Below are 57,671 nucleotides of genomic sequence, written 5' to 3' on the forward strand. Positions count from 1 at the left end.
CCCCACCGGAATGAGCATGCCCACCCGCCGGAAACCGCCCGTCCGCCAGGACCAGCAACGCCGCCCCACTCATCCCCACACCCCACTTCCCCACTACCTCACCCACCCCTCGGCCACTCAGAACAGGAAATACCGCTGCGCCATCGGCAGTTCGGAGACGTAGGCCCGGTCGACGATCCGGTCGTCGACGAACGTCGTCACATCCGTCACCTTCGCCCCGCCGATGATGACCTCGTAGGTGTCGGGGTCGATCCGCACGTCCGGGGTGGCGTCGTTCTCCTTCATGTCGGCCTTGTGCACGGTGCGGGTGTCCTTGATGGCCCGGAACTGCTTGGTGAGCTTGTGCCGCTTGGCCAGCCCCTTCTTGAGGGCCCGGTCGGTGACGAAGTTGTACGAGATGGCTCCGGGGGCCAGGCCCGTGGCGCCCCACATGCGGCGCGGCAGCACCGGCTGCGGGGTCGGGATGGAGGCGTTGGCGTCGCCCATCTGCGCGTACGCGATCTGGCCGCCCTTGATGACCAGGTGCGGCTTGACGCCGAAGAACTTCGGCTCCCACAGCACCAGGTCGGCCAGCTTGCCGGGCTCCACCGAGCCCACGACGGCGTCGATGCCCTGGGCGAGGGCCGGGTTGACGGTGTACTTCGCCACGTACCGCCGGGCGCGCCGGTTGTCGGCCGACGGCGACTCGGGCTCCGGCGTCCCGTCCGTCGGCTCCGTGTCCTTCGGCCCGGTCTCCGGCCGGTCCCGGGGGCGGTCTTCCTCCAGGAAGCCGCGGCGTACCTTCATCACGTGCGCGGTCTGCCAGGTCCGCATGATCATCTCGCCGATGCGTCCCATGGCCTGCGCGTCGGACGACATGATCGAGATGGCGCCCAAGTCGTGCAGGATGTCCTCGGCCGCCATCGTCGAGGGCCGGATCCGGGAGTCCGCGAACGCCAGGTCCTCCTCGACCTGCGGGTTCAAATGGTGGCAGACCATCACCATGTCGAAGTGCTCCTTGACCGTGTTGACGGTCAGCGGGCGGGTGGGGTTGGTGGAGGCGGGCAGCACGTTCGGCTCGCTCACCATCTTGATCATGTCGGGTGCGTGGCCGCCGCCGGCGCCCTCGACATGGAAGACGTGCAGGGGCCGTCCCTTGACGGCGTCGAGGGTGTCCTGGACGAAGCCGGCCTCGTTCAGGGAGTCGGCGTGCAGCGCGAGCTGGACGCCGGTCTCCTTGCAGACCTGCAGGCACCGGTCGATGACGGCCGGAGTCGCGCCCCAGTCCTCGTGCACCTTGAGGCCGATGACCCCGGCGTCCACCTGATCGAGCATGGACTCCCTGGACATGGTGGCGCCCTTGCCGAGCAGCCCGATGTTGACCGGGAAGCCGTCCAAGGCCTCGAACATACGGGCCAGGTGCCAGGAGCCGGGCGTGACGGTGGTGGCCTTGCTGCCCTCCGCCGGGCCCGTACCGCCCCCGATCAGGGTGGTGACCCCCGCGGCCAGCGCCTCACCCACCTGGTCCGGGCAGACGAAGTGGACGTGGGTGTCGATCCCGCCGGCGGTGAGGATCTTGCCGTTGCCCGCGATGACCTCGGTGTCCGGCCCGACGACGAAGTCGGTGGGGGCCGGGCCGACGCCGTTGTGGCGGACGCCGTCGTCCTCGTGCAGCGGGTCCATCGTCTCGGGGTTGTACGCCTTGCCCAGCCCGACGACATGGCCGTCCCGGACGGCGACATCGGCTTTGACGATGCCCCAGTGATCCAGTACGACCGCGCCGGTGATGACGGTGTCGGGCGGCAGCACCCGGCGGTCGTCGGCGGCCTCACCGGTCTTGCGCCGGCCCGGGTCGCGCGGTGCGACGGACTGCCCCATCGACTCGCGGATCACCTTGCCGCCGCCGAAGACCATCTCGTTGCCGCTGCGGCCGGGACCGCCGCACCAGTCGTCTTCGATCTTGATGCTCAGCGCGGTGTCGGCCAGCCGGATGTGGTCGCGGACAGTGGGGCCGAACCGGTCCGCGTACGCGGTGCGGGACAGGGGATCGAAGGGGCCAGGCTCTGCCGGGCAGCAGGAACAGTCAGGGCACGAAGTCATGGTCGTCACACCCGCTCCTGGTCGAACGAACCCCGGATGTGGTCGAGTGAACCCTTGATCTTCTCGGGCAGCCCCTTGATCGTGCCGCGCAGGCCGTGGACCACCCTCTCGCCCTCGATGGGTACGAGTTCGACCTCTTCGGTGATGCCGGGCTCGAACCGTACGGAGCTGCCGGCGGGGACGTTCAGCCGCTTGCCCCACGCCTTCTTGCGGCGGAACTGGAGCCCGTCGTTGGCCTCGGCGAAGTGGTAGTGGGAGCCCACCTGGATGGGTCGGTCGGTCGGGTTCTCGACCGTCAGCGTGGTGATCTGGTTCTCCTGCCGGTGGTGCTCGTTGTAGACCACCACCGCGTCGTCCTCCCGGGGGGAGAAGTCCACTTTCCCGGGCCAGACGACCGGCTCCTCGTCCTGTCCCACGGCGGGGAAGGGCTCGTGGAGGGTCACCAGCTTCGTACCGTCGGGGAAGGTGGCCTCCACCTGCACGTTCTCGATCATCTCCGGCACCCCCTCCATCACCTCCTCCCGGCCCAGCAGCTTGCGCCCGGAAGACATCAGCTCGGCGACGGTCCTGCCGTCCCGGGCCCCTTCGAGAACGTGCACGATCAGCAGCGCCATGGCCTCCGGGTAGTTGAGCCGCACCCCCCGGGCCCGGCGCTTCTCGGCGACATCGGCCGCCACGTGCAGCATCAGACGTTCTTGTTCGTGTGGAGTCAGGTGCACAGCCGCATCCCTGCATTCGCTCCGGCCCAGAACTTCTGTTCCGCGCAGCCCCGTCGAGGCCGACAGCACATGGCCGACGGTCCGGACACAGTCCCGGCCGCCGCCCCCGTGCCGGTGACCCGACCACCAGCCACCCACGGCTGTTCGGCCCCAACTTGACGTAGGACCATCATCAGTACGCCGGCACCGCAAAAATGACGGACCGCACGACCGGCACCCGAAGGAGTGACAGCGGGGCGCGATCGGGAACTGTGAGCCGGGGGCGGGCCCTTGAGGCGTTCATTCCGTGTTTCCGACGTTCCCGACGTAGGCCAGGCCCCATCCGCAACAGCTAACACATCGGAGCCGGTCAGGCGTCCTCGGAGTGAACAACCTCGGCCTGAACACCGCCCGGGGCGGAAACGTTCGGCGGCTACTTGGCGCAGGTCTGGTCGTCCGCCGACAGGGTGCCGGTGAGCAGGTACCGATTGACCGTGGAATCGACACAGGCGTTGCCGTAATCGCCGTAAAGGCCGTCCCGGTCGGCACCCTTGAGGGTGATCAGCTTCGAACTCGGCAGCTGGCCGTGCAGCGCGACACTGCTCCGGTACTCCGGTACGTGGTGCGCGGATTGCCCGTGGCGGCGACGATCAGGACCGGGAGCGTCCCCGCCGTACCCGGGTGGGCTCCTCGCGCGGCCGGTCCCAGAAGGCGCACGCAGTGATGGTGTCGGCCAGCGGCCCGGGCAGCGGGCGCTCGGCGCGACTTCGCTGGATGTCCCGCCAGTACACCTCCGGGTCGCGCGGTGCCGGCTTGCCCCCCCCCGCAGAGGAACGCGGCCTGCACGTCGCCGGGAGGCTCGCCGGCCCCCTGGAGGAGCCGCAACACGGGCACGAACCCAGGAGACAGCCGGGTCGGCTGCCCAGCGGTGGCCTTGACGAGGACGGAGAGCTGCTCGCCGAGTGCGGCCGAGACGGTACGTGGTGTCGCGGCGGGCCGCCCAGCCGGCCCACGCGTCGAGCGCCTGATCGTTCTCCCGCAGGGCGTTCCGCAGCAGCAGCCCGGTCCAGCAGGATGCGGGCCCCACGTATCAGGACGGCTTCGGGCAGATCGGCTTCCCTGTCGAGGCGGTGCAGGTCTTGGCGCAGATCGTTCCGTGTCAGGCGGGCGGCGGACCGATGGAGTTGCTCGGTGATGACCTCTCCACCGGTACGTGTCCCAGCGTCCGTACGTGCTGCGCGGTGGCACGTCGACGGCCCAGGAGGGTGCGGCGGCCAGGCCGGTGCCCGCCGGTTTGACGCGCGCCTCCTGGGGGAGGGCGTCGGCGTCAGTTCCGGAAGGACCCGTAAGTGCTCCAGATACTCTGCCCGACCTGCACCGGACGAACTACCACCAGGCGGGGCCGCGCAGCGCACGTCCGCGGCTGCGTCGGCAACTTGCCCTCTATGATCATTTTTGGCCAGTTCCAGGCTCTCACCACCACCCCCGTGGCCGCTACGTTCACCCCTTGACCGGACACACACGACCAGGGGGAAGGGCAACGATGCGCCCCATAAGACCCGTCAGCCGCGTCGGCAGATCACTCATGGCGGTGACCGCTACGGCGGCCGCCTGGGCGGTCACCGCCATGGGCCTTGCCGCCCCGCCGGCTGCTGCGACCCCCACCACCAGGGCGGCGCAGACGCCCGCGCCCGGCGCCAGCTGTACGGCGGCCGACCTCGGCACACGCCACCCGCACATCAAGACCACCGAGGTGTCCCCGACGATCACCCACTTCAAGGGCTGGTACGTCACCGAGGGCACCACCGGCACCCAGACCGTCACCACCACCACTCAGACGACCATCTCGGTCTCCGTCGGCCTCAACGGCAATGTCGAGGGCGGTTTCGGCACCGAGGTCCTCGGCAAGGTCGGCGCGAGCCTGGGCCTGAACGTCAAGGTTGACTACACCTCCACCAGCACCGAGTCGAACGCGGTCACGTGGAATTTCAACCAGCCCGGCTACTACGGCGCGTACAAGGGCACCAAGAAGGTCACCGGTACGTACGCGAGCCTCAACTGCAACCGCGTCCAACAGGGCGACGGCAGCTGGGCGTTGAAGTGGATCGAGGGGCCCGACGGCGGCAACTTCACCACCTACACCACCCTTGAGGAAGGCGCGGTGCGCTGCCAGGACCAGGTGCCCGCAGGCAGCATCATGGCCAAGGCGCAAAGCCTCCTCGACTGCGGCTCGGCCGTCGCGAAGGCCGGGCACCCGGCGGGTGCGGTGGCGCCGACGGCGAAGCAGATGCGGGACCGCCTCGTGCAGCGCCCGGCTCTTGCCGGCGGCACGTCTGCTGAACGGCCCAAGGCCACCGGACGTAGCGCGCAGGTTGCTCTCGACTGCCAGGCCGACGTCTACAAGATCGCCGTACCCGGCAAGCCTCTGTCCTGGGGCGCGCCGCTCCTGGCGGCCGACGGTGTCCGCCTGCGGCCCTCGACGATCTTCAGCGCCCACCTGGACAACTGGCGCCTGTGCAACGTGACGGAGCGCAACGGTGTCCTTGAGGCCTCCCTCTGGAACTGGGGCAACGGCGGGTGCGCGACCATCGCCGAGCAGAACGCGGCCACCGATCGGGCGGTCCTGCAGACGGCCACCTGCGCGGAGGACGACCTCCAGCGGTTCTACATCTACCGCGACGTACCCGGCAGTTCGAAGATCGGTGTGCAGAACAAGTACACCGGCTCCATGATGGGCCACGACCGGTACGCGGACGGGGAGTTCATACGCCAGTACTCCAGCGGCCGCCAGGACGGTACGGGTACGTACACCCTGATCGGAGTCTGACGGCCCACACCCCGTGAGCGGCCCCGCACGTGAACCCCCGACCTTCCGGTTTCGTGCGGGGCCCTCCCGCCAGTGGTGCTCAAACTGCGCTGTGGGTGCAGCGGCACCGACAAGCCGTGGACGCAGCGCCACCGACGATACGACAGATGAACTTCTCGTTCACGGCGTGCTCGGGTCTGGCCGCGGGCATCGGGCTGAGGTTCAGCACGGCGCGCAACGCCCGTCGGTCGGCGCCGCGTCAGCCGGAAGAATCCAGCGGCATCGCGCAGCACGCGGCGGGCGGGTGATACGGTCACTCCAGTGTGACGGTTCTGCGCACGGAGCCGATGTGCTGAGGGGCGAGCGGGTGCCCGATCCGCAGGAGGATCTGTGGCCGCCAGCCGGGCTCCAGCTCGGCCGCGAGCCGGGCTGCCAAGGCGGGTACTTCCACCGGTCCGGCCTGGATGTCGTGCGCCAGCCCCCCGGCTGCCGCGCGCAGCAGGACTCGGTAGGCGGTACGGCCCGCGTCGCACCAGGCTCTCGGGTCGTCGGCCCTTGTCGCGACGACCATGACCAGCCCCGGCGCTGTCGCGTAGACGGTACGTACGGTCTCGGCTGCCTGCTCGGGGCGCGTGTGGTCCGAGAACCACTGGGAGGCCGGCATGGCGCAGCGTTCGGTGCCGGGGAGCAGCGCTTCCGCGGCCATCCCCCGAACGGCGGGCTCCCCGTGCCAGTACACCAGTGCGGCGAGTTCACGGCGCAGGGAGGGCAGGGACAGAGCGGTGGCGAGTCCGGCGCCCGTGAGCGCGCCGATCCTTTCCGCGGCTTCCCGGTCGGTGATCGGGAAGAGCCGGGTATCGGCCCCGGTGTCCGGCAGGGCGAGGGAGTCCAGCCAGCGGGGCTTGTCCAGCGGCGCGTAGGGCCCCCGGTCGGTGTGCCGTTGCCAGATGGCGCGGTACAGGGGACAGTTTCTGGCCGGGGCGCATTCGGTGAGGTGCAGCACCGCCATGGTGCGGTCGCCGGGAACCTGCGCCGTGCATGTCACGTGGGCGTGGATCCCCCAGCGCTGGGCCGCCACGACGAACGCTTCGATGTACATGGCGAGGGAGAGGGCCGTCTGTCGCCTGGTCGGGTCGCCGGCGTCCAGCGCGTAGGCGTCATGGCGGCCGATGTGGAGCTCGTCGCCGACGAGTGTGCAGGCCCACGGCTGCGCGTTGTGGGCGGAAGGGGCGCGGCCTGCGACCTGCGCCAGGAAGCGCACTTTGTCCCGAAGGGCTCCGTCTGCGGGGTACCGGCCCGGCTCCTTGGTCACGGCGCGCTTCCGAACAGCGTCCGCATGCTCGCGGCGTACTCGGCGTCGACGCGTTCGCGCTCGGCCACCGCTTGCGGGGCATGGTGGCCGACGTCCAGAGCCGCGTCCAGATCCACCGCGTATCGGCCGGATGGCATGGGTTGGCCGGTGAGGATCCGCCGGGCCGTGTAGGCCACCGCGGCACCGGCGAGACCGGCTGCCGTGCCGAGCTGCGGCCAGCTGACGAGGCGCGTGCCCACTTGCAGCAGCGACAATTTCATCCGTGCGGTCACACCCGGGCCCACCAGCGCGTCGGCCAGAGTGACACGTTCGGCATCCGTGAGGTGCCCGCTCAGCCGGTGCAGCCGGTGCAGCCGGGCTTGGTCCACCGCACCGTGAAACAGCGGCCGTCGCGGTTCCAGGTCATAGCGCTCCACGTCCACGAGCACGTTGTCCCCGTTGTCGGTCGCCATGACGACCGGCACCTTCCGGGAGCGTGCGGCAAAGCGGGCGAACGCTTTCATCCGCAGGTCGTCCGTCTCCTCGATGAGCAGGTCGAGGCTGTCGGCACCGCGGCCGAAGAAGTCCTCGGCGGTCCGTTCCGACAGGCTGTCGAAGATGTCGATGTGCTGGAAGGGGTTGAGTTCCCACACCCGCTCGGCGCAGATCGTGGCCTTGGGCATACCGAGGTGGCATACCGATGCCGTCACCCGGTTGAGATTCGTCAGCGCGAGGGTGTCCGGGTCGGCGATGCGCAGCCGGCCCGGGCCTCCCGTACCGACCAGCGTCATGACCGCGGACATGCCCACGCTCAGTCCGGCCACCCCCACCCGGGCGGCGTGGTAGCGCTGTTGTTCCTGGTGCGTGATCAGGTCACGGTTGCGTGCCGTGCGCAGCCGCAGGAACGTCGTCTCGTCCGGCAGGTGCACGGCCGTGCGCCGCCACGGGAAGTAGGCCCACACGCCGGCACGGCGCAGGTCGCCGCCGTGCCACCTGGAGGCCAGGTAGCGCCGGTAGGTGACCTGGTAGTACGGGGAGTCGACGGTGAGGAAGGGGAACTCGACACGGAAGAGCTCCTCGACGATGCCGGCAAGGTCGTCCACCTCGTGCGGCGGCTCCCCGCAGGCCCGCAGCTCCTCGAAGGCCGCCACGTCCTGGCGGCGCGACATGTCGTACAGGCGAACGCCGGCCGACGGCCGCGTGGGACGGCGTGTCACGGAGCGACCCGCCGGCTCTTGCCGGTACGTGCGAAGACCGGATCGCCGTGCGGGAGCGTGACCACATCCAGGAGGCGCCGGCCAGGCATCGCTTCTTCCAGCTTCCGGTATTCCGCGTTGGTCGACCGCAGCGCTTCACCGGCAGCCTGGTCGATGCGTTGCTGCAGCGGCGGGCTCGGTGCGGTGCCCGGCGCCAGCTCCACCCGCAGGCGCAGGAGCTGCTCGCCGCTCGCCGCGGTCTCCTTGCCGAGGAGGAACCTGCCGGATGCCTCGGACACCAGGTCGGGCCGTTCGAGCGCCTCTTTGACGTTGTCCGGGTAGATGTTGACCGCGTAGAAGGTGCATACGACATCCTTGCGTCCGTACAGCGCGGCGAAGTGCCCTGTCGAGCCCCCCGCGAGATCCGCGGGCACGGCGTGACCGCATTGCGCCATCACCTTGGCCAGTGTCGCCATCGACAGCACGCGGCCCGCGTCACCGATGCGATAGCGGATCAACGGCAGACTGCTGCGCGCGCTGAGGACGAGGTCGCCCTGGACGTCCTCGATGTGGCGGTACCGCGGGTCGAACTCCACCAACGCGGGCAGTACGCCTGCACCGGGGAACAGCGCCTCGCACAGCTGCGGATCCTGTGCTGCGGCACGACGCGCGTACACGGTCAGCGGGGACTCGACGCCGATGATCCCGGAGTCCGCCGAACCGTAGATCGCCAGGGAGCTGCCGAGAGGATCGGTGGCTCGTGCCGCCCGGTGGACGCTGTCGCGCCAGTTCTCGGAAAAGCTCTCGCCCGAGAACACCAGACGGAGTCCGAGCGGTTCCAGAGACACGCCGGCGGCGCAGGCAGCGGTCAGGACATCCTTGACGAGGGGCGGGTAGCCCATGACCACGGTCTGGTCGAAATGGGGAGCGACGTCCCGCAGGACCCTCACGTTCTCCTCGATATCGATGCCCGGACAGATCGCAGTGAGCCGGTAACCCCGCCGCGCCAGACGCAGCACTGCCTCAAATTGAGAGATGCCGGCCACGTGCGCACCCATGAAGAAGGAGATCACGCACAGAGTGGACCGGGCACGGCAGTCGAAGGCATCGAACAAGGGCGTGTTGAGGTGGACGGCTTCCCGCAGGCTCTCCTCGTCCTGGGGCCAGTAGAACGGGGTACCGCTCGACCCCGAACTGGACGCCACCAGGCGGGCACCGCCGGGACTGCCGTCCCACATCAAATCGGTCAGCGAAGCCGACCGCAGATAGTTCTCCTTGGCCATGATCGGGACACGACCGAAGTCGGCAGCTTCCACCACCAGAGCCGGATCACAGTCGCGACTGCGCAGAAACTTCGCATACGCCGGTACGGCCACCGACGCCCGCCGAAAGAGCTGCAATGGCCAGTCACCAGCGACCGAAGTGGACAAGACGGACATCAAGGCCCCGCATTCCTCGCTGGCCACGACGGTAAGCCCCGGCCCCGGAGCTGCCCACATACGAGGGCCAAGCGGGTGACGTACGTGGCCGGCCCTACATGGCCTCCCGGCAGTTTTCGCGGGGGGCGACGCCACGGGCCTGTCGAGGTGCTGACCTGGCGGTTTCCTCGTCCACCTCCACCGCCCGGCATAACCTGGCTTCGGCCGGGGCCGAGGGCCGGGGGGCGGGGGCCGGGACCGAGGTCGCGGCCCCCGGGACGATGCCCGCCGCCATGACCGGTGCGAAACACCCGGCGGAATCCATCCCGCGGATTTCCCGCAGATGGGTTCGGCCGCTGTGTCCGGGAGCGGCCTCATGGCCCATGGCTGCTCCGACTCGCCGTGGGCCATGGACGCGGGCGGGCGTCGGCCCGGTGGTGCAGCCGGGCTAGTCGCATACGTACGCGGGCGCGATGGTCCGTCGTACCTGATGTACCCGACATGCCCGGTGTGCGTACCCGACTGGCCCGAGAAAGGGCCCCGGAAGGCCCTGGCGCCGATGTTACGGCGGCCAGGGGTGGCGCAGGGGTTACGTCGCCCCGCAAGGAAGAGAGGCGTCACCGGGCAGAGGAACGCCCGCCGGACTTGAAGTTGCCGCAGCGGCGGCTTCTACGGTTCCGACCACGGCCGGGCAGTCGGGCCCGGCACAGCATCCCTGTGAGGAGGCGTGATGGCCTGGCCGATCGCGGAGGGCGCGCGGATGTCGGGCGTGAGGGGCCAGGTCCTGCGGCACTACGACCTGATCGGTCTGCTGCCGCCGGCGTGGACCGGCGCCAACGGCCACCGCTGCTACACCGAGGAGCAGTTGCTGCGCCCGCAGCAGACCTCGTCCTGCGGGCACTGGGCCTGGGGCTGTCGGAGATCAGCCGGGTACTGGCCGCGCAGGTCGACGAGTTGGAGGCGCTTCGAGGTCTCCACCGCCGGCTGCTCGCCGAACGCGACCGGCTCGATGTTCTGGCCGCCACCGTCTCCCGCACGATCGGTGAACCGGAACAGTTCAGGAAGGACGGCACCGCCATGATCGAAAGCAACCGGCCGGAGAACCTATTCGAAGGCGTCCGGCTCGTGCAGCATAGGAAGAGCCTGCGTGACTTCCCTGAGCTGGCCGAGGCCATCGAGCGGCACAACGCGTCGTCGAGCGCCACTGAGACCGAGGCCGACCAACGCGACCGCACCGCCCAGATGATCCGGAGGCCGCACTGCTGGCCTCCGGAGAGCCCGCCGACGGCCCTCGGGCGCAGACCGAGACCCAGTACCGGGTCGTGCTCCGGATCCGGGCGGTCACCGCCGACGGTACCGCGCGATCGGACGTTCCGGCGTGGAGGACGAGCACTGGCGCGCCGCGTTCGAGCCGATGGCCGGTCCCGGGCCTGGCCGCCTACCAGCGCGACGGCATCGACGCGTACGCCTCGCACCACCCGACATGAAAGCCGACTCGCCGGTCGTCGCAGCGCGTCACGCCGCGGCGGCGACCGGCACCGCTGAGGCGTCTCGGCGTGCGCCCACCCGGCCAGGAGCGCCCTGAAGCGTGTTGCAGAAAGCTGTGATCAGGCAGGTCAGGGCCCGGTTCCGGCGGTTGTGGTCAGGTGGCCAGGGCGAGGTTGTGCATGTGGGCGACGGCTTGGACCGTGTGGTGGAGGCCGCCGCCGCGCTGCCGGCAGTCACGGAGGACCTTGTAGTTCTTCATCCTCACGAAGGCATGTTCCACGCGGGCGCGGACCTTGCGGTGTTCGGCATTGTCCTCTTCCTCGCCCGGCCGGAGGGGCCGTCCCTGGCGTTTGCGGTGCGGGACGAGGAGCCCGGTGTTGAGGCAGGCGCCGTCACCGAGCACGGTCACGCCCTGGCACTGGGCGGGCAGGCCGGAGTTCCGCCAGATGCGGGCGCCGGCCTTGTTGCCCGGAGCCGGGCCGTAGCCGTTGGTGCCCCGGCACACGGTCGCCGACGAGATCCCGAACAGCGGTGCGAGCTGCCGCATCGTGAGGTTCGTCCGGTAGTGGACGGCCACCAGCAGGGCCCGGTCAGCGAGCCGCAGGCACCAGGGACGACCGCCACCAGGACCGTTGCCGCCCCGCTCACGTACCGCCCGCAACAGCCCCTCAAACTGCCGCAGCCGCAGACCCGTGAACGTCTCCACCCGCACCCGATCAGCCCTCAACACCCCGGCCACACCAGGAAAATGCCCAGATCACAGCCTTCTGCAACACGCTTCAGAGGCAGCCCGCGACGCGGGGCGATGCCTCGCCATGCCGTGAGCCTGTTGATCAGGCGCTTGACAGTGTTCCTCTCTTTGCGGCTTGCGAGCGCAGCGGGCTGCCGGGGGTCGCGCGGCGGTAGGCCGCTCAACAGAGAAAGCTCCCGCTCTGAGCGGCTTCCTGGGTAGACTTTCTGCAAGTAGCTCGGGGGAAGGCGACGCAATGTCGATCATGTGGCTGCTCATATTCTTGCCGATCCTGGCTGTGGTCTTCGTGATCAGCATGTTCGTAGCGGCTGTATTCGCCGGGCACAGTTCGGCGAGCTGCACCGTGTTGGTTGCCTATCTGGGCAGCGGACTAGCGCTGCTCGCCGACATCGTCTATCTCCTCTTCCACGCCTTCCGCTCGGATGCCCAACTCACTGGAGCCATCGCAGTGTCCGGGCTGCTTGCAGGCGCATTCGCGTGGGCAGTCAAGTCCACTCGGGAGACACTCCTCGAGAGAGCTCAAGTTCTTATTCTGGAGTACCTGAACAGGGAGCAGTTGGAGCGCAGCGCCATTCGGTCCAAAATTTACTCCGATGGGATTCTATTCCGGCTCAATAAATCAATCTACGTTGATGCCCTATCGGCTCTTTTGAAGACTGGTGTCATCAAGATTATCGATGGCAAATACGCCATGGCCGAACCCGCGCAGACCGCAGAACCAAATGGGTCCACCCAGCAGGAGTGACCGCCAAAGCTGGATGAGGCGGAACGCGAACAGGTCGCCGATGAAGTAGAGGGCCTGGCCATGGCAAGGACTTGCTCTTGTCCTGCGTCGCTGATGGGCAGCCGGAGGACGCAGCAGAGTCGTTCCCCGGTCTTTCCGGGGGGGCAGCCTGATGGGTGCCAGGTGCGCTGTGTCGATGGTCAGGTGATCGGAGCGGATGCCGTGGGTGCGGTGGTAGGTCGCGGGGTGCCGTTCGGGGTGACCGGAGTGGCCCCAGCCGGAGCCGGCGGTGGGGCGGATGCCGATCGGGCCGAACTCGTCGAACGCGAAGACGCGGCCGGGGAAGCGGTCCAGGACGTGCTCTATGCGGTCGAGCTTGGCGTCGCGCTCCGGGTCGGGCGATTGCTTCCAGGTCTTGGTGCGCTGGAAGGTGATGCCGTGGCGGGAGAGCAGGGACCGTAACGCCTCGCGGCCGGTCCGGATGACGCGGCCGTGGCCTTTCCGCAGGTAGGCGGCAAGTTCACGGATGGACCAGCGGGTGAAGGGCTGGCCGAGCTTGGTCGGTCTTGTGGTGGCCGTCTGGACGACGAAGTCCTCGTCGTCAGGAGTGTGCAGGCGGGGACGGCCTCCCGCCCACCGAGGTTCCAGGCAGGCCAGGCCGATCTCGTTGAACCGCTGGATCACGTCGCGGACGGTGTCCTCGTCGGCCCTCCTGGCCGGTCAGTCTGCGCACACGGACAGGCTCTGCCACCACACCCCCAGTGGTCGGAACCGACGCCACCGCACATCCAACCGCTGGAACCGGCAACCCGGCGAACCTTCCCGGTCAAAGCACCAGAGCGCTGTGCGGACGCTCGGTCCGGCCCGGCAGGGTGACGTTTTCGGCTGTCGGATCGAGGCGGTCCGGCTCACCTCGCCGGTGGGGCGTGGCCATCTGGGAGACGGCTGGGGAAACCGGGCGGCCCGCCGGTGCGATTGCTTCTGATAGGAGGTGCCGGTTTCTGCGAGACACTGCTGTGGGGGTGCGGGGAGCCGGTGCCGGGGCCCGGTCCGCGCCGTACGCTCCGGGCGGCGTCGGTGGAGCGGGTGTCCGCTGTCGTGGCACCGCTGTGACCTGGCCTCTCTCGCGGCGAGGCGGCCTGTCCGGCACCGCGTACGGTGGTGACGGACAGGCCGCGCAGTCCGGGCCGGCCGGGGCCGGGCCGCGGCGCTCAGTGAGCGGTTACTTGATTGCCTTGATCAATTCGCCGTTTGCCGTGTCGCCGCTCAGTTCCCAGAAGAATGTGCCGCCCAGGCCCTGCTGGTTCTTGTAGGTCATTTTGGTGCCGATGGTTTCCGGGGTGTCGTAGCTCCACCACTGGGTGCCGCACTTGGCGTAGGCGGTGCCGGCAACCTTGCCGGTTGCGGGGCAGCGGGTCTTGAGGAGCTTGTAGTCCTCGATGCCTGCTTCGTACTTGCCCGGTGCGGCGCCGGTCGCCGTGCCGCCCGGTGCGGTCTGCGTCACGCCTTGCCAGCCGCGGCCGTAGAAGCCGATGCCGAGCAGGAGTTTGTTGGACGGGATGCCCAGGCTCTTGAGCTTCTTGATGGTGTCGGTGGTGTTGTAGCCGGCCTTGGGGATGCCGTTGTACGAGGTCAGCGGCGAGTGCGGGGCGGTCGGGCCCTTGGCGTCCCAGGCGCCGAAGTAGTCGTACGTCATCGGGTTGTACCAGTCGACGTACTGTGAGGCGCCCTGGTAGTCCGCGGCGTCCAGCTTGCCGCCGGCCGAGGCGTCGGCGCTGATGGCCGCGGTCACCAGCTTGCCGCCGAACTTGGCGCGCAGCGCCTTCAGTACGTTGGTGAGCGCTTCGCGGCCGCTGGTGTCGCAGGTCAGGCCGCAGGCGTTCGGGTACTCCCAGTCGATGTCGATGCCGTCGAAGACATCGGCCCAGCGCTTGTCCTGGACCAGGTCCAGGCAGGACTGGGCGAACGCGTTGGGGTTCCTGGCGGCCTCGGCGAAGCCGCCGGACCAGGTCCAGCCGCCGAAGGACCAGATCACCTTGAGGTTCGGGTGCAGCTTCTTGAGCTTGCGCAGCTGGTTGAAGTTGCCGCGCAGGGCGCCCGCGTCCCAGGTGTCGGCCTTGCCGTCGACGCTCTGGTCCGCGGTGTAGGCCTTGTCGTAGTCCGCGTACGCGTCGCCGATCGCGCACTTGCCGCCCTGGACGTTGCCGAAGGCGTAGTTGATGTGGGTGAGTTTGTCGGCCGAGCCGGACGCCTGAATGTTCTTCACGTGGTAATTGCGGTCGTAGACGCCCCAGTTGGTGAAGTAGCCGACCACCTTGTTGCCGGCCGCGGCCTGAGCGCCGGCCGGGGCGGAGGCGGCCGTGGGGGTGGCGGAGGCGGCGGGGTCCGCGGCGGCCGTGCCGGCGAACAGGGTGCCGGCCAGGGCGGCGGTACACAGGGCGGTGGTGGCGGCGATCAGCCGACGCGGAGATCGCGTACGGATCGGTCTGGGCATGTCGTCTCCTCGGAGGGGGGCGAGGGTGGAGCGGGACGGACACGCGTTCCGAATTGGCATGGACGCGTTGAGTCTTGCGGGGGAGAACGTAGAAGGACTAGACCAGTGTGGTCAATGGTTTGGACCAATTTTGCGGGACGTACGGCTTCTGTTGGCCGGCGTGTGCTGTGCGTTGAGAGGGGGATGGGCCAGGTGGGAGGCGGGGTGGTGGGGTGACGGGTCAGGGGAGCGGGGGTGGGGAGCGGGGTGGGGCGGTCGTGGTGGCTGGTTGCGGTGGCTCGTTACGGGTGCGGGTGCGGGTGCGGGTGCGGGTGCGGGTGCGGGCGATGGCGATGGTGGGCCGCTCGTGGGGGTGGGCGGTGGACGTGGCCGGGTCGGGTTCCGTTCGGGGCTGCGGCTGACGAAGTCCCGGGCAAGGCGGACAAGATCTCGATCAACCAGTGACGTGACGCTGCCGATCGGGCATACTCACAGCGCCACAGCTGCAGGTCACCGCCCTCCGCGACCCGGTGGGAGATCATCTGCTGAGCACTGTGCGAACGACCGGCGGCGCCGCCTCACCCACGCGAGCGCCGTCGCAGCGCCCGACAGGGAGGAGAGCGCCGCCATGACCCAGTACGGCCCCCGGCCGGTGGACCGCAGGCTGCCCACGGAGGAAGCCCGCGATCTGCTGACGTTGGTACGGGACCTCGTCGAGCGTGAGATCGAGCCGGTCGCCGCCGAGCAGGAGGAGGCGGGCCGGTTCCCCCGGGACACCTTCGCCTTGCTCTCCGAGTCCGGTCTGCTCTCCCTCCCGTATGCGGAGGAGTTCGGCGGCGGGAACCAGCCCTACGAGGTCTACCTCCAGGTCCTGGAGGAGCTGGCGGCCGCCCGGCTGACCGTGGGCCTCGGTGTCAGCGTGCACACCCTCGCCTGCCACGCGCTCGCCGAGTTCGGTACGAAGGAGCAGCGCGCCGCCCACCTGCCCGCCATGCTCGGCGGCGGTCTGCTCGGCGCCTATTGCCTCTCCGAGCCCGCGTCCGGCTCCGACGCCGCCTCCCTGACCACCAAGGCGGTACGGGACGGGGACACCTGGGTCCTGGACGGCTCCAAGGCGTGGATCACCCACGGCGGCGTCGCCGACTTCTACACCGTGCTCGCTCGCACCGGAGAGAAGGGCGCCCGCGGCATCACGGCGTTCCTGGTGCCCGGCGACGCGGAGGGGCTGACCGCCGCCGCGCCCGAGCGCAAGATGGGCATGAAGGGCTCGCCCACGGCGCAGCTGCACTTCGACGGCGTACGGGTTCCCGACGCCCGCCGCATCGGGGACGAGGGCCAGGGCTTCACCGTCGCCCTGTCCGCCCTGGACTCCGGCCGCCTCGGCATCGCCGCCTGCGCGATCGGCGTCGCCCAGGCCGCCCTGGACGAGGCGCTGGCGTACACCGCCTCCCGGCAGCAGTTCGGCCGCCCGATCGCCGACTTCCAGGGCCTGCGCTTCATGCTTGCCGAGATGGCCACCCAGATCGAGGCCGGCCGCGCGCTCTACCTGTCCGCCGCCCGCCTCAAGGACGCCGGCCGGCCGTTCGCCAAGGAAGCGGCGATGGCCAAGCTCTTCTGCACCGATGCCGCGATGCGCGTCACGACGGATGCCGTCCAGCTCCTCGGCGGATACGGTTACACGCTCGACTTCCCGGCCGAGCGGTACATGCGCGAGGCCAAGGTGCTCCAGATCGTCGAGGGCACCAACCAGATCCAGCGCATGGTCGTGGCGCGGCACCTGGTGGGGCCCGAGTCCCGCTGAGGCGCGGATGGGGGAGCGAGGGCGGTCTCAGGAGTGGGGGCGGCCTCAGGAGTGAAGGTGGCCTCAGGCGTACGGCTGCCTAGGCCAAAGGCCTTACCCGCCCGCCGCGTCCGTCCCCAGCTGCTTCATGCCCGTCGCCGTGCCGATCGCCACCACCAGCTCCGCCCGTTCGCGCAGCATCCTGCGGGCCACGGAGACGGCCACGGCGGAGGACGCCTCCAGGAGCAGGCCCTGTTGGGCCAGGCGCCGTTGTTCGGCCACGAATTCCTTCTCCGCCACGGCGACCGCCGTGCCGCCCGAGCGCCACAGGGCGTCCAGGCCCTGCCAGCACGGACGTTCTTCGCCGAGTGAGAAGGCGGCGGTGGGGTGGCTCCGCACGCGCGTACGTTCCTGGGCGGCGCGGTCGGCGTGGCGCAAGGCGGCCGTGAAAGGCGCCGCACCGGCGGCCTCGGCGGCCACCAGGCGGGGCGCCGCGGACACCAGGCCGGCCGCCGCCAGCTCCCGGAAGCCGCGCTCGATCCCGGACAGCAGGTCCGCCCGGCTCGTCGGGACGACCACCGCGTCGATCCGCCGCCCGGCGAAGTCGCGCGCCAGCTCGTACGCCACCGACTTGTAGCCCTCGTCGGCGTACGGATTGCCGCCGGGGGACGGCGCGGAGAAGCTGGTGAGCGGGTACCAGCCGTGTTCCTCGACGGCCCGTGCCATCGCGGCGTTACGGGCCGTGAAGCCGCCTTCGCACCGCACCTGCTCGGCGCCCAGCAGGTCGATCTGGGCGGCCAGCGCCGGCGGAATGCCCTCGTCCGTGAAGACCACGCACCGCAGTCCGGCCCGGCCCGCGTAGGCGGCAGCCGCCGCGCCCGCGTTGCCGGAGGACGCGGCGGCGACCGTGTCGGCGCCGGTCTCCAGCGCGGCGGCCACCCCCACCGCCATCGCCCGGTCCTTGTGCGAACCGGTCGGGTTGCCGCCCTCGTACTTGAGCCACAGCTCACTGCCGCACTCCGGCGCCTGCCCGTCACCGAGCGCGGCCGGGTCGGTGCGCAGCCGTATGTTCGGGGTGTCGCCCTCGCCGAGCGTCACCGGCGGGCCGCTGACCGGCAGGGTCTCCGGCCAGCCCCACGGGCCGCCCCGGTACGAGGACAGTTCCAGGCCCTCCAGGTCGGCCAGCGGCGGCATCGCGTTGACCCCGATGCCTTCCGCCGCGCACCGGGGGCAGCCGGCGAGGCCTCCCACCTCCTGGCCGCAGCGCAGACAGTGCAGGCTGCTCGGGCCCTGCGCGGAGCCGGCAGTCGTCATGTGTCCCCCTCGTTCCGTCACCCGGTCACCTTGTCACCGCTTCGTCGCCGGTGCCCGCGTCGGCCTTCGTCGTCCACTGCCTTCGCTGTCTTCGCTGTCTTCGATGCCTTCACTGTACGGCTGCCCGTTCGCCGTACAGCGGAGCCGGGGCTTCGTGTCCATGTCCACCGGCGGCTCGGGGTGGGTGCGGGTGCGGGTGGGCATGGGTGCTCGGTGTGAGGGCGGTTGCGTGGCGGGAGTACGGCAGTGCGGCGTGTACGGGGCCGCGCGGTACGGATGCGGCTATGGTCCCCGCACGTACTCCTGACGTACCGTCAACTCCGGTCGCGGAAACGGGAGTCGTCGAGACGACTGCGCGCCCTTCGTGGCCACCGGCCCGCGCCCGCCCGCGCGTCCAGGAGGTGTCCCGTGACCGACCGTCCGATCGCGCTCGACGAATACCCGGTCCACCAGGTGCCGCTGTCCATGCGGTACGTCGCCACCGGCGACCGCAACGCCTACGACCGCTGCATCTTCCACGTCATGGACCACACCGGCCGTGCGCTGCTCGTCGCCGGCCTCGGTGTCTACCCCAACACCGGGGTCATCGACGCCTATGCGACCCTGCGGCTCGGTGACCGTCTGCACGCCGTACGCGCCTCCGACGCGCTGAGCGACGACCGCCTCGCCCTCACCGTCGGGCCGTTGACGATCACCGTGGAGCGGCCTCTCGAACGGCTCCGGCTACGCTGCGCCGCCGACCCGGCCGACCCCGACGGCCTCTCCTGCGACATCACGTGGCACGCCGCCTTCCCGGCCGTGTGGGAACCGCACCACACCCAGTACCGGGGCGGGCGTCTCGTGCTGGAGGGCCGCCGGTTCGTCCAGGCGGGCACCTGCACCGGCGCCATCCGCGCCGGCGGCGAGGAACTGGCCGTCACGGCGGAGGAGTGGACCGGTACCCGGGACCGCAGCTGGGGCGTGCGGCCCATACCGGGGGAGGAGGGCGGCCGTGCGGCCGAAGAGGCGCGGCCCGAGGGCTTCCACTGGATCTGGTGCCCGGTCCGCTTCGACGACCGGTTCGTGATGGTCGTCGTCCAGGAGGGCGCCGACGGGCACCGTACGCTCAACGAGGCCCTGCTCGTCCGCAACGGCACCCACGACGTCCAACTCGGCTGGCCGCACGCCGACATCACCTACCGGCCCGGCACCCGCCACCCCGAGCGCGCCGTCCTCCACCTCACCGACCCGTCCCGCAAGCCGCTCGAACTCGCCGCCGAGATCCTCACCTCCTCGCCGCTGGCCGTCGGCGCGGGCTACCCGCCCGCCGACGACTGGCAGCACGGCACCTGGCGCGGGCGCGACTGGACCGACCGCCGCACCTACGACCTCGCCGACCCCGCCGCCCATCCACGGGCGGCCTACGGCGTCACCGACCACGCCGCCCGCTTCACCCTCGACGGCCGCACCGGGTACGGGATCTTCGAGCACGGCAGCTTCGGCCGCCACGACCCCAGCGGCTTCACCGGGTACGCCGATGTGGCACCGGTCGGCACACCGGACACGCGGCCCACCGGGGACCGGTCATGACCGGCACGCCCCGGCCCCGGACCACCACCCGCGACCCCGGCGAGCTGACCCGGCGCCTGACCGCCTGGCTGGACACCCGCCTCCCCGGCGTCCGCGCGGTCTCCGCGACCGTCCCGGCCTCCAACGGCATGTCCAGCGAAACCCTGCTCTTCGACATCGCCATCGACATCGACATCGACATCGACATCGACAGCGACCGTGGTCCCGATCACGCCGTTGATGACGACATCGACCGTCGTGCCGATCACGCCGCTGCTCACGACATCCGCCGTCGTCCCGACCACGCCCCCGCTCACGACATCAACCACCCCCACCCGCCCATCCGCTCCTGCGCTCTGCGCCTGGCCGCCGACCCCGCCGCTTACACGGTATTCCCCACCTATGACATGGCCCGCCAGTACCGCACGATGCGCCTGGTGGCCGAGCACACCGACGTGCCCGTGCCGCGCACCCTGTGGCTGGAGGAGGACCCGGCGCCGCTCGGTGCGCCGTTCTTCGTGATGGAGCGGGTCGAGGGCCGCGTACCGCCGGACGTCATGCCGTACACGTACGAGGGAAGTTGGCTGCACGCCGCCACCGATGCGGAGCGCGCGGCCCTGGAGGCGGCCACCGTCTCCGTCCTCGCCCGTATTCACGACCAGGTGCCCGTCGCGGAGACGGAGTTCCTGGCCCTGCCCGGCAGCGGCAGCGCGCTGCGGCGGCATGTGGAGGCTCAGCGGGCCTATTACGCCTGGGTCGTCGAGGGCCGGGAGCCGTCACCGCTGATCGAGCGCGGCTTCGCCTGGCTCGCCGACCACTGGCCGTCGGAGCGTGCGGAAACCGACGAGACCGTGCTGACCTGGGGCGATGCCCGGATCGGCAACATCGTCTACGACGGCTTCGTGCCCGCCGCCGTCCTGGACTGGGAAATGGCCGCGCCCGGCCCGCGCGAACTGGACCTCGGCTGGATGATCTTCCTCCACCGGTTCTTCCAGGACCTGGCGGAGAGCGGCGGTCAGCGGGGCCTGCCCGGCCTGCTGCGCCGCGACCGCGTCGAGGAGCGTTACGCCCGGCTCACCGGCCACACCCCGCGCGCCATGGACTTCCACCTCCTGTACGCGGCCCTGCGGCACGCCGTGGTCATGCTGCGCGTGGCGTACCGGCAGGTCCACTTCGGGGAGGTGCCCGCACCGGCCGACCCGGACGGGCTGATCATGCACCGGGCAGCGCTGGAGGCGATGATCCAGGGCCGCTACTGGTGAGGACGGCGGCGGCCGCCGTCGGCGGGCCTCAGGGCCGGCGCATCCGCGGCACGCCCGTCGGCCGCGTGGCCGGCCCGCCCACGTGCGAGAACGGCTGCCGGCGCCAGTCCAGGCCCTCCGGCAGGGTCAGCAGCACGCCGGCGTCCTGCTCCTGGGCCTCCAGCGAGTCGTCCTCGGAGGGGGCGTCGGCCACCGGCCGCCCCGAGCCCTCGCACACCGTCAGGCAGAAGGGGTTCCAGGGCGTCGGGCACAGCGCGTGCTCGGGCAGGGTGTCCTCGTCGGCCAGCAGCGCGATCGGCTGGGCGCAGTCCGGGCAGGTCACCCGGAAGATCTCCATGGTCTCGAAGGAGTCGTACGGATCGTCCTCGCCGGCGTAGCCGGGACTGTCGCCCTCCTGGGCGTCGAGGCCGAGCTGCGTGGATTCGGACTTCAGACGTCGCATGATGGTCATCCCCCTCAGGTGGGCCGTACGGGCCGCCGGCTTCCTGTGACGGGCGGCTCCGGCCAACAGCAGCAATTCCCCTCATGCCCCGCGCATAATCGCCGAGCCCCGCGGGATACGGGGGCACGTGTGTGGCGTTGGTCACACGGACCGCGCAGGCGCGTCCACGATCCGGCGTACGGTGCGCACACGCGCCCGAGCACAGTAGGTTGATCGGGTGGAGGAGTTGGACCGACAAATCGTGGATCTGCTCGTCAAGGACGGGCGGATGAGCTACACCGACCTGGGCAAGGCCACCGGCCTGTCCACTTCGGCGGTGCACCAGCGGGTGCGCCGCCTGGAGCAGCGCGGTGTCATCCGCGGCTATGCCGCGATCGTGGACCCGGAGGCGGTGGGGCTGCCGCTGACCGCGTTCATCTCGGTCAAACCCTTCGACCCCAGCGCCCCGGACGACATCGCCGACCGGCTGGCCGAGGTGCCCGAGCTGGAGGCCTGCCACAGCGTCGCGGGCGACGAGAACTACATCCTCAAGGTGCGGGTGGCCACGCCGCTGGAGCTGGAACACCTGCTGACCCGCATCCGTACGCTGGCCGGGGTCTCCACCCGCACCACGGTCGTGCTGTCCACGCCGTACGAGGCCCGGCCGCCGCGCATCTGAGACCCCCGGGGGCGCGTCCGGGGGCGCGTGGCCGGGGTGCGCTCCGGCGCCCGCGGCCGCGCGCGTCAAGATCCGGACCCCGCGCGCGGGCGCGCCGCCCGCAGGGGCCAAACTGTCCGCTATGAGTGAGCGCACCCCCGATCCGGCCCGGCCCCGTACCGTCCTGCTGCGCGGCGGAGAGGTCCACAGTCCCGCCGATCCCTTCGCCACCGCCATGGTGGTCGAGGGCGACAGCATCGCCTGGGTGGGCGAGGAGGGCGCTGCCGATTCCTTCGCCGACGGCGTGGACGAGGTCGTCCACCTCGACGGCGCGCTCGTCACCCCGGCGTTCACGGACGCACACGTGCACACGACGGCCACCGGCCTCGCGCTCACCGGCCTGGACCTGACCGCGGCCCGCACCCTCCCCGACGCGCTGGCCCGGGTACGGGAGCACGCAGCGGCCCGCACCGCCGACCGGATCCTCCTGGGCCACGGCTGGGACGCCACCGCCTGGCCCGAGGGACGGCCGCCGTCCCGCGCCGAGCTGGACGCGGCCACCGGCGGCCGCCCGCTCTACCTGACCCGGGTCGACGTGCACTCCGCGGTCGTCACCACCGCGCTCCTCGACCTCGTCCCCGGCATCCGTGACCTGCCCGGGTTCCACCCCGAGCAGCCGCTGACAGGCGATGCCCACCACGCCGTACGGGCCGCCGCGTACGCCACCGTCACCCCCGCCCAGCGCGACGCCGCACAGGCCGCCGCCCTCGCGCACGCCGCGTCCCGGGGCATCGGCACCCTCCACGAGTGCGCGGGCCCCGAGATCTCCAGCGAGGACGACCTGACCGCCCTGCTGGCCCGCGCCGCCCGTGAGCCCGGCCCGCGCGTCGTCGGCTACTGGGCGGAGATCGTCACCAACGCAAAGGACGCCGACCGGGTACGCGCCCTCGGCGCGATCGGCGCGGCCGGCGACCTCTTCGCCGACGGCTCCCTCGGCTCGCACACCGCCCACCTGCACGCCCCGTACGCCGACGCCGGCCACACCGGAACTGCCCACTTGGACAGCGACGCCGTCGCCGCGCACGTCGCGGCCTGCACCGAGGCCGGGCTCCAGGCCGGCTTCCACGCCATCGGCGACGCCGCGCTGACCGCCGTCACCGACGGTGTACGGGCCGCCGCCGACCGCGTGGGCCTGGCCCGCGTCCGGGCCGCCCGGCACCGCGTCGAGCACGCCGAGATGCTCACCGGGGCGACCGTCGCCGCCTTCGCCGAATTCGCCCTGACCGCCTCCGTACAGCCCGCCTTCGACGCGGCCTGGGGCGGCGAGGACGGCATGTACGCCGCCCGACTGGGTGTCGAACGCGCCCGCACCCTCAACCCCTACGCCGCCCTGCTGCGCGCAGGCGTCCCGCTCGCCCTCGGCTCCGACAGCCCCGTCACCCCGCTGGATCCGTGGGGCACCGTGCGGGCCGCCGTCTTCCACCGCACCCCCGGGCACGGCATCTCCGCCCGCGCCGCCTTCACCGCGCACACCCGCGGCGGCTGGCGCGCGATCGGCCGCGACGACGCGGGCGTCCTGGTGCCCGGCGCGCCCGCCGATTACGCGGTCTGGCGCACCGGCGACCTCGTCGTCCAGGCCCCCGACGAGCGGGTCGAGCGCTGGTCCACCGACCCCCGCTCCGGCACCCCGGGCCTGCCCGACCTGACCCCTGGCCAGGACCTGCCGGTGTGCCTGCGGACGGTGGTCGGCGGTCGCACGGTGTACGGACGGCCGAACGAGTGACTTCACGCGGGCGCGTACCACCTCGGGACGCGCCCGGGGGCGCCTGCCCCACCTGGGAGAGCGGGCGCCGGCCTGGGGCGACGCGAAAACCACGCGGTCCGGGCAACTGTTGACAGCAGACGGTCGGCGGCCGGTAGGTTCGGCCGAGTCCACCACAGGACGTCCGACCGGGAGACCTCCGCGCAGTCGTCGAACGCAGCTGGGCCATGGGACGGGGTGCCGTACCGGCACACCGCCACTGGGAGCCAGGTCCAGCACCTGCGGCACGGGGACGACGGAAAGGTTTCGGCCGGTCGGCAGGTGCGACCCGGGTGGGGCCCGGTTGCTCAGTAGACAACGGCTCTCGGTCGACCCGCAGCCAGCGGGTTCCAGGTCGGCCCGAAGGGCGCCGGGCCCCGATCCGCACCGCAGGACGGTGCCCGCTCTTCCCCTGCCGCGTACGAGCGGCGCAGCTTATACCCTCCGGCACCCCCGGTCCGCAATCGCGCAACCCCGATGTACGGTCTGCACACCACCGCATGACCTGCAAGGAAGGCCGCGACCGTGCCCGACACCACCGCACGACCTGCAAGGGAGACCGGGACCGTGCCATCGGGCTCCGACACCGCCGCGCCGGCGGTGCCCGGACGCGGCCGCCGGTTCGTGGCGCTGGTCCGCCGCGAGGCGCCGCGTACGGGGCTCGCCGTCCTGGGCGGCATCCTCCTCGCGCTGGCCTTCCCGCCGTACGACCTGTGGCCGCTGTCCCTGGTCGGCGTCGCGGGCCTCGGCCTGCTCACCCGCGGCAGGACGGCCCGTCAGGGGGCCTGGACGGGCTTCGCGTTCGGCCTGCCGTTCTTCTTCCTGCTGCTGAAGTGGCTGCACGTCGTCGGCTGGGACGCGGTGTTCGGGCTGGCCCTCGTGCAGGCCCTGTACACCCTTCTGCTCGGCGCGGGCCTCGCGGCCACCTCCCGCCTGAAGTACGCGCCGGTGTGGGCCGCCTGTCTGTGGGTCACCGAGGAGTGGGTGCGCGACCGTGTGCCCTTCGGGGGCTTCCCGTGGGGGCGGCTGGCCTTCGCCAACACCGGCTCGCCCTTCACCCCGCTCGCGGCCCTGGGCGGCGCGCCGCTGGTGACGTTCGCCGTCGCCCTGAGCGGCGCTCTGCTGGCCGTGGCGGCCGCCGGGCTGTGGCGGCTGCGCCGCGCGCCCGGCAGCCCGGTACGCGCGGCCCTGCCCGCCGTGGAGGCCGTCGGCCTGGCCGCCGCGGTCACGGTGTCCGGACTCCTCGTACCGGTGCACACCGACGCGGACGACCACGTGGACATCGCCATCGTCCAGGGCAACGTGCAGCGGCCCGGCATGGACTTCCTCGGCCGCCCGATGCAGATCCTGGGCAACCACGCGACGGCCACCGAGAAGCTGGCCGCCGACGTGAAGGCGGGCAAGGCGAAGAAGCCGGACCTGGTGATCTGGCCGGAGAACTCCTCGGACCTGGACCCGTACCGCTACCCGGAGGCGTACGACCGGATCGACGCGGCGGTCAAGGCGATCGGGGTGCCCGTCCTGGTCGGCGCCCTCGTCGACCACCCGGACAAGCCGGGCTACGTCTTCAACCGGGGCATCGTCTGGGATCCGGTGAAGGGCCCCGGCGCCTCGTACACCAAGCAGCACCCGGTGCCGTTCGGCGAGTACGTGCCGTTCCGGGAACAGCTCAGCAAGATCATCACCCGGTTCCAGCGGGTGCCCCGCGACTTCTACCCCGGTGACCACACCGGCGTCCTCGCCATCGGGCCCGCCCGGCTCGGCGACGTCATCTGCTTCGAGGTCGCCTACGACGAGATCGTCCACGACACCGTGAACGCGGGTGCCCGCGCCCTCGTCGTCCAGACCAACAACGCCACCTACGGGCGCACCGGGCAGCCCGAGCAGCAGCTGGCCATGTCCAAGCTGCGCGCCGTGGAACACGGCCGTGCCGTCGTCACCGCGGCCACCAGCGGGATCAGCGCGGTGGTGGCCCCGGACGGTACGGTCACCGACAAGATCCCGGAGTTCACCCAAGGGGTGCTGCGCACGAGCCTCCCTCTGCGTGACGAAAAGACCGTGGCCGACCGCGTCGGTGCCATTCCGGAGTGGGTGCTCGCTATCGTGGGTCTTCTGTCCTGCGTCGCCGCGACAGTCATCGGCCGGCGCGGGCGAACGAAGGACGAGAAGGGGCAGCAGTGACAGACGGTCAGCGGAAGTACGGTCCGCTCGGGACCACCTTGGTGATCATTCCGACCTACAACGAGGCGGAGAACATCAAGCCGATCGTCTCGCGGGTACGGACGTCTGTCCCCGAGGCACACATCCTCGTCGCGGACGACAACAGCCCGGACGGCACGGGCAAGATCGCCGACGAGCTGGCGGCGGCGGACGACCACGTCCAGGTGCTGCACCGCAAGGGCAAGGAAGGGCTCGGCGCCGCCTACCTGGCGGGCTTCCGGTGGGGCATCGAGCACGGCTTCGGCGTCCTGGTGGAGATGGACGCGGACGGCTCCCACCGTCCCGAGGAGCTGCCGCGGCTGCTCACCGCCCTCAAGGGCGCCGACCTCGTGCTCGGCTCCCGCTGGGTGCCCGGCGGCCGCGTGGTGAACTGGCCCAAGCACCGCGAGTACCTCTCCCGCGGCGGCAGCACGTACTGCCGGGCCATGCTGGACGTACCGCTGCGCGACGTCACCGGAGGTTACCGCGCCTTCCGCAAGGAGACCCTGGAGGGGCTCGGCCTGGACGAGGTCGCCTCGCAGGGCTACTGCTTCCAGGTCGACCTGGCCCGGCGCGCCGTCGAGGGCGGTTTCCACGTCGTCGAGGTCCCCATCACCTTCGTCGAGCGCGAGCGCGGCGACAGCAAGATGAGCAAGGACATCGTCGTGGAGGCCCTGTGGCGGGTCACGGGGTGGGGCGTCGGCTCGCGGGTCAACAAGCTGCGCGGGCGCTGAGGAGGCCGGGAGGCTGCGGCGCCGGTCCGGGGCGTCGGCACGGGCCGGCGCCCCGGGCGTTCGCGGACGCACACGCTAGGCCGGTCGGGCGGCATCTTCCCGGTCCGGCCGGGCATCATCGCAAGGGCCGAGTTTTGCGATCGCATGATCGGGAAACTCGCGCCATATGGTGCAAATCGGCTACACGATGATGACTGAGCAAGCCGGCCCGCGTGATCTCGTCGACCACGTCGTCCGGGCCGAGGAAACCGGCTTCGACTTCTCGGTGACCTCCGACCACTACGCGCCCTGGCTGGAGTCCCAGGGGCACGCCCCGTACGCCTGGAGCGTGCTGGGCGCCGCGGCGCAGGCCACCTCGCGCATCCCGCTGATGACGTACGTGACCTGCCCGACGGTGCGCTACCACCCGGCGGTCGTCGCGCAGAAGGCCGCGACCATGCAGCTGCTCTCCGGCGGCCGCTTCCGGCTGGGCCTCGGCGCGGGCGAGAACCTCAACGAACACGTCGTCGGACACGGCTGGCCGGGCAAGACCACCCGGCACGAGATGTTCACCGAGGCCCTGGAGATCATCCGGGCGCTCTTCGACGGCGGCACCGTCAGCTACCACGGCAACCACTTCGACGTGGACTCCGCCAAGCTCTGGGACCTGCCCGACCAGGCCCCGCCCATCGGCGTGGCCGTCTCGGGGGAGCGGTCCTGCGAGATCGCCGGCCGCCTCGGCGACCTGGTCATCGCGACCGAGCCCAAGGGCGACCTGATCAGCTCCTTCGAGAAGCACGGCGGCAAGGGCAAGCCGCGGGTCGGCCAGCTGCCCATCTGCTACGACCCCGACCGGGACGCCGCCGTGAAGCGCGCCCACGACCAGTTCCGCTGGTTCGCAGGCGGCTGGAAGGTCAACTCCGAGCTGCCGGACCCGGCCGGATTCGCCGGGGCCACCCAGTTCGTCCGGCCGGAGGACGTCGCCGAGACGATCCCCTGCGGCGACAACGTGGACGACTTCGTCGAGGCGGTGCGCCCGTACGCGGAGGCCGGCTTCACGGAGGTCGCCGTGGTCCAGGTCGGCGGCGACCACCAGCGCGAGTTCTTCGACTGGGCCGAGAAGAAGCTGCTGCCCGCGCTGCGGGAGCTCTGAGCACGCCGGGAGCCCCGCGGAACCGGTGACCGCGGGGCTCCCGGGCGTACGGGAGAGGGCGCGCCGGCCGGCGCACGGGCCCGCCGCATCAGTCGGCGGGCTCGTCCGGGGTCGGCTCGTCCGCCTGTGCGTCGCGGTCGTGCGCCACGCCCCGGCGGCCGGTACCGGAGACGTCCGTGTCGGGCACGTCCGTGTGCTCCGCGCGGTCGTCCCCGTCGTCCGGGCTGCGGCCGTCCCACGGATCCGGCCTGCCCTGCGGGTCCGCCTGCTGGTCCGGGAGGTCCCGGGGGACGGCGCTGCCGCCCTGTTCCGGTGTCTCGTTGCGCTTGGCCATCGCGGTCGGCCTCCTTGTGCGAAGAACGGGAAGGTGTCCGGTACGGGTGCCCGACGGGGGCGGCCACATGCGTTCCGGGGCGATCGGGACCGTACGGAGGGCCGGGAGCGCGCGTCCGTACGGGCCGGCCGGGAGTACGAGCGGGAGGAGACGGAGATGGCAGCGGTGGCACGGACGGATCTGGTCATGGTGCTGGACTGCGCCGACCGGGCGGTGCTGGCGGAGTTCTGGAGCGAGGTCCTGGGCTACCGGATCACGCGCACCACCCCGCCGTACACGGCCCTGACGGACCCGGAGGGGCGCGGTCCGGAACTGCTGCTCCAGCAGGTGCCGGAGCCCAAGCAGGGCAAGAACCGGATGCACCTCGACCTGCGGGTGCCCGCCATGGAGCCCGGGCTCAGCCGGGTGGTGGACCTCGGTGCGCGTGTCCTGCGCGGCCCGTTCGACGACGCGGGGTGCCCGACCACGGTGCTCGCCGACCCCGAGGGCAACGAATTCTGCTTGATCGTCTTCGAGAGCGCGTGAGGAGACCGGAGGCGGTCCGGGGCGATGCGGGGGCGGTCCGGACGCGATCGGACGCGACCCGCGAGCGGGGGCGGCGGCCGGGGCCAGGCACACTTGAACCATGACGTTCGCAGCCACGCCGCCGCCCCGGTCCCGTCCGCCCAAGCGCTCGCGCGCCCGCCGGTTCGTCCCCTTGGGCATCGCCGCCTGGCTGGTGCTGGAGATCTGGCTGCTGACCCTGGTCGCCGACGCGGCGGGCGGTCTGACGGTGCTTCTGCTGCTTCTCGCCGGTGTGGTCGCCGGCGGCTGTGTGATCAAGCGGGCGGGCCGGCGGGCCTGGAAGAACCTCACCGAGAGCATGCAGGCGGGCGGGGATCCCGCGGCCTCCCCGGGAGCGTCGTCGAAGCCGGGGGAGCGGTCGTCGGGCAGCGGGAACACGCTGCCCATGCTCGGCGGGCTGCTGCTGATGTTCCCCGGCCTGGCCTCCGACGTCGCCGCGCTGCTCTGCCTCTTCCCGCCCACCCGCAAACTGCTCCACCGCCGCGCTGAGCGCCTGCTGTCGCGCCAGGCGCGCTACACACCGGGTTCGCTCGGTGACGCCTTCCAGCAGGCCCGTATGCATCAGCCGGACGGCAAGGTCGTGCAGGGCGAGGTCGTACGGGAGGACGAGGGCCCCGCGCCGCGTCGTGACGACCCGCCGCTGACGCGCTGAGCACCGGACCGCCGGGCACCGTAACTGAAGGTAGGACAGGGCTGATTGACCGAGTGGGCGCACGGTGGGTGCGCACGTCATGACGCCCCGTAGTGAGTGGCCGGGGGTGAGTGACGGCGGAATCCGTGCGGACGCACAAGAAGCCCCGGCCAGTCGGGGGTACTGGCCGGGGCGGTCCATGGGTGCGGATACCGATGGCGGTCGCCTCTCGGCGAAAGGCTCCGTGGGGCTTCAGCCGAACGATCTTCCCCACGGGCGAATGGTGAGGCCCGGGGACACTGTCCCACCGGCACCCGCACCCGTTTCAGCGTTCCGGTCCCGTGGATGATTCCGCAGGTGAAGGGTGATGTACGGCACACTCGGGGCGGCCCGGCGGCCGCGGGGGCGAGGGCGGGCGGACACGGAAACGGGCCGGGGCCACTGCGTGGTGCAGTGGCCCCGGCCCGTTCGCGCGTCCGTTCGTCAGGCGGACTTGCGATTGTTGTTGTTGTCGCGCGGGTGCACGGCAATGTTCATGGTGCCGGAGCGCAGGACCGCCAGCCGTTCGGCCAGCACTTCCTCCAGCTCCTCGCGGGTGCGCCGCTCCATGAGCATGTCCCAGTGCGTACGCGCGGGCTTGCCCTTCTTTTCCTCAGGGCCATCGCCATCCACCAGGAGGGCTTGTGCACCACAAACCTTGCACTCCCACTCGGATGGAATCTCGGCCTCTACCGAGAACGGCATCTCAAATCGATGTCCGTTCTGGCATGCGTACTCCACCGCCTGGCGCGGGGCCAGGTCGATGCCGCGGTCGGTCTCGTAGCTGGTCACCACAAGTCGCGTGCCGCGAAGAGCTCGCTCACTCATGAATCGTGCCTCCCGGGCTTGTCGCCCACAGGACAGGTGTCGCTGTCGTCGTCATCCGGTCAACGTCCGGTCGGCGGTGAAGATTCCCGTCACCGGGAGATGTGCCCACCCGTCGCCCACCACCGCCTGATGGAGGCGCTGCGCGCCGCTGCCTTCCTTCGTGCCGCCCCTTGTTGTACCCACCAATGCCCGGTTTGTCACATCTGGCAGCAGATGTCACCCAGCGCTTTCCACAGTTCAGCGCGCAGTAACGGTCCGCCTGGTGAGCCAAAGGCGTACACTACCGGCCCGCAGCCCCCATGCCTAAATCCGGGTCCGTCCCGGCGCGACCGCCCCACTCCGGTAACGGCTCGTCAGGACGGTGCGGCCGGCCCCTCCGAGGGGGCGGGGCTCATCGCGGCGGCCGGGATCCCCGGGATCCGTGGCTCAGCGCGCCGGCCAGGATCCACGGTCGGTCAGCACCTTCCGCAGGGCGCCGAGGTCGTCGGTCATGATCCCGTCGACGCCGAGGTCCAGCAGCGCCGCCATCCGCCGCGGATCATTCACCGTCCACACATGCACCTGCAAACGCCTCGCGTGCGCGGCCCGGATCAGCAGCGGATCGACCACGCGGATGCCGGACTGCCGCTCCGGTACCTGTACGCACACCGCGTTGCGCCGGACCGCGGCCCCCAGCAGCCGGTCCAGCGGCACGCCCCGGCCGTACGAGCGCATCCGCAGCCCCAGTACGCCACGCGTGCCGAGCGAGGTCGCCAGCCGCGGCCCGGCCAGCCGCTGGGCCCGCGCGACCCGGGCCTCCGAGAACGACCCGACGCACACCCGGTCCCAGGCGTCCGTACGGCGCAGCAGGTCCAGCAGCGGCCGGAGCGCGGCCTCCGCCTTGATGTCGACGTTCCAGCGCGCCTGCGGGAACTCCTCCAGCAGCTCCTCGAAGAGCGGCAGCGGCTCCCGGCCCGCCACCCGGGCCCGGCGGACGTCCCGCCAGGGGAGCCGGCCGATCGCCCCGCCCGCGTCGGTGACCCGGTCCAGCGTCGCGTCGTGGAAGGCCACGAGCCGGCCGTCCGACGTGGCGTGCACATCGGTCTCCAGGTAGCGGTAGCCGAGCGCCGTGGCGCGCCGGAAGGCCGCGGCGGTGTTCTCCAGCCCGTCCGCGGTGCCGCCCCGGTGGGCGAAGGCGAGCGGGACGGGGTGGTCGAGGTAGGGGTGCCGTACGGGGAACCCGTGGGTGGTCAACTGCTGGGAGCGCATTGGCCAGAGGATATACAGGGGCGGGCGCGCGGGCGGACGCGAGCGGTCCGCCGCCCTCAGCGCAGCGTCTCGCCCGGGAGATCGAGGATCCGCTCGGCCGCGGTCTCCAGCTGCGCGAGGTCGTGCCGGGGGTTCTCCTCAGGCGGGACGGGCCCGGCGTAACTGGACAGGAACGTGTCGAGGACGACGTACGGGACGCCCAGCTCGGCCAGCGCCGCCAGGTCCGCGCGGACCTGGTCGACCGACCCGTGGCCCGGCAGCCGGTCCGCCGTCTCCACCGGCCGGTCGGTGAGGTGCAGGGCGATCCGGGGCGTCACCGCGGGCGTCGGCCGGCCGGCCGCTTCCGCCGCGGCCTCCAGCACGGGCAGCCGCGCCCGGATCGCGTCCGCGCCCAGCGTGTACGGGTGCCAGGCGTCGCCGAACCGGGCGGCCCGGCGCAGCGCGGCGTCACTGAGGCCGCCCACCCAGACCGGCGGGTGGGGATCGCGGACCGGGGCGGGCCCCGTGGTGATGTCCGTATAGGCGACGTGCTCGCCCTGGAAGGAGACCACCGGCTGCGTCCAGTGCTCCTTGATGCAGGCGAGGTACTCGTCGGTGATCCGGCCGCGGGACGCGTAGTCGATGCCGAGCGCCGCGTACTCCTGCTGCGACCAGCCGACCCCCACACCGAACACCAGCCGCCCGCCGCTGAACCGGTCCAGGTTGGCGGCCACCCGGGCGGTCTGCAGGGGGTGGCGGTACGGGAGGACCAGCACCGTCGTGCCCAGCTCGATGGTGCTGGTCCGGCCCGCGAGCCAGGCCAGCGTGGTGAACGGGTCGTAGAACGGCGGCGGGAAGGCGCCGACGACCTCCGGGGGCAGCGACACGTGGTCGGAGATCATCGCCAGGTGGTAACCGAGCTCCTCGGCGCCGCGCACCCATGTCTCCATGCTTTCGGGAGTGGTGCCCGCCCCGTAATTGAGGACGTTGATCCCGATCTTCACAGTTGCTCTCCTCGGTTGTCGCTCCCTCGTCGCCGGACAGCAAAAGGCCAGGCCAAAGGGGGTGGTTGAGAGGGGAAGCGTAACAGCCGGGAAGATCGGGAGGGGGGACGTGCGGCGATAAATCGGTACAAGGGTAAGGGAGTTGACCCGGCCTCAGGGGAGCGGTGCGGGCGTCGGCTCGGCGGCCGGTGTCGCCGGGGCCGGCGCGGACGACGCCACTACGCGGCCGCCCTGTCCGTCGATCGTGAAGAACCGCAGCGAGAACTGGGCCAGCGGCCCGATCGCCAGCGCGTAGAGCACGGTGCCCACACCCACCGAGCCGCCGAGCGCGAAACCGACGGCGAGGACGGTGATCTCGATGCCCGTACGCACCAGGCGCACCGGCCGGCCCGTACGGTGGTGCAGACCGGTCATCAGCCCGTCACGCGGCCCGGGGCCGAAGCGGGCGGAGATGTAGAGGCCCGTCGCCATGCCGTTCAGCAGGATCGCGGAGGCGAGCAGGGGGATGCGTACGGCGAGCGAGGTGATCTCCGGTACGAGGGCGAACGTCGCGTCCATCACCAGGCCGAGGATCACGACGTTGGAGACCGTCCCCAGCCCCGGGCGCTGCCGCAGCGGGATCCACAGGAGCAGGATCAGCGCGCCGGAGACGATGGTGACCGTGCCGATGGACAGGCCGGTGTGGCGGGAAATGCCCTGGTTGAGGACGCTCCACGGCTCCAGGCCGAGCCCGGCGCGCAGCTGCAGGCCCATGCTGACGCCGTACAGGACGAGACCGGTGTAGAGGTGGACCAGGCGGCGGGGCAGCCGACGGCGGGCGGGGGGCTGCGCGCCCTGGCGGGCTCCGGCCGCCGCGCCCTCCCGGCCCGCCGATCCGCTCTCCGCCTCCGTGTCTCCGGACCGCTCGCTGGGCCGGTCACCGGACGGGCCCCCGGGTCGGCCACCGGACTTCCGCGTGCTGAACAAAATCTTCCCCCCTCCTGGCATGATTGGACTGGCACATGACACTCTGTGGCTCGGAGTTGATCAGATTTCATGGCCAATTCGGGAAAGGTGGACTGCATACGATGGCGCAGTGGACTTCAGCGGTAGGGGCGTCCCAGCTCGCCCGGCTGCTCCGGTCGCAGGACACCCGCGACGCCGTGGCCCCGGCCGGCCGCCGCATTCCCGCCTACCGCGGCCTCGCGGACGGCGTACGCCTCCTGGTCCTCGAAGGCCGGGTTCCGGTCGCCGCCCGCCTGCCCGCGGAACGCGAACTGGCCGCCGCGCTCTCCGTGAGCCGCACCACCGTCGCCGCGGCCTACGAAGCGCTGCGCGCCGAAGGCTTCCTGGAGTCCCGCCGCGGCTCCGGCAGCTGGACCGCCGTACCCGCGGGGAACCCGCTGCCCACCCGCGGCCTGGAACCGCTGCCGCCGGAAGCCGCCAGCTCCATGATCGACCTTGGCTGCGCCGCCCTCCCGGCCCCCGAGCCCTGGCTGACGCGCGGCGTACAGGGCGCCATGGAACACCTCCCGCTGTACGCGCACACCCACGGTGACTACCCGGCCGGCCTGCCCGCCCTGCGCCAGGCCCTCGCCGACCGCTACACCGCCCGCGGCATCCCCACGATGCCCGAACAGATCATGGTCACCACCGGCGCCATGGGCGCGGTGGCCGCCATCTGCCGCCAGATCACCCGGCCCGGCGAACGGGTCGCCGTCGACTCCCCGTCGTACGCCAACATCCTCCAGCTGATGCGCGACGCCGGCGCCCGGCTCGTCCCCGTCGCCCTCGCCGACCGCCTCGCCGGCTGGGACATCCCGGCCTGGCGCCAGGTCATGCGGGACGCCGCGCCCCGCATGGCGTACGTCGTCGCCGACTTCCACAACCCGACCGGCACCCTCGCCACCGAGGACCAGCGCCGCCGCCTGGTGGATGCCGCCCGCGCGGCCGGTACGGTCCTGGTCGTCGACGAGACCATGGCCGAACTCCGCCTCGACGACGTCGAGATGCCCCGGTCCGTCTGCGCCTTCGACCCGGCGGGCAGCAACGTCATCACGGTCGGCTCCGTCAGCAAGGCGTTCTGGGCGGGCATGCGCATCGGCTGGGTACGGGCCGCCCCCGACATCATCCGCAGCCTCGTCGCCGCCCGCGCCTTCGCCGACCTCGGCTCACCGGTCCTCGAACAGCTCGCCATCGTCTCGCTCCTGGAGGGCGACGGCTGGGAACAGGCCGTCGAGATCCGCCGCGGCCAGGCCCGCGAGAACCGCGACGCGATCGTCGCCGCCCTCCGACGCCACCTGCCCGACTGGGAGTTCAGCGTGCCGGGCGGCGGTCTGACCCTGTGGGCACGGACCGGCGGCCTGTCCGGTTCGCGGATCGCGGAGGCGGGGGAGCGGCTCGGCGTACGGGTGCCTTCCGGGCCGCGGTTCGGTGTGGACGGGGCGTTCGAGGGGTTCGTCCGGCTCCCGTTCACGGTCAGTGGCGCCGTCGCCGAGGAGGCCGCGTCCCGGCTGGCCGCCGCCGCCCACCACGTGGCGACGGGCACGGCGGCCGGCGAGGTCGAGGCGCCGCACAGCTTCGTGGCGTGAGGGGGCTACGGGCGACGACGCTGGCGGTGTCCGGCAGCGGTACGGCCGGTGCCCGGAGGAGCGCCCCGCGCGCCCCAGTAGGCTCACGGCCATGGACGCGACCCTGCCGTCACTCCTCATCATCGGCTTCTTCGCCGCGGCCCTGGGCTGCTTCGCGTGGCTCGCGGTGCACATCCGCCGCCGGGGTCTCGCGGGCGGGGCCATGAGCGCGGCTCTGGCCTCGTACGAGGAGGCGTTCCGTACCACGGCGCATGCGTCGCAGGTGGAGATCCGGGCCCAGGCGGAGCGTAAGGCACCGGCCCTGTCGCCCGGTCGTCACTGGGGGCGGAGCCCTGGTGGGAGCGGGCCGGTGGGCACGGCGGAGCGGCAGCCGTCCCGGCAGCCTGCGCGCCGTTCGCGGCGGGGCATCGGCCGCTGGGCCGATCGGCTGCGGCGCGGTCGCTGACCGGCCTTCGGCGGCGCAGCTCTCCGTGCGGCCGGGGCCGGTGGTTCGGGTTTCCGTGCGCCCGGGACCGCTCCGCCCGGCCGGGACCGGTGGTTCAGCTCTCCGCGCGGCCGGGACCGGTGGTTCAGCTCTCCGCGCGGCCGGGACCGGCGGTTCCGAACAGGACGTCCACGCCGATGGCCCCGCCGGGAGTCTGCTCGCCCGCGGTGGCCCGGTCGTCCCCGTCCGTGACGGTTTTCTCGGTGCCGTCGGCCAGGGCCGCTTCCAGCCCGGCCAGGCGGGCCGCCTCGCTCAGGTCCTCGGTCGCTTCCTCCTCCAGCGAAGCCGCCGGATCCGGCAGCAGGTCCAGTACGGCCTGCCGGTGCGTCTCGCTCGTGGCGTCGTCGAACGGGTCGGGGGTGGCCGGGACCTGGAGGCGGAGCACCGGGCCGGCGCCCAGGCGCGCGTAACCGCGCCCCGGCGGTACGTCGGCGGCCGGCGTGGTGTGCGGCGGCGCCCCGAGCACGGCCTGCACCTCCTCCGGCGCGGCCGGTCCCAGCACGACCCTGGCCCGGGTGTGCGTCAGTACCGGCTCGCTCAGCACCCCGGCACAGTCGATCTGGTCGGCCACCACCACCGTGACGTAGGCCGCCCGGCCGTGCCGCAACGGAACCTGCAGCAGGTGCTGCGGGTCGTCCCGCCCTTCGGCCGCCGCGAGATGGGCCAGCGCGGTGGGCCGGTCCAGGATGATCCACAGCGGCCAGCGGACGTCGTCCGGAGCCTGCTGCCCGGCCTGCCGCGCGCGGTTGGCGGTGATCAGCCGCCGCTCGGTCTCGTGCGCCGCCCACTCCAGCGTCGCCAGCGCGCCCGACAGCCCGGACTCGACGCCCATGACGCCGGTCCGTCCCGCCAGACACGCGTACTCGCCGGTCCCACTGCCGTCGATCACCAGGATGTCGCCGTACGGCAGGGCCTGCAGCGCGATGGAGCGCAGCAGGGTCGTGGTGCCGGCGCCCGGCCGGCCCAGCACCAGCAGGTGCGGCTCGGTCGACCGCAGGCCGGTCCGCCACACCACGGGCGGCACGTCCCGGGTCTCCGCACCGGCCTCCACCGGCAGCGTCCGCTGGACGGCGTCCGCGTCGGTGAACCCGAGGACGGTCTCACCGTGCGTCGTCACGAACCGCTGCGCCGCGATGTCGGTCGCCAGCGGCGGCAGCACGGTCAGCGTCAGCTGGTTGGACTCCTCGTCCCAGACGAAGCGGTACTCCCGGCCGCGCCCCGACTTGGCGTACAGCACCTGCTCGATACGGGCCCGGGACGCGGCGTCGCCGTCGGTGAAGTACGCCGGGTACCGCAGCGTCAGACGGGACGGCCGCCCGGCCTCGTCGAACCCGTACTCGGTGAAGGCGCTCGCCCAGTCCCCGTCGTGGGCGTACAGGGGGCTGGGGTCACCCTCGATCGCGAAGTACGGCACGAGCGCCTCGTACAGCGCCTGGAGCCGGCCGGTCTCCGCGTCCCCCGGGCCGGTGGCGGCGGGCTCCTCGGCCGGCTGCTCCCGGCCCGCCCATGCCGCCGCGGCCATGACCGTGACCAGGGCGAGTACGGGCCCGTACGGGACGAGCGCCACCGCCAGGACGCTGCCGGCGGCGATGAACAGCAGCGAACCGCGCCGCTCCTTGGGCGTCGAGGACCAGCGCCGTCGGCCGGCGGCCAGCAGCCGGCGCAGCCCCCGGCTGATCGTGATCAGCGGGTGGAACACGTCGGCCGCGCCGTCCGCCGCGGTGCGTGCGAACTCGCGCCCGCGCGCGATCGGCGCGCAGTCGGTCAGGATGCGGGGCAGTGGGCGCCGGGCCACATCATCTCCTGGAGGGTTCGTGCGTCGTGCGGAGGCCGCTCCGGGCGAGAGCGGGCCGCGGTCAGAGCTTGATGCCGCCCAGGAGGTTGGCCAGGCTCGCGCCGCCGGCCTTGATGCTCGGGGCGATCGCGGAACCCGCGAGGTAGAAGCCGAACAGGGCGCAGACCAGGGCGTGGGACACCTTGAGTCCGTCCTTGCGGAAGAACAGGAAGACGATGATGCCGAGCAGAACGACGCCGGAGATGGACAGAATCATGGAGTTCTCTCCTCGGTGGTGGGGGACGGTCACCATGAGTCCTTCCAGCCTCACAGCAAGTACCACGCCGCAAAAAGCTGCGAACGGGTGATTCACCGGCGAAACCCCCCAGCCGGCGCAACACAACTGCCCGGATGGCCCCCAGGGCCCGCATCATTGCAGGTCAGGTTGTGTGTTCAGGGAGACGCGCGGACGCTCGGGCGGCGGAACCGGCCGGCCTGTCGCGCGTGTCGCGGCAGCGCGGTTCCGGGGCGGGCCGCGGGTCTGGCACCGTAAGGGCAGTGGCGGCCGGTGACCGCCGCGCCGGACCGCAGGAGCCCTTTGTGCCAGCTGTGCTCGCCGCGTTGTTCGCCCTGCTGACGGCCGTGGCCAACGCCACGGGCACCGTGCTCCAGCGGATCGCGGCGCGCAGGGTGCCGCCGGGCGACGCCTTCAGCGTCCGGTTGGTCCGGCACCTGCTGCGCAGTCCGGCGTGGCTGGGCGGGATCGCCGTCATCGTCGGTGCGGCAGCGTGCCAGGCCCTCGCCCTGACGCTGGGTTCGCTGTCGCTGGTGCAGCCCATCCTCGTCACCGAACTCCCGTTCACGCTGCTCATCGCCAGTGCCGTGGCACGGCGGCGGCTGCCGGCGGCCGGCTGGGCCGCCTCGGTCATGGTGGCCGCCGGGCTCGGCCTGGGGCTGGCCGCGGCCGCCCCCTCCGGCGGGAGCACCGAGGTCCCCGCCGGCACGTGGGTGCTGACGCTGCTCGGCGCCGGGGGTGCCATGGCCGCCTGCGTACTGGCCGCACTGGCCCGGCCCCGGGGGAAGGCGCGTGCGGCCCTGTTCGGTTCCGCTTCCGCGATCGGTTACGCCCTGACCGCCACGCTGATGAAGGCGGCGACCGACACTTTCGACCGGCACGGTCCCGGCGCGTTCTTCGCCTGCTGGCAGACGTACGCTTTCGTGGCGGCGGGCGCGTGCGCACTGTTCCTGCTGGCCAACGCGATGGAATCCGGCCCGCTGGTGGCTTCGCAGCCCGCCCTCACCCTGGGCGAGGCGCTGGTCAGCCTGCTCTTCGGGATCGTGGTGTACGGGGAGCGGGTACGCGCGGGCTGGTGGCTGATCCCCGAGGCGGTCGGGGCAGTGCTGGTCACGTGGGGCGTCGTGGTGTTGCCGCGGGCGGACACGGAGGAGGGGGAGCGGACGGAGGAGGACGGTTCGTCCGAGGGGGACGGTTCGTCCGAGGGGGACGGTTCGTCCGAGGGGGACGGTTCGTCCGAGGGAAGGGGAGCGCCAGGAGGCGATGCGGCCGCCGTCTGATTGCAGCGGCCTTCGGGGCGGTCCAGCCGGCCGCGCGGCCGCCGGGGCCGGGCATACCACCGCCGCGGAAATCGGTGTCGTGGACCCACGGACGACGGCTACCTTCCGTCCATGGACGAACTCGCCCTGCTCAAACGCTCCGACGGCCCGGTCACCCGCAGCCGGCTGGTCCGCGACCTGACCGCACTCGGCCTCGGCGACGGCGACACCGTGATGTTCCATACGGAGATGTCCGCCATCGGCTACGTGACCGGCGGCCCGGAAACGGTCATCGGCGCCCTCCGCGATGTCGTGGGGGAGCGCGGCACCCTCATGGTGACCTGCGGCTGGAACGACGCACCGCCGTACGACTTCACCGACTGGCCACAAGCCTGGCAGGACGCCCTGCGCGCGGAGCACCCCGCCTACGACCCCGTACTCAGCGAGGCGGACCACAACAACGGCCGCCTCCCGGAGGCGCTGCGCCGTTGGCCCGGCGCCGTCCGCAGCCGCCACCCCGACGCGAGCTTCGCCGCGCTCGGCGCGTCGGCCACCGCGCTGGTCGCGGACCACCCCTGGGACGACCCGCACGGTCCCGGCAGCCCGCTGGCACGGCTGGTCGCGAGGGGCGGCCGGGTGCTCCTGCTGGGTGCCCCGCTGGACTCCCTGACGATCCTGCACCACGCCGAGGCCCTGGCCGAAGCGCCCGGCAAGCGGTTCGTGGACTACGAGCAGCCGGTCCTCGTCGACGGGGAGCGGGTCTGGCGGCGGTTCCACGACATCGACTCGGAGGACGGGGCCTTTGACTACTCGCCCGTCGTCCCCGAGGGACAGCAGCCGTTCGCGCGCATCGCCCAGGACCTGCTCGCCGCCGGAATCGGCAGGACGGGAACGGTCGGGGCGGCCGAGAGCCACCTCTTCGAGGCCGCAGACGTGGTGGACTTCGGTGTGGCGTGGATGGAGGAGAAGCTGGGGCGTCGCCAGTGGCCTGGTGCACGGCCGGCCTTCCCGCCCGGAGGTGAGCGGTGATCACATGGCGTCGGGTGACCGAAGACGACTTCCCGCTGCTGCGGCGCTGGCTGGCGCAGCCGCACGTGGCCCGGTGGTGGAACCACGACACCTCGGCGGAGGGCGTGGCGCGCGACTTCGGCCCCGTGGCCCGGGGGGAGGAGCCCGCCGAGGACCTGCTCGTCCTCCTGGACGGCCGCCCGCTCGGTCTCGTCCAGCGCTGCCGGATCGCCGATCACCCCGAATACCGGGCGGAGTTGGCCGCCGTCCTCGGAGCGGCCGAGGTGACCGGCGGGACGATGACCCTGGACTACCTCATCGGCGACCCCACGCAGGTGGGGCGGGGCTACGGCCCGCGCATGATCCGGGCCGCCGTCCGGGCGACGTGGCGCGACCACCCGTACGCCACCGCCGTCCTGGTCCCCGTACCGGTCGCCAACCGGGCTTCCTGGCGGGCCCTGGAGAAGGCCGGACTGGGCCGGGTCGCGGAGGGCGAACTCGAACCGGACAGCCCCGCCGCCGGCCGTGCGCACTACATCTACCGCGTGGCACGGCCTGCGGAGCCCGGGGAAGACGGCTGACGGCGCCGGCCGGGGCGCGGCGGACGTCAGGCGCGGGACGGTGCCGGGGCGGGCAGGTGGCCGAGGAAGTCGAGCAGGGCGGCGTTGACTTCGGCGGGCCGTTCCTGCTGGGTCCAGTGGCCACAGCCGGGGAGCGTGATGCTGCGGTGCAGCTTCGGCGCGACCGTCTTCAGCGAGGCGAGCAGTTCGCTGATGCCGTGCAGCGACTGCACCATGTCGAGGTCCCCGCCGACGTACAGCGCGGGCTGGTCGATGCCGCGGCCCCGGAAAGCCGCCAGCAGCTCGTTGTTGCGCTGGATGTTCCGGTACCAGTTGAGGGGGCCGGTGAACGCCCGCTCCCCGTGGCCCGCGTAGTCGCGGACGAACGCGTCGACGTCGTCCGGGGTGAGCCAGGCGGGCAGGCGCTCCGGCTCGGGGACCGAGTCGATGAGGGTCGTGCCGTCGGGTACGACCCAGGGGCGCGGAGCGCCGGCGGCGGGGTCGTCCCCCGAGCCGCTGGCCAGGATACGGCGGAAGGTGGACGCCGGATCACGGGCCAACTCCGCGTCCGCGACGCCCGGTTCCTGGAAGTAGAGCTGGTAGAAACCGTCTCCGTAGTGCCGTCGCGTGACCTCCGGCGGGGCCATGCCCGCGGGCAGGATGGGCGGCACGCTGAGTCCGGCGACGGCCCGTACGACGTCCGGGCGGAGCATGGCCGTGACCCAGGCGACGGGCGCGCCCCAGTCGTGACCGACGACGACGGCCTGTTCCTCGCCGAGGGCGTGAATCAGGGCGATCACGTCGCCGGACAGGTGCAGCAGGCTGTACGCGTCGACGTCCCCGGGCTGCTCGCTGCGGGCGTAGCCCCGCTGGTCCGGTGCCACCACCCGGTACCCGGCCGCGGCGAGCGGGCCGAACTGGTGGCGCCAGGAGTACCAGCTCTCCGGGAACCCGTGCAGCAGCAGGACCAGCGGCCCTTCACCCTGCTCGGCGATGTGCAGCCGGACTCCGTTGACTTCTACGTGGCGGTGCTTGACGGTGGCGGTCACATGTCCTCCGGCGTTCTGGGGCGACCGGACGCCTGTCGGTGCTCTGCGCCGCCTGTCGTCCGCCGCCCGTCGTCCAGCGAGGAAACCGATCGGTTTCCACTGGGAGGACAATAGACCGGCCGACTCAGGGCCGCACTCGGGGGGTGGGCTGGGCGAGTCGACGCCGGTCGCGCCACGTCCACAGGGAGACCGACGAGATGGACGAGGCCGATGAGACGGATGAGATGGAAGAGACCGACGAGACGGACGTGACCGACGGAGCGAGGAGACCGATCAGTTTCCGCGGCCCCCGGAGCGCGATAATCTCCCCGCATGTCCAGTACAGACAGAGCCTCCACCCGGGACCGGCTGCTCGACGCGGCGGCCGAGCTCTTCTACCGCGAGGGCGCCTCCATCGGGGTCGAGACGCTGTGCAGGACGGCCGGGGTGTCCAAACGCTCGATGTACCAGCTCTTCGACAGCAAGGACGAAGTCTTCGCGGCCAGTCTGCGGCGGCGCGCCCCGGCGTACGAGGAACAGCTCGCCCTGCGTACCGTCGACGCGGGACCGCCGCGCACGCGCATCCTGTACGTCTTCGAGCGGCTGGAGAAGCTGGCGGAGACGGCGGACTACCGGGGCTGCCCCTTCCTGGCCGCGCAGGTCGAACTCAAGGACCCCGGGCATCCGGCGAGCATCGTCGCCGAGGAGGTCAAGCGGCACCTGACCGACGCGTTCCGCGCCGAGGCCGAGCGGGGCGGGGCCCCCGACCCCGAACTGCTGGCACGTCAGCTGACCCTGGTGTTCGACGGAGCGAGCGCGCGTGCCGGGGCGCGGGTGGAGAGCCTGGCCGGGCTGGCCGTGACCACGGCGGCCGCGCTGCTCGACGCGGCGGGCATCGCCTGACCGGACGCGGCGGCCGGGTCCGGCTTGAACGGTGGGAAGGGACGTACCGGTTTCGGCGGGTGAGGCGCCCGGGTTCGGAATCGGGCGGACGAGGGGATGCCGTCCCGCGCACGGGTGCAGGACCATGGGGCCATGCGCGAGGCCAGCAGCGCCGAGAACCGGCCGCCTGATCAGATAGCTGCCGAGCAGGTGGCAATGATGGTGGAAGCCGCTCTACGGGCCCGCGCCTGCCTGGAGGTCCAGGACGCACGGGGCGCGTTCGAAGCAGCCTGCGCGGCCCAGACGGCAGGCTCCGCCGCCTCCGGCGCCCTGGTCAGCGTCATGGCCCGCCGCCGACTGGCCGCCCGGGGCCTGGCGGAGGCCCCGAACCCCCCGCCGGCCGAAACCGGGGGCGAAACGGCGGGTGGGGTGCCGACGGAGTAGACGTTGGCCTGCGGCGTTGTACGCGTCACCGCCCAGCTCTTGAGCCAGGCCCCTGACCCAGGCCCTGATTCAGTCCCTGAGCCGGGCTGCGATCCCGTCGAGTACGCACTCCACCCCGTCCTCGAAGGACTCGTCGCGGGGGAGCTGCTCGACGAGTTCGCGGGCGCACGGATGCCGGAGCCGTTCGCTCCGCCCGTGCAGCTTCCCGTGGTGGACGTGACGCCGTACCGCGGCACGTATCGGCGCGCGGGCTGCGCCGAAGGCCGGGTAGGGGCCGCGTACCGGCACAAGCTCCGGCGTGTGGACGGTGTGCGCCTGGGTGAGGGCTGGGCCGGGCGCCGGGTGGGAGCTACGTGCGCCCTCTGATGCGCTCCCTTAAGCACCGGTGAGAGGGCACCCGTGGGATGTCCTGCTCACACCACCCGGCAGAGGTGATTGCTGTGCCCCATGGCGTCGTCAAGTGGTTCGACCACGAACGAGGAGCCGGTCTGGTCGCCCAGAACGGCGGCGGGCCGGACGTGCTCGCCTACCGTTCGGCGATCCAGGGGGACGAACCGGCCCGCACCCTGACGTCGGGGGAGCGCGTCTCCTTCAATCTCGTGGAGGACTTCGAGGGCATCCGGGCGGAGAACATCTACCGGCTGCCCGGACGGTACCGTTCCCCCGCCTGACGGTGACCGGCCGACTGCGCTGCGCGACGGCCGTACGGAATCAAGCGCAACTGGACGGATTTGCGGAAAGGTTCAGTCCAGTCACGTCCAAAAGTGAACATCACTGATGAGGCTGCGCGGCACATGCTCCAATGACCGCACTCTCGCAGGCAAGGGTCCGCGAGGCACGGCGGGGACGTACTCGGGTCGGCCGCGGGTCCGCGACGGGAGGCCGGCACTCCCGTTGCCCGGGGCGCCGGTGCGTCATGGAGTGAGGCACGCATGACGGCAGTGGATGCTCCGCGGAACGGCGCGGGCGAGCAGGAGCTGTTCCGGGGGCTGGTGGAGTGTTCGCAGGACGCGATCCTGACCAAGACGCTGGACGGGCAGGTCACGTTCTGGAACGCGGCGGCGCAGCGGTTGTACGGGTACCGGGCGCAGGACATGGTCGGGCGGCACATCGGGCTGCTGATCCCGCCGGACCTCCAGGAAGAGGAGGCCGAGCTGCTGCGGCGGATCGGCCGGGGTGAGCGGATCGAGCACTACGAGACGCGGCGGGTCACCGGCGGCGGCCGGGTGCTGGACGTCGACGTGTCGCTGTGGCCGATCCGTTCCCGGCAGGGTGTCATCCACGCCGTCTGTTCCGTCACGCGTGACATCACCGATCGCAAGAGGGCCGAGGCGCGGAGCGACGAGCTGGCGGTGGTGGTCGAGTCGTCGCAGGACGCGATCCTCATCAAGACGCTGGACGGCCAGATCTCGTTCTGGAACGCGGCGGCGCAGCGGTTGTACGGGTACCGGGCGCAGGACATGGTCGGGCGGCACATCGGGCTGCTGATCCCGCCGGACCTCCAGGAAGAGGAGGCCGAGCTGCTGGAGCGGATCGGCCGGGGTGAGCAGATCGAGCACTACGAGACGCGGCGGGTCACCGGCGGCGGCCGGGTGCTGGACGTCGACGTGACCCTGTGGCCGATCCGCAACCGGGACGGCGTCATCACCGGCGCCTGCTCCACCGTGCGGGACATCACCGACCGCAAGAAGGCCGAGCGGGAACTCGCCGAACTGTACGCACAGCAGCGGCACATCGCCCTCGCCCTGCGCCTGATGGGCGCCTCCGAACAGATCCCCGGGGCCCGCGCGGCCACCCGCTACCTCCCCTCCACCCAGGGCCAGGGCGTGGGCGGCGACTGGCTCGACCTGATCGACCTGGGCGCCGGACGGGTCGGCGTGATCATCGGTGATGTGATGGGGCGCGGTCTGGACGCGGCGGTGGTCATGGGCCAGCTGCGCTCCGCCGCCCGGGCGCTCGCGCTGGCCGGGACGCCGCCGTGCGAGCTGATCCGTACGCTCGACACGTTCACGCGCGGGTTGCCGGAACAATTCGTCACCTGTACCTACCTGGAGGCGGATCCGGCGCTGGGTGAGGTGACCGCCTGCTCGGCCGGGCACCTTCCGGTCTGGCTCGTCACGCCCGACGCGACGGTCAGCGCGCTGCCGGTGCCGACCGGCATCCCCCTCGGCGTGGGCGGCGTACCGCACCAGGAGGTCCGCCTGCCCCTGCGCGCCGGTACGACGCTGGCTCTCTACACCGACGGTCTGGTGGAGACGCCCCACAGCGACATCGAGACGCAACTGGAGCTGCTGACCACCACGTTGGGCGAGGTCTTCACGACCGCGCCGGACCTGGAGGACGCCGCCGACCGCGTCCTGCACACCCTGCTCCCGAACACCGCCACCTACTCCGACGACGTCACCCTCCTGCTCGTCGGCTTCCCCGCCGCCCCGCTGGACACCGCCACGGTGGACCTGGCCGGCGAGCCGTCGTCCGTCCCGGAAGGGCGCCACTTCCTGCTCCGTATCCTGCGGGCCTGGAACCTGGCCGCCCTCGCCGACACCGCGCTGCTGCTCGCCTCCGAGCTGCTGACCAACGCCGTCCGCCACGCCCAGGGGTCGCTGACGCTGCGCGTCTGGTACAGCATGCGGGAGTTGGGCGTGGAAGTCGCGGACGGCAGCACGCCCCGGCCCCGGGCCCGGCTGGCGGACAGCGCCGAGGAGAACGGCCGCGGTCTGATGCTCGTCGAAGCACTCGCCGACGCCTGGGGTTCACGCCCCGGCGCCGCCGGAAAGACCGTATGGTTCACGCTCCTGACGGCCGCCGCCCTGGCCGCCGGTGCCCGGCAGTCCGGCACGGCTCCGGACGCCCCCAGGTCCGGCGCTGCGCTGTCCGGGTGATCGGCGCGGTGGTGCGCATGGCGGCCACCGCGATGGGCAGTATCGACTCGCTTCGTTCCTCGGGGAAGACGAACGAAGCCCAGGCGGGCCGGGGTCGTTCGGCGGCAGAAGGCCGGTGACGACGGCGCCCCGGTCCGCCCTTTCCGGCAGGCGTCGCCCGGAGTCCGCGGCCATGGATGGCGATGGCTGGCACCCCGGGTTGCAAACACATCGTTTGCAACGAGGCGTTGACAATGAGTCGTAGTGGCGCCCATGCTGGCCCCATGACACCCACCTCCGAGCAGAACGACGAGCCCGATACGGCCGGCCAGGACCCCTTCTCGCTGCCGGACGCGCAGCAGGCGCGGGCCCAGCGGGTGCATGCCGCGCTGTTCCGGATCGCGGAGCGGCACGCGGCCACGGAGGAGCAGCGGGCGCGGCAGGCGCATCCGTCGGTCCTCGGGCCGCACGAGGCGGTGCGGCTGGTGTCGTTCCTGATGAGCGGGGCGGCACAGGTGGAGGCGGGGGAGCCGGAGGTGGACCGGGCGGACGTCACCGCGGCGCTGAGCCTGCTGCCGCTGGTGCGCGGCGAGCTGGACGAGCTGGAGGCCGGCCTGCTGCGGATGGCCCGGGGGCGCGGGATGACCTGGCCCGAGGTGGCCTTCGGGCTGGGGCTGGGCACCCCGCAGGCGGCCCGGCAGCGCTACGAGCGGCTGGTCGGCCGGGTCCGGGCGGCGGGGGAGCCGGAAGAGGAGTAGCGGGGGCGTCGCCCGGGGCCAGAGGTTCGGCCGGGAGCGACCCTCCCTGAAAGCCGGGGAACTGCACTAGCCTGACGTGTCATCACAAGCGGTACGGTCGGTGACGCATCGGGGGGCCCGTGCCTGACGATCTCGGTTTCGACAAGCTGCTCGACGACGACGGCTTGGTGGCCCGGCTGCTGGGCAAGACGCGCGCCGGACGCAACCGCAAGCCGCTGTACGGCCCCGACCTGCCTGTGGTGCTGCTCGTCGGCGGACCCGGTACGGGCAAGGGCCGGTTCCTGCAGTGCGTACGCAACGAGTTCGGCCGCCACGTACCGACGGCGCACATCGACTGCGGGCTCCCGGTGTACCGGGAACAGGCCGAACAGCACTCGCGGACGCGTTCGGCGACGACCGAGGTGCTGCGCGAGATCGCCCGGCAGTTCGGCGCATGGCAGGGCGACGGCGGCGCGGTCACCACTCCACGGCTGTACGCGGGCCTCGCGGCGGTCGCGGCCGGCGACCCGCTCGCCGACACGGCCACCCTGGTCAGCGAGGTGCAGCGGCACGACGAGCTGCTGCCGCGCGGCTCCTTCTGGCGAGGCGTGCTGAACCGGGCGGGCCGGGCCTACGTCAGTGTCGTCGCCGGCCTGGTCGCCCACCCGGGGGCCGTACCGTTCATCAACGCCGTCCTGGACGAACTGCTCGTCCGCACCTCCCAGGAAGGCAAGGCGCTCCTGGCGGCGTGCTACGGCGAATACACCGGCGCCGGCGGCCACCCGAAACTGGGCCTGCATTCGCTCGCCTCGCACTTCCAGCAGGGCGGCGAAGCGCGCGAGGTCGCCGAGGGCTTCCTCTTCCGCGCGCTGCGCCAGGACATCGAAGCCGCGTACGTCTCGCTGGTGGGCCGGCTGTCGCGGGCCGGGCGCCCGGCCCTGCTGCTCGACCACGCGGACAACGCCCTGGGCAGACGGCTGCTGCGGCCGGTGCTGGAGGACCGCGAGCGCGGGCACCACGACCGGCTGGTGGTGATGGCGACCGCGCGGCGGGAGGACGGCGGGCGCTTTCTGCACCACGTGGGCGACGCCGCCGGTACGGAGGACGACGCGCCCGTGAGCTGGCGGCCCTCCGACGGCGGTCTGCCGGGGTGGAGCCGTCCGTCCGGCGGCGTCCCCGGCCTCACGCCCCTGGCGCGGGGTGTCCTCCTCGTCCGTATGCCGATGCTGACGCGCGACCAGCAGTCGAGGGAGACGGCCCGCCTCCAGGTACGCCGGGCGCAGGGCGACAACGCCGCCCAGCTCCGTATCGACAGCGGCATCCACCGCCTGAGCGGCGGACGCCCCCTGTTCGTGACCCGGCTGGGCGAGGCCACCGCGTCGCTGACGTTCCGGGAGCCCGGGGAGGGCACCGACTGGGCCCTGCTGGAGGCGCGGGTGCGTTCCGGGGAGGAGGCGGAGGGCCGCCCGGTCGCGGACCTGCTGCTGGACGACCTCGTCGTCCGTCAGCCGCCGGAAGACCTCCCACCGGAGCAGCGCGCGCACTGGCTCGACCTGCTCAGCCACCTCTCGGTGGCGCACGACGCGGAGTGCGCGCAGCTCCTGATGCGCGAGGTGCAGGCGGGCCGGGACGAGAGCCTGTCCGCGTACCGCATCGCCGAGCTGCTGCGGGACAGCGGCTGGCCGCACTGTCCCCGGCACTTCATCGGCGACCTCGGCCTGCGCCGTCTGCTGATGCGCCGGCTGTACCGGCTGCGGCCGGACGGTGCCGCCTGGCGCGCCGACCACACCCTGCTGCGCGACCACTACCGGGCCCTGGAGGACGACGTGGCCGACTCACTCTTCGGCTCCGCCGCCGCGCACGGCATGCACCACCACCTGGCGGTCGGCGACGCCGAGACGGTCACGGACTACCTCGACCGCACCTTCCTGACCCGCAGCGCGCGCGTCTGGTGCGACGAACTGCTGGCCGTGGCGGAGGCGCCGCTGCTCGGCCGTACCGACGACCGGCGCGCGCGGGCGCTGGGCGAGGCGGAGGTCCCCGGGGACGTGCGGCGCAAGCGCATCGACCGGCTGCTGCACGCCGTACGGCTCTGCGAGGACCGCACCGAACCGCTCGACGACGCCGTGACGGACACCCTGCCCAAGCTGCTGGAACGGCTGGGGGAGGAACCGGCCGCCGGGGCCGGGACGCTGACGCAGACGGCCCGCGACTGGAGTGACCGGCTCACCAACAAGCAGCCGCTCAGACCGTGCACCTGCACGAGACACATCGGGTAAGGGAGGGTGCGGCGTTGATGAACTGGCTGTACAACACGTTCTGGGCCACCTGGATCCGCAAGGCGTGCACGGTGCTCGTCGTGCTGGCCGTGGTCGTCCCCGCCGCACTTCTCCTCCCGGCGCACATCGGTGCCCCCGAGCAGTGCGCCGAAGGGGTCGAGAAGAGCGCCGGTGAATGCATCGGCGTCAACGGCTCCGGTTACGACTTCGGCGTCGCCGAGATACGGAAGGTCACCGAGGCGATCCGCAAGGAGAACCAGCGGGTGGGCGAGAAGAACAGCGTCACCGTGGCGATGATGCTGCCGTTGCAGCCGAAGCTGCCCGCCGAACGCAAGCAGCTCCGCAGCGAATTGCAGGGGGCGTACCTGGCGCAGTACCGCGCCAACCGTATGGAGAAGACCCCGCTGCTGCGTCTCGTCCTGGCGAATCCCGGCGCCGATTACGCGCAGCAGGCGAAGGTGGTGAGCCGGCTCGCGGCGCTGGCGGATTCCCCCCGCGACAACCTGCGGGCCGTCACCGGATTCAACCTGAGCCTCGGCGCCACCAAGGCCGCGGTCGCGCGGCTGACCAACGAACTGAAGATCCCGGTTCTCGCCGGCCGGGTCAGCGCCGACGAGATCGCCAATCCCGACAATCCCACCGGCCGGCTCCCGTTCCCCGGGCTGGCCCGCATCATTCCCACCAACCGGCAGCAGGCGGACGCCCTCGCCAATTTCCACGGCGGACTGCGGGACGCGGAGACCGTCCTGGTCAGGGACGTCCGGCCGCACGACATCTACGACGAGTCGCTCGCCAAGGCGTTCAGCCGTCCGGAGCCGGGCCCGCCCGGCCCCAAGGACCAGGTATTCGAATCGCCCGGCATCAACGACCCGGGCCAGACCGGCAATCACTTCTCGCTGATCGGCCACAACATCTGCGAATCGGATGCGCACGTGGTCTATTTCGCGGGCCGCCCGGTCCATCTCCGGCTCTTCGCCCTGAAACTGGCCGAGGTGCCGTGCCACGGGAAGAAATACACCATCGTCAGCGGCTCCGGCGCGGCGACGCTGGACCGGTATCTGTCCGACGACGACTGGAAGAAACTCCGGGGTGACGGGGGAAGCCCCACGATCACCGTGCAGTACGCGGCGCCCGGCCACCCCGACGCCTGGGACGTGGCCCTGCGCACCTGGGAGAAGGAACGGCAGGCGCAGACGGGAAGGAAACCGGCGGCCGCGGACCGGCCGGCCTATCTGACCGATCCGCGCAAGGAACTCCAGGAGCTCCGCACCCTGATCGGCGAGCAGACCGCGGGTGACATCGGCCCGGTGCAGCTGGAGGATTCCCGCACGATGCTGGTGCACGACGGCGTACGCACCATCGCCGAAGCCGTCTTCCTGGCGAACGCCCAGGCCGCCGACTCGATACCGTCCCGGGAACGCGTCGCCGCCGAATGGCCGCGCCTGGAGGCCGCACACCGGGTACGGGGCACGAGCGGCTGGATCTGCCTGACCAACGGCGGCAACGCGTACGACAAGCCGGTGGCCGTGGTGCAGTTGGACCCGCGCACCCGCAGAGTGGCGTTCGTAGGCCTGGGCTGGCCGGAGAAGAAACCCCAGCCGGCCGAGTGCGTGGTACCCAGCGGCACCGGCTGAGACGCCCCCGGCGCCGTTGCGGACGGCGCCGGGGCATACTTTCCCCTCCGCAGTTTGTCGGACCGTCGTTCCAGCGGCACCCGTCCATGAGGAGCCTTTCCGTTCCCCCGATGGGGCGGGCTGCCGGTGAGTGCGGTGTAGCCGGAGGCGGGCCGGGACAAGCTGTGCGGACGTGCCCGGGCTTTCCGGGGGCGGGTGTGCACGCACGAGCGGAAGCGGAAATGCGCAGTGGGTCAGGGACGTATGCTCCGGCGGCACCTCGGCAATTCCGTGCCGAGACCCGGGGCGGCCGTGCGGTGACGGGCCGGCGGCCCTCCGGTCATTTCCGTGCTGTGCGCCGCTGAGTGGAGAGTGACGACGTGACCCCGACTGTTTCCGACACCGGTGCCGGTGTGGCGCCCGAGCGCACCGGGGACGGCGACTTCGCGCGTGAACTGACCCGGGACACACTGCTGCGGCTGGTCCGACAGGAGATCGCGGCCCTTCACGTACCCGGATTCTGCGACCGGCGGATCGCGGCGGACGTGGCCCGGAAAGCGGTGCGGCACAAGGCGCTGGGGAATTATCACAAGAAATATACGAGTACGGTCGGACGTGTTCACATGCCGCACATCGACACGGCGTGGAATCCCGAACTGTCCGCCCGTTACCACGATGCCGCACTGCCCTCGATCCACGAGGTGCGCGCCTTGTTCGCGCCGTATCTGTCCCCGGTCGACCACGTACGTCTGCTGCTCCAGGAGTGCTGGCCGGCCGGTGCCAACCTGCTGCGGCTGCGCGGCCGGCCGTGCTTCGTCGGCGCGCTGCGTGTCTTCCACCCGGAGACCTCGGTCTTCCGCCCGCACAACGACCACATCGCGCAGGAGACCGACGCCCCGGAGATCGCCGGAGTGACCGAGCAACTGGTCGCCAACGTCTATCTCCAGGTGCCCGAGGAGGGCGGCGATCTCCAGCTGTGGCGGCGCGGTCCCACGAGCGCGGAAGCCCGCACGATCCAGGCGGTGGAGGGGCTGGACCCGGCGGCCCTGGAACCCCCGGCGCACGTCATCCACCCACAGGCGGGCGACCTGATCGTCTTCAGCTCCCGGATGCTGCACGCCGTCACCCCGGCCCGCGACGGGCACCGCGTCGGCATGGCCGCATTCATCGCCTGCAAGGGCCCCGACGAGCCGCTGCAGTACTGGAGCTGACCGGCCGGGGCCCGCGGCCCTGCCGCTCCGGCGCGGGCAGCCGCCCCGTCCGGCACCGTTCCGGCCCCGCGCCGTCCTGACACGCGCCCGCTGTGCGAGAGGTCTACGAGAGTGACGTTCGACGAACAGGACGGCGCGCTGCCCGGCGAGGCGCCCGGCAGCGCCTCGGACACCGGCCGGGACGTGCCGCCCGGGACGCTGGGCGAGCTGTTCACCCGGCAGGCGCGGCGGACGCCCGACGCCGTCGCCGTGGTGCACGAGGCCGGACAGATGACGTACGCGGAGGTGGAAGCCGCCGCCAACCGGCTGGCCCGGGTGCTCGTCGGCCGGGGCGCCGGCCCGCGGCGGGCGGTGGCGCTGGTGCTGCCGCGCACCGCTGACCTGGTCGTGGCCGTCCTGGCGGTGCTCAAGTGCGGCGCGGCGTACGTGCCGGTGGACCCCGCGTACCCGGCCGGGCGGATCGCCTTCCTGCTGCGGGACACCGCGCCCGTCGCCGTACTGACGGTGCGTGCGGCGGCCGGCGGGCTGCCCGCCGGGACCGGTGTCCCCGCGCTGCTGCTCGACGACGACGGTACGCGGCGGCTCCTGGACGGGGCTTCGCCCGCGCCCCTCACCGACGCCGGCCACGGCGGGCTGCCGGACCCGCGCGACGGCGCGTACGTCATCCACACGTCGGGCTCCACGGGCACCCCCAAGGGCGTGGTGATCACCCACGACAACGTCGTCCGCCTGCTCACCGCCACCGCGCAGTGGTTCGGCTTCGGCGCGGACGACGTGTGGGCCCTCTTCCACTCCTACGCCTTCGACGTCTCGGTGTGGGAGACGTTCGGCGCGCTGCTGACCGGCGGGCGGCTGGTGGTCGTCCCGTACCGCGTCAGCCGGGCACCCGCGGAGCTCCTGGCGCTGCTCGCCCGCGAGCGGGTCACCGTCCTGTGCCAGACGCCGACCGCCTTCGGCGCGCTGTCGGCCGCCGACGGAGAGAACCCCGGCGTCCTGCGGAACGCGCCGCTGCGCACGGTCGTCCTGGCCGGTGAGGCGCTGGACCCCGCCCGGCTCGCCGGCTGGTACGGCCGGCACCCCGACGACGCGCCCCGCCTGGTCAACATGTACGGCACCACCGAGACCACCGTGCACGCCACTTACGCCGCGTACGACCGGTCCCTGGCCCGCCCCGGCGCGCCGAGCGTCATCGGGGAGGCGATCCCGGACCTCGCGCTGTACGTGCTGGACGAGCGGCTGGGGGAAGTGCCGACCGGCGGTACGGGCGAGCTGTACGTCGCGGGCAGGGGGCTGGCCCGCGGCTACCTCGACCGCCCCGGACTGACCGCCGGACGGTTCGTGGCCTGCCCGTACGGGCCGCCCGGCAGCCGTATGTACCGGACCGGCGACCTGGTGCGGCGCGGGCCCGACGGGCTGGAGTTCGCCGGACGCTGCGACGACCAGGTCAAGATCCGCGGCTTCCGTGTCGAGCCGGGGGAGGTGGAGGCCGCGCTGGCGGCCCACCCGGGTGTGGCCCAGGCCGCGGTGGCCGTCCGCCGGGACGCGGACGGCGGGCCGTGCCTGGTCGGGTACGTCGTACCGGCTCCGGCTCCGGCCACCGCCCCCGCGCAGCGCGGAACCGTCGCGCGCGCGGCGGGCACCGACGAGGCACTGCGGGTCTGGCGGCAGGTGTACGACGACCTGTACGCCGCCTCCGGGGACCGGCCCGCGGTGCCGCTGGGCGAGGACTTCGCGGGGTGGCGCAGCAGCGCCGACGGGCGGCCGATCCCGCTGGAACAGCTGCGTGAGTGGCGGGACGCGACGGTCGACCGGGTGCGGGCCCTGCGGCCCCGCCACGTCCTGGACATCGGCGTGGGCACCGGCCTCCTCCTGGCCCGGCTGGCCCCGCACTGCGAGAGCTACTGGGGCACCGACCTGTCCGCCGAGGCCGTCACCGCACTGCGCGGCAGACTCGCGGCGGACCCCGCGTCGGCCGCCCGCACCACGCTGACCTGCCAGGCCGCCGACGACATGCGGGGCCTGCCGGAGGGCGGCTTCGACGTCGTCGTACTCAACTCCGTCGTCCAGTACTTTCCCGACGCGGACTACCTCCTCACCGTGCTGCGCGGCGCGCTCGACCGTCTCGCGCCCGGCGGCGCCCTCTTCGTCGGCGACGTACGCGACCTCCGGCTGGCCCGCCACTTCCACACCGCGCTGTACCGGCACCGCACGGGCGCCCGTGGCACGGCGCCGGACGGCGCCGCGCTCGCCGCCGCGGTCCGGCGGAGCCTGGCGCAGGAAAAGGAACTGCTGGTCGCGCCGGGCTTCTTCGCCGCCTTGCCGGACGGGCCGCTGCCCGCGGTGTGCGCGGTGGACCTCCGCGTCAAACGCGGGCGGTACCACAACGAGCTGAGCCGCTACCGGTACGACGTGGTGCTGCGCAAGGGCCCGGCCCGGGTGGTCTCCCTCGCCGACGCGCCGCGGGTGCGGTGGGGGAGCGAGGTGCCCGGGCTGCCGTCGCTGGCGCGGCGGCTGCGCACCGGGCGGCCGGGGATGCTGCGGGTGAGCGGCATCCCCAACGCGCGCCTGCTCGATACGGCGGTGGCCGCCGGGCCGTCCGGCGCCGGTCCCGGCCCGGCCGTCGACCCCGAGGAGCTGCACGACCTGGCCGCAGCCGTCGGCTGTCAGGCGCTCGTCACCTGGTCCGAGGCGGACGACGGCAGTCTGGACGCCGTGTTCCTGCGGGAGGAGGAACACGGCGGCGCGCCGCTCGAAGCGGCGGACGTGGCGTACACCGACGTCCACCGCCCGGCCGTACGCGCCCGCGGTGACGTGTGCTCCCTGCGGGCGCTGACCGGCGGACCGGCCCGGCGCCGGGCCGACGCCGCGCTCGGCACCGCCGTACGCGAAGCTGTCGCGGCCCGGCTGCCGCACCACATGGTGCCGTCCGCCGTCCTGGTCCTCGACGAGCTGCCGATGACGGTGAACGGCAAGCTGGACCGGCGGGCCCTGCCCGAGCCGGACCGGCACGCCCCCCGCCCCGGGCCCGGCGGACGCGCGCCGCGCCACGCCCGCGAGGACATCCTGTGCGACCTCTTCGCGGACACCCTGAGCCTCGCCGAAGTAGGCCCCGACCAGGACTTCTTCGACCTCGGCGGCCACTCGCTGCTGGCTACGGGGCTGGTGAACCGGGTGCGGTCGGCCTTCGGCACGGAGCTGGGGCTGCGTGCGGTCTTCGAGGCGCCGACCCCGGCGGGTCTGGCCGCGCGGCTGACCGCCGGACATCACCGCCGTCCCGCGCTGACGGCCCGGAACCCGTGCCCCGCGTGGCTGCCGCTGTCCTTCGCGCAGCGCCGGATGTGGTTCCTGCACCGCCTGCACGGGCCGCGCCCCACCCACCACGTCCCGCTCCTCCTCCGGCTCTCCGGCCGCCTCGACCGGCAGGCACTGGAGGCGGCCTGGCGCGATGTCGTCGTGCGGCACGAGCCGCTGCGTACCGTCTTCCCGGAAGATGACGACGGGCCGCGCCAGTCCGTTCTGCCCCCGGATGCCGTGCCGCTCCACATGCCCGTCACCGGGACCACACCGGGCGCCGTCCAAGACCTGGTGGACGAGGAAGTGCGCCAAGGGTTCGGCCTGGCCGCCGAACTGCCGGTACGGGCCCGCCTGTTCGTCCTGGGGCCGGAGGACCATCTGCTGTGCCTGACGCTGCATCACATCGCGGTGGACGGCTGGTCCCTGGCGCCTCTGTGGCGCGATCTCTCGTACGCCTACGAGGAGCGCGGCCGGAAGCGTCCGCCGTCCTGGGCCCCGCTGCCCGTACGGTACGCCGATTACACCCTGTGGCAGCGCGACCTCCTCGACACGGACGACGGCACCGGTTCCCCCATGGCTGCCGGACAACTCGCCTACTGGACGGAGAAGCTGGCCGGACTGCCGGACCGGATCGCGCTGCCCTACGACCGGCCGCACCCGGACGAGCCCACCGGACGCAGCGGCAGCTGCCCCTTCCAGTGGGGCGGTGGCCTCGCGGACGCGGTGCGCGCGCTGGCACGGGAGTGCGGGGCGACCCCGTCCATGGTGATGCAGGCAGCACTCGCCGCCCTGCTGACGCGGCTGGGCGCGGGCGAGGACATCCCCATCGGCACCCCCGTCGCCGGACGCACCGACGAGGCGCTGCACGGCCTGGTCGGGCTCTTCGTCAACACGGTGGTGCTGCGCGTCGACACATCGGGCGCGCCGGACTTCCGCACCCTGCTCACCCGCGTACGGGAAACCGGCCTGGAGGCGTACGACCACCAGGACGTGCCCATCGAGCGGGTCGTCGACGCACTCCGCCCGGACCGGTCGGCGACGGCCGACCGCCACCCGCTGTTCCAGACCCTGCTGGTCTGGCAGAACACCCCCGCCGCAGCCCCCGAGCTGCCCGGCGTCACCGTCGAGGCCTGGGAGCCGGCCACCGGCGCCCTCGTCACCGACCTGGAGATCAGCGTCACGGAGACGCCCGGCGGTACCGCCGGAACGGGCACCCTGACCGGCGCCGCCCACTTCAACGCCGACGTCCTCGACCGCGCCACCGTCGAAGCGTTCCTGGAACGGCTGCGGCACCTGCTGGCGGACGTGACCGCCGGCCCCGGTGCGCATCAGGCCCTGCTGCCGGAGCTGTTCACGCGGCAGGCTGCCCGGACACCCGGCGCGCCGGCCGTGACCTTCCGCGATGCCACCCTGACGTACGGCGAACTCGACGCTGCCGCGAACCGGCTGGCACGGGTCCTCATCGAGCGGGGTGCCGGGCCCGAACAGTACGTGGCGCTGGAACTGACGCGCTCGGCCGGCCTCGTCACCGCCGTACTCGCGGTGCTGAAGACCGGCGCGGCCTACGTGCCCCTGGAACCCGGACAGCCGGCCGGGCACAACAACAAGATCCTGCGCGCCGTCCGCCCGGTGCTGCTGCTCACCACCCGTACACCGGAGGCGGCGCCGACCGCGCCGTACCTCGCCTGGGACGGGCCGGAGCTGGCCGACGCCCTCCGCCGCTGCTCCGACGCGCCCGTAGGCGATCACGAGCGCATCCGCCCACTGCTCCCCGCACACCCGGCCTACGTCATCCACACCTCCGGCTCCACCGGCGACCCCAAAGGCGTGGTGGTCCCGCACCACGCCGTGGCCCGCCTGTTCAGCGACGCCCCGGAACTGGACTTCCGCGCCGACGACGTCACCCCGCTGCTCCACTCGCACACCTTCGACCTCTCGGTCTGGGAGATGTGGGGGCCCCTGCTGCACGGCGGCCGGCTGGTGGTGGTGCCGTACGAGGAGAGCCGCTCCCCGGCGGAACTGCTGCGGCTGCTGGTACGGGAGGGAGCCACCCAGCTCCACCAGTCACCGACCGCCTTCGAGCAGCTCACGCGCGCCCTGCGCGAGGAGCCCGGACTCGCCGGAGAACTGGCGCTGCGCCGCGTCGAGCTCGGCGGCGAAACGCTGCCGACCCCCACCGCGCGGGAAGGCCGTGCACTGCTGCCCGGCGCGCGCTTCGCCCACGCGTACGGCCCCACCGAGACCACGGTGTTCGTCATCGCCGGCTTCCTCGACGGGCCGCTGCCGGTCACACAGCCCCCGCCCCTCGGCCGGGCGCTGGGCGGCATCCGGCTGTACCTCCTGGACGACGCGCTGCGCCCGGCCGCCCCGGGCGTCGCGGCGGAACTGTACGTCGCGGGCGCCGGTGTGACGCGCGGCTACCTGGGCCGGAGCGCGCTCACCGCGGAGCGCTTCGTGGCCTGTCCGTACGGGCCGCCGGGGGAGCGGATGTACCGCACCGGGGACCTGGTCCGCCGGGGCGCCGACGGCTCACTGGAGTTCGTGGGCCGCGCGGACGAGCAGGTCAAGGTACGGGGCTTCCGCATCGAGCCGGGCGAAGTACGGGCCGCGCTGCGCGCCCACCCCACGGTCGGCTCGGCCGCCGTCGTCGTACGCGAGGACCGGCCGGGCGACCGGCGGCTGGTCGCGTACGTGACCTCCGCCGCCGGACGCCACGCCGACCCGCGCGAGCTGCGCCGGTACGCGGCCGGGCAGCTGCCGGACCACATGGTGCCCGCCGCGGTCGTCGTCCTGGACGCGCTGCCGCTGACCACCGGCGGAAAACTGGACCGCTCGCGCCTGCCACGGCCCGACTACGCGGCGGCGTCCGCGGGCCGCGCGCCCCGCGACGACCGCGAGCGGACGCTGTCCCGGCTCTTCGCCGAGGTGCTCGGCCCCGGCACCGGCGCGGCAGGCGCCGACGACGACTTCTT

At 72.3% G+C, this 57,671-nt stretch carries 46 protein-coding genes and 2 pseudogenes (1 of these 48 running past the window's edge); 28 read left to right on the forward strand and 20 right to left on the reverse strand.

Translation table 11 applies throughout. From position 1 onward, the window contains the following. Positions 1-117: 117 nt before the first annotated feature. From AB0L45_RS15415 to AB0L45_RS15425, 3 genes are all read right to left on the reverse strand, one after another. Positions 118-2,079, reverse strand: a complete 1,962-nt coding sequence (locus AB0L45_RS15415; protein WP_365839946.1) for an urease subunit alpha — start codon at positions 2,077-2,079, stop codon at positions 118-120. A 5-nt stretch (positions 2,080-2,084) separates the two neighbouring features. After that, the gene (locus AB0L45_RS15420) at positions 2,085-2,798 is read right to left on the reverse strand and encodes an urease subunit gamma (RefSeq protein WP_365839948.1); all 714 of its coding nucleotides are present in this window, start codon (positions 2,796-2,798) and stop codon (positions 2,085-2,087) included. A gap of 412 nt (positions 2,799-3,210) precedes the next feature. Beyond that, the gene (locus tag AB0L45_RS15425) at positions 3,211-3,864 is read right to left on the reverse strand and encodes an alpha/beta hydrolase (protein WP_365839950.1); all 654 of its coding nucleotides are present in this window, start codon (positions 3,862-3,864) and stop codon (positions 3,211-3,213) included. Between the two features lie 498 nt (positions 3,865-4,362). Here AB0L45_RS15425 and AB0L45_RS15430 point away from each other — a divergent pair, with 498 nt between their 5' ends. Beyond that, a complete protein-coding gene (locus AB0L45_RS15430; RefSeq protein WP_365839951.1) occupies positions 4,363-5,604 on the forward strand; it encodes a hypothetical protein in 1,242 nt (413 codons plus the stop codon). Between the two features lie 146 nt (positions 5,605-5,750). Further along, positions 5,751-5,891 (forward strand): hypothetical protein, encoded by a 141-nt coding sequence (locus AB0L45_RS15435; protein ID WP_365839953.1) that lies wholly within the window; start codon positions 5,751-5,753, stop codon positions 5,889-5,891. 5 nt (positions 5,892-5,896) lie between these two features. On the opposite strand, the gene AB0L45_RS15440 is transcribed toward AB0L45_RS15435, so the two are convergent. Genes AB0L45_RS15440 through AB0L45_RS15450 form a run of 3 tightly spaced genes read right to left on the reverse strand, consistent with a single transcriptional unit; the run spans position 5,897 to position 9,509 of the window. Beyond that, entirely contained in the window at positions 5,897-6,895 is a 999-nt protein-coding gene (locus AB0L45_RS15440) for a hypothetical protein (RefSeq protein WP_365839955.1), read from the reverse strand. Then, on the reverse strand, positions 6,892-8,043 hold the full coding sequence (locus AB0L45_RS15445) for a ThiF family adenylyltransferase (RefSeq protein ID WP_365839957.1): 1,152 nt from the start codon (positions 8,041-8,043) through the stop codon (positions 6,892-6,894). The genes AB0L45_RS15440 and AB0L45_RS15445 overlap by 4 nt, the downstream gene beginning before the upstream one ends. Positions 8,044-8,087: 44 nt before the next feature. Continuing rightward, positions 8,088-9,509 (reverse strand): hypothetical protein, encoded by a 1,422-nt coding sequence (locus AB0L45_RS15450; protein ID WP_365839959.1) that lies wholly within the window; start codon positions 9,507-9,509, stop codon positions 8,088-8,090. 709 nt (positions 9,510-10,218) lie between these two features. Between AB0L45_RS15450 and AB0L45_RS15455 the strand changes: the two are divergent. Beyond that, positions 10,219-10,975, forward strand: a pseudogene (locus AB0L45_RS15455) (MerR family transcriptional regulator). Between the two features lie 155 nt (positions 10,976-11,130). Here the strand turns inward: AB0L45_RS15455 and AB0L45_RS15460 are convergent. Then, a complete protein-coding gene (locus AB0L45_RS15460) occupies positions 11,131-11,715 on the reverse strand; it encodes a transposase family protein (protein WP_365839961.1) in 585 nt (194 codons plus the stop codon). Between the two features lie 247 nt (positions 11,716-11,962). Here AB0L45_RS15460 and AB0L45_RS15465 point away from each other — a divergent pair, with 247 nt between their 5' ends. Beyond that, the gene (locus tag AB0L45_RS15465; protein WP_365839963.1) at positions 11,963-12,472 is read left to right on the forward strand and encodes a hypothetical protein; all 510 of its coding nucleotides are present in this window, start codon (positions 11,963-11,965) and stop codon (positions 12,470-12,472) included. A 192-nt stretch (positions 12,473-12,664) separates the two neighbouring features. On the opposite strand, the pseudogene AB0L45_RS15470 reads toward AB0L45_RS15465, so the two are convergent. Then, positions 12,665-13,135, reverse strand: a pseudogene (locus AB0L45_RS15470) (helix-turn-helix domain-containing protein); the annotation flags it as partial. 538 nt (positions 13,136-13,673) lie between these two features. Beyond that, positions 13,674-14,945: a glycoside hydrolase family 18 protein gene (locus AB0L45_RS15475; RefSeq protein WP_365839965.1), complete on the reverse strand. Its 1,272-nt coding sequence runs from the start codon at positions 14,943-14,945 to the stop codon at positions 13,674-13,676. 607 nt (positions 14,946-15,552) lie between these two features. On the opposite strand from AB0L45_RS15475, the gene AB0L45_RS15480 reads away from it, so the two are divergent. Then, complete coding sequence (locus tag AB0L45_RS15480; RefSeq protein WP_365839967.1) at positions 15,553-16,725, forward strand: acyl-CoA dehydrogenase family protein; 1,173 nt, start codon at positions 15,553-15,555, stop codon at positions 16,723-16,725. A gap of 93 nt (positions 16,726-16,818) precedes the next feature. Here AB0L45_RS15480 and AB0L45_RS15485 read toward each other — a convergent pair whose 3' ends face one another. Then, complete coding sequence (locus AB0L45_RS15485) at positions 16,819-18,018, reverse strand: pyridoxal-phosphate dependent enzyme (RefSeq protein ID WP_365839969.1); 1,200 nt, start codon at positions 18,016-18,018, stop codon at positions 16,819-16,821. A 408-nt stretch (positions 18,019-18,426) separates the two neighbouring features. Here AB0L45_RS15485 and AB0L45_RS15490 point away from each other — a divergent pair, with 408 nt between their 5' ends. After that, on the forward strand, positions 18,427-19,587 hold the full coding sequence (locus AB0L45_RS15490) for a hypothetical protein (RefSeq protein ID WP_365839971.1): 1,161 nt from the start codon (positions 18,427-18,429) through the stop codon (positions 19,585-19,587). After that, positions 19,584-20,828, forward strand: a complete 1,245-nt coding sequence (locus tag AB0L45_RS15495; protein ID WP_365839973.1) for a phosphotransferase family protein — start codon at positions 19,584-19,586, stop codon at positions 20,826-20,828. The genes AB0L45_RS15490 and AB0L45_RS15495 overlap by 4 nt, the downstream gene beginning before the upstream one ends. Positions 20,829-20,856: 28 nt before the next feature. On the opposite strand, the gene AB0L45_RS15500 is transcribed toward AB0L45_RS15495, so the two are convergent. Beyond that, on the reverse strand, positions 20,857-21,279 hold the full coding sequence (locus AB0L45_RS15500) for a hypothetical protein (protein ID WP_365839975.1): 423 nt from the start codon (positions 21,277-21,279) through the stop codon (positions 20,857-20,859). Between the two features lie 208 nt (positions 21,280-21,487). Between AB0L45_RS15500 and AB0L45_RS15505 the strand changes: the two genes are divergently transcribed. The 5 genes from AB0L45_RS15505 (at position 21,488) to AB0L45_RS15525 (ending at position 27,773) form a co-directional block, all read left to right on the forward strand. Next, positions 21,488-21,928, forward strand: coding sequence for an Lrp/AsnC family transcriptional regulator (locus tag AB0L45_RS15505; protein ID WP_026170119.1), 441 nt, complete (start codon positions 21,488-21,490; stop codon positions 21,926-21,928). A 121-nt stretch (positions 21,929-22,049) separates the two neighbouring features. Continuing rightward, complete coding sequence (locus AB0L45_RS15510; RefSeq protein WP_365839977.1) at positions 22,050-23,690, forward strand: amidohydrolase; 1,641 nt, start codon at positions 22,050-22,052, stop codon at positions 23,688-23,690. 585 nt (positions 23,691-24,275) lie between these two features. Continuing rightward, on the forward strand, positions 24,276-25,889 hold the full coding sequence (gene lnt, locus AB0L45_RS15515) for an apolipoprotein N-acyltransferase (protein WP_365839979.1): 1,614 nt from the start codon (positions 24,276-24,278) through the stop codon (positions 25,887-25,889). Then, positions 25,886-26,641: a polyprenol monophosphomannose synthase gene (locus AB0L45_RS15520; RefSeq protein ID WP_365839981.1), complete on the forward strand. Its 756-nt coding sequence runs from the start codon at positions 25,886-25,888 to the stop codon at positions 26,639-26,641. Before lnt ends, AB0L45_RS15520 begins: the two co-directional genes overlap by 4 nt. 166 nt (positions 26,642-26,807) lie before the next feature. Next, positions 26,808-27,773, forward strand: coding sequence for an LLM class F420-dependent oxidoreductase (locus AB0L45_RS15525; protein WP_365839982.1), 966 nt, complete (start codon positions 26,808-26,810; stop codon positions 27,771-27,773). 88 nt (positions 27,774-27,861) lie between these two features. On the opposite strand, the gene AB0L45_RS15530 is transcribed toward AB0L45_RS15525, so the two are convergent. Continuing rightward, positions 27,862-28,107, reverse strand: a complete 246-nt coding sequence (locus tag AB0L45_RS15530; protein ID WP_365839984.1) for a hypothetical protein — start codon at positions 28,105-28,107, stop codon at positions 27,862-27,864. Between the two features lie 156 nt (positions 28,108-28,263). Between AB0L45_RS15530 and AB0L45_RS15535 the strand changes: the two genes are divergently transcribed. Next, positions 28,264-28,632, forward strand: a complete 369-nt coding sequence (locus AB0L45_RS15535) for a VOC family protein (RefSeq protein WP_365839986.1) — start codon at positions 28,264-28,266, stop codon at positions 28,630-28,632. 100 nt (positions 28,633-28,732) lie between these two features. Beyond that, on the forward strand, positions 28,733-29,323 hold the full coding sequence (gene fxsA, locus AB0L45_RS15540) for an FxsA family membrane protein (protein WP_365839988.1): 591 nt from the start codon (positions 28,733-28,735) through the stop codon (positions 29,321-29,323). A gap of 462 nt (positions 29,324-29,785) precedes the next feature. Here fxsA and AB0L45_RS15545 read toward each other — a convergent pair whose 3' ends face one another. The 4 genes from AB0L45_RS15545 to AB0L45_RS15560 all read right to left on the reverse strand — a co-directional run bounded on the left by AB0L45_RS15545 (position 29,786) and on the right by AB0L45_RS15560 (position 33,153). Beyond that, positions 29,786-30,169, reverse strand: a complete 384-nt coding sequence (locus AB0L45_RS15545) for an RNA polymerase-binding protein RbpA (RefSeq protein ID WP_031000331.1) — start codon at positions 30,167-30,169, stop codon at positions 29,786-29,788. A gap of 426 nt (positions 30,170-30,595) precedes the next feature. Beyond that, positions 30,596-31,417, reverse strand: coding sequence for a glycerophosphodiester phosphodiesterase family protein (locus AB0L45_RS15550; protein WP_365839990.1), 822 nt, complete (start codon positions 31,415-31,417; stop codon positions 30,596-30,598). A gap of 56 nt (positions 31,418-31,473) precedes the next feature. Continuing rightward, positions 31,474-32,400: an LLM class F420-dependent oxidoreductase gene (locus tag AB0L45_RS15555; RefSeq protein WP_365839992.1), complete on the reverse strand. Its 927-nt coding sequence runs from the start codon at positions 32,398-32,400 to the stop codon at positions 31,474-31,476. Between the two features lie 153 nt (positions 32,401-32,553). Then, positions 32,554-33,153, reverse strand: a complete 600-nt coding sequence (locus tag AB0L45_RS15560; RefSeq protein WP_365840298.1) for a hypothetical protein — start codon at positions 33,151-33,153, stop codon at positions 32,554-32,556. A 314-nt stretch (positions 33,154-33,467) separates the two neighbouring features. On the opposite strand from AB0L45_RS15560, the gene AB0L45_RS15565 reads away from it, so the two are divergent. Next, entirely contained in the window at positions 33,468-34,970 is a 1,503-nt protein-coding gene (locus AB0L45_RS15565) for a PLP-dependent aminotransferase family protein (RefSeq protein ID WP_365839994.1), read from the forward strand. A 91-nt stretch (positions 34,971-35,061) separates the two neighbouring features. Further along, complete coding sequence (locus tag AB0L45_RS15570; RefSeq protein ID WP_365839996.1) at positions 35,062-35,415, forward strand: hypothetical protein; 354 nt, start codon at positions 35,062-35,064, stop codon at positions 35,413-35,415. 124 nt (positions 35,416-35,539) lie between these two features. Here the strand turns inward: AB0L45_RS15570 and AB0L45_RS15575 are convergent, their stop codons facing one another. Beyond that, positions 35,540-37,249, reverse strand: coding sequence for an ABC transporter ATP-binding protein (locus AB0L45_RS15575; RefSeq protein WP_365839998.1), 1,710 nt, complete (start codon positions 37,247-37,249; stop codon positions 35,540-35,542). A gap of 61 nt (positions 37,250-37,310) precedes the next feature. Further along, on the reverse strand, positions 37,311-37,505 hold the full coding sequence (locus AB0L45_RS15580) for a hypothetical protein (protein WP_030019622.1): 195 nt from the start codon (positions 37,503-37,505) through the stop codon (positions 37,311-37,313). 323 nt (positions 37,506-37,828) lie between these two features. On the opposite strand from AB0L45_RS15580, the gene AB0L45_RS15585 reads away from it, so the two are divergent. From AB0L45_RS15585 to AB0L45_RS15595, 3 genes are all read left to right on the forward strand, one after another. Then, positions 37,829-38,803: a DMT family transporter gene (locus tag AB0L45_RS15585; protein WP_365840000.1), complete on the forward strand. Its 975-nt coding sequence runs from the start codon at positions 37,829-37,831 to the stop codon at positions 38,801-38,803. 111 nt (positions 38,804-38,914) lie between these two features. Beyond that, positions 38,915-39,811, forward strand: a complete 897-nt coding sequence (gene aac(3), locus AB0L45_RS15590; RefSeq protein ID WP_365840002.1) for an aminoglycoside 3-N-acetyltransferase — start codon at positions 38,915-38,917, stop codon at positions 39,809-39,811. Further along, positions 39,808-40,371: a GNAT family N-acetyltransferase gene (locus tag AB0L45_RS15595; protein ID WP_365840004.1), complete on the forward strand. Its 564-nt coding sequence runs from the start codon at positions 39,808-39,810 to the stop codon at positions 40,369-40,371. The genes aac(3) and AB0L45_RS15595 overlap by 4 nt, the downstream gene beginning before the upstream one ends. Positions 40,372-40,397: 26 nt before the next feature. On the opposite strand, the gene AB0L45_RS15600 is transcribed toward AB0L45_RS15595, so the two are convergent. Next, complete coding sequence (locus AB0L45_RS15600; protein ID WP_365840006.1) at positions 40,398-41,399, reverse strand: alpha/beta hydrolase; 1,002 nt, start codon at positions 41,397-41,399, stop codon at positions 40,398-40,400. A gap of 312 nt (positions 41,400-41,711) precedes the next feature. On the opposite strand from AB0L45_RS15600, the gene AB0L45_RS15605 reads away from it, so the two are divergent. Beyond that, a complete protein-coding gene (locus tag AB0L45_RS15605; RefSeq protein ID WP_365840008.1) occupies positions 41,712-42,281 on the forward strand; it encodes a TetR/AcrR family transcriptional regulator in 570 nt (189 codons plus the stop codon). A 132-nt stretch (positions 42,282-42,413) separates the two neighbouring features. After that, on the forward strand, positions 42,414-42,704 hold the full coding sequence (locus AB0L45_RS15610) for a hypothetical protein (protein ID WP_365840010.1): 291 nt from the start codon (positions 42,414-42,416) through the stop codon (positions 42,702-42,704). Positions 42,705-42,773: 69 nt separating this feature from the next. Here the strand turns inward: AB0L45_RS15610 and AB0L45_RS15615 are convergent, their stop codons facing one another. Continuing rightward, the gene (locus AB0L45_RS15615) at positions 42,774-42,992 is read right to left on the reverse strand and encodes a hypothetical protein (RefSeq protein WP_365840011.1); all 219 of its coding nucleotides are present in this window, start codon (positions 42,990-42,992) and stop codon (positions 42,774-42,776) included. A 152-nt stretch (positions 42,993-43,144) separates the two neighbouring features. Here AB0L45_RS15615 and AB0L45_RS15620 point away from each other — a divergent pair, with 152 nt between their 5' ends. The 7 genes from AB0L45_RS15620 to AB0L45_RS15650 form a co-directional block, all read left to right on the forward strand. Further along, positions 43,145-43,375 (forward strand): cold shock domain-containing protein, encoded by a 231-nt coding sequence (locus tag AB0L45_RS15620; protein WP_365840013.1) that lies wholly within the window; start codon positions 43,145-43,147, stop codon positions 43,373-43,375. Positions 43,376-43,636: 261 nt separating this feature from the next. Then, entirely contained in the window at positions 43,637-45,586 is a 1,950-nt protein-coding gene (locus AB0L45_RS15625) for a PAS domain S-box protein (RefSeq protein WP_365840015.1), read from the forward strand. Positions 45,587-45,849: 263 nt separating this feature from the next. Further along, complete coding sequence (locus tag AB0L45_RS15630; protein WP_365840017.1) at positions 45,850-46,323, forward strand: DNA-binding protein; 474 nt, start codon at positions 45,850-45,852, stop codon at positions 46,321-46,323. Positions 46,324-46,442: 119 nt separating this feature from the next. Then, the gene (locus AB0L45_RS15635) at positions 46,443-48,581 is read left to right on the forward strand and encodes a hypothetical protein (protein WP_365840019.1); all 2,139 of its coding nucleotides are present in this window, start codon (positions 46,443-46,445) and stop codon (positions 48,579-48,581) included. 17 nt (positions 48,582-48,598) lie between these two features. Further along, entirely contained in the window at positions 48,599-50,215 is a 1,617-nt protein-coding gene (locus AB0L45_RS15640) for an amino acid ABC transporter substrate-binding protein (RefSeq protein WP_365840021.1), read from the forward strand. A 359-nt stretch (positions 50,216-50,574) separates the two neighbouring features. Next, positions 50,575-51,405, forward strand: a complete 831-nt coding sequence (locus AB0L45_RS15645; protein ID WP_365840023.1) for a 2OG-Fe(II) oxygenase — start codon at positions 50,575-50,577, stop codon at positions 51,403-51,405. A gap of 111 nt (positions 51,406-51,516) precedes the next feature. Continuing rightward, positions 51,517-57,671: the 5' portion of a non-ribosomal peptide synthase/polyketide synthase gene (locus AB0L45_RS15650; protein ID WP_365840024.1), read on the forward strand. The gene runs 15,532 nt beyond the window's last position; only the first 6,155 of its 21,687 coding nucleotides appear in the window; it begins with the start codon at positions 51,517-51,519; the stop codon falls past the right edge of the window.

It is taken from the genome of Streptomyces sp. NPDC052496 (assembly GCF_040679095.1).
GTDB lineage: Bacteria > Actinomycetota > Actinomycetes > Streptomycetales > Streptomycetaceae > Streptomyces.

Bases quoted from the DNA above. Each gene is read 5' to 3' on its own strand.
- AB0L45_RS15415 (WP_365839946.1), bottom strand. From the start codon at position 2,079: ATGACTTCGTGCCCTGACTGTTCCTGCTGCCCGGCAGAGCCTGGCCCC.
- AB0L45_RS15430 (WP_365839951.1), top strand. From the start codon at position 4,363: ATGGCGGTGACCGCTACGGCGGCCGCCTGGGCGGTCACCGCCATGGGC.
- AB0L45_RS15435 (WP_365839953.1), top strand. From the start codon at position 5,751: ATGAACTTCTCGTTCACGGCGTGCTCGGGTCTGGCCGCGGGCATCGGG.
- AB0L45_RS15445 (WP_365839957.1), bottom strand. From the start codon at position 8,043: ATGTCGCGCCGCCAGGACGTGGCGGCCTTCGAGGAGCTGCGGGCCTGC.
- AB0L45_RS15450 (WP_365839959.1), bottom strand. From the start codon at position 9,509: ATGTCCGTCTTGTCCACTTCGGTCGCTGGTGACTGGCCATTGCAGCTC.
- AB0L45_RS15465 (WP_365839963.1), top strand. From the start codon at position 11,963: ATGTCGATCATGTGGCTGCTCATATTCTTGCCGATCCTGGCTGTGGTC.
- AB0L45_RS15475 (WP_365839965.1), bottom strand. From the start codon at position 14,945: ATGCCCAGACCGATCCGTACGCGATCTCCGCGTCGGCTGATCGCCGCC.
- AB0L45_RS15480 (WP_365839967.1), top strand. From the start codon at position 15,553: ATGACCCAGTACGGCCCCCGGCCGGTGGACCGCAGGCTGCCCACGGAG.
- AB0L45_RS15485 (WP_365839969.1), bottom strand. From the start codon at position 18,018: ATGACGACTGCCGGCTCCGCGCAGGGCCCGAGCAGCCTGCACTGTCTG.
- AB0L45_RS15495 (WP_365839973.1), top strand. From the start codon at position 19,584: ATGACCGGCACGCCCCGGCCCCGGACCACCACCCGCGACCCCGGCGAG.
- AB0L45_RS15500 (WP_365839975.1), bottom strand. From the start codon at position 21,279: ATGACCATCATGCGACGTCTGAAGTCCGAATCCACGCAGCTCGGCCTC.
- AB0L45_RS15510 (WP_365839977.1), top strand. From the start codon at position 22,050: ATGAGTGAGCGCACCCCCGATCCGGCCCGGCCCCGTACCGTCCTGCTG.
- AB0L45_RS15525 (WP_365839982.1), top strand. From the start codon at position 26,808: ATGGTGCAAATCGGCTACACGATGATGACTGAGCAAGCCGGCCCGCGT.
- AB0L45_RS15530 (WP_365839984.1), bottom strand. From the start codon at position 28,107: ATGGCCAAGCGCAACGAGACACCGGAACAGGGCGGCAGCGCCGTCCCC.
- AB0L45_RS15535 (WP_365839986.1), top strand. From the start codon at position 28,264: ATGGCAGCGGTGGCACGGACGGATCTGGTCATGGTGCTGGACTGCGCC.
- fxsA (WP_365839988.1), top strand. From the start codon at position 28,733: ATGACGTTCGCAGCCACGCCGCCGCCCCGGTCCCGTCCGCCCAAGCGC.
- AB0L45_RS15545 (WP_031000331.1), bottom strand. From the start codon at position 30,169: ATGAGTGAGCGAGCTCTTCGCGGCACGCGACTTGTGGTGACCAGCTAC.
- AB0L45_RS15550 (WP_365839990.1), bottom strand. From the start codon at position 31,417: ATGCGCTCCCAGCAGTTGACCACCCACGGGTTCCCCGTACGGCACCCC.
- AB0L45_RS15560 (WP_365840298.1), bottom strand. From the start codon at position 33,153: ATGGGCCTGCAGCTGCGCGCCGGGCTCGGCCTGGAGCCGTGGAGCGTC.
- AB0L45_RS15565 (WP_365839994.1), top strand. From the start codon at position 33,468: ATGGCGCAGTGGACTTCAGCGGTAGGGGCGTCCCAGCTCGCCCGGCTG.
- AB0L45_RS15570 (WP_365839996.1), top strand. From the start codon at position 35,062: ATGGACGCGACCCTGCCGTCACTCCTCATCATCGGCTTCTTCGCCGCG.
- AB0L45_RS15580 (WP_030019622.1), bottom strand. From the start codon at position 37,505: ATGATTCTGTCCATCTCCGGCGTCGTTCTGCTCGGCATCATCGTCTTC.
- AB0L45_RS15605 (WP_365840008.1), top strand. From the start codon at position 41,712: ATGTCCAGTACAGACAGAGCCTCCACCCGGGACCGGCTGCTCGACGCG.
- AB0L45_RS15610 (WP_365840010.1), top strand. From the start codon at position 42,414: ATGCGCGAGGCCAGCAGCGCCGAGAACCGGCCGCCTGATCAGATAGCT.
- AB0L45_RS15625 (WP_365840015.1), top strand. From the start codon at position 43,637: ATGACGGCAGTGGATGCTCCGCGGAACGGCGCGGGCGAGCAGGAGCTG.
- AB0L45_RS15630 (WP_365840017.1), top strand. From the start codon at position 45,850: ATGACACCCACCTCCGAGCAGAACGACGAGCCCGATACGGCCGGCCAG.
- AB0L45_RS15640 (WP_365840021.1), top strand. From the start codon at position 48,599: ATGAACTGGCTGTACAACACGTTCTGGGCCACCTGGATCCGCAAGGCG.